Source organism: Streptomyces prunicolor NBRC 13075 (assembly GCF_000367365.1).
Lineage (GTDB): Bacteria > Actinomycetota > Actinomycetes > Streptomycetales > Streptomycetaceae > Streptomyces > Streptomyces prunicolor.
On record NZ_BARF01000077.1, the window covers coordinates 1 to 57,450 of the forward strand.

Annotated in this window: 48 protein-coding genes, 2 pseudogenes and 1 riboswitch (1 of these 51 only partly in view); of the genes and pseudogenes, 24 read left to right on the forward strand and 26 right to left on the reverse strand. The window is 69.3% G+C overall.

The window, feature by feature from the left end; genetic code table 11:
* From SPR02S_RS32260 to SPR02S_RS32275, 4 genes are all read left to right on the forward strand, one after another.
* Positions 1 to 553 (forward strand): sensor histidine kinase (locus SPR02S_RS32260; protein ID WP_019061160.1); only part of this gene is annotated, 553 nt, incomplete at its 5' end.
* A gap of 389 nt (positions 554 to 942) precedes the next feature.
* Complete coding sequence (locus SPR02S_RS32265) at positions 943 to 1,602, forward strand: response regulator transcription factor (RefSeq protein WP_281169912.1); 660 nt, start codon at positions 943 to 945, stop codon at positions 1,600 to 1,602.
* Between the two features lie 318 nt (positions 1,603 to 1,920).
* The gene (locus SPR02S_RS32270; RefSeq protein WP_019061162.1) at positions 1,921 to 3,858 is read left to right on the forward strand and encodes a 2-oxoacid:acceptor oxidoreductase subunit alpha; all 1,938 of its coding nucleotides are present in this window, start codon (positions 1,921 to 1,923) and stop codon (positions 3,856 to 3,858) included.
* Positions 3,851 to 4,930 (forward strand): 2-oxoacid:ferredoxin oxidoreductase subunit beta, encoded by a 1,080-nt coding sequence (locus tag SPR02S_RS32275; RefSeq protein WP_019061163.1) that lies wholly within the window; start codon positions 3,851 to 3,853, stop codon positions 4,928 to 4,930. Before SPR02S_RS32270 ends, SPR02S_RS32275 begins: the two co-directional genes overlap by 8 nt.
* Before the next feature lie 64 nt (positions 4,931 to 4,994).
* Here the strand turns inward: SPR02S_RS32275 and SPR02S_RS32280 are convergent, their stop codons facing one another.
* A complete protein-coding gene (locus SPR02S_RS32280) occupies positions 4,995 to 5,183 on the reverse strand; it encodes a hypothetical protein (protein WP_052347086.1) in 189 nt (62 codons plus the stop codon).
* Positions 5,184 to 5,543: 360 nt separating this feature from the next.
* A complete protein-coding gene (locus SPR02S_RS32285) occupies positions 5,544 to 5,960 on the reverse strand; it encodes a winged helix-turn-helix transcriptional regulator (protein WP_019061165.1) in 417 nt (138 codons plus the stop codon).
* 105 nt (positions 5,961 to 6,065) lie between these two features.
* Between SPR02S_RS32285 and SPR02S_RS32290 the strand changes: the two genes are divergently transcribed.
* From SPR02S_RS32290 to SPR02S_RS32300, 3 genes are all read left to right on the forward strand, one after another.
* Entirely contained in the window at positions 6,066 to 6,920 is an 855-nt protein-coding gene (locus SPR02S_RS32290) for an SDR family oxidoreductase (RefSeq protein ID WP_019061166.1), read from the forward strand.
* 202 nt (positions 6,921 to 7,122) lie between these two features.
* Positions 7,123 to 8,127, forward strand: coding sequence for an EamA family transporter RarD (rarD, locus tag SPR02S_RS32295; RefSeq protein WP_019061167.1), 1,005 nt, complete (start codon positions 7,123 to 7,125; stop codon positions 8,125 to 8,127).
* A gap of 38 nt (positions 8,128 to 8,165) precedes the next feature.
* Positions 8,166 to 8,642 carry a VOC family protein gene (locus SPR02S_RS32300; protein ID WP_019061168.1) on the forward strand — a complete coding sequence of 159 codons (477 nt, stop codon included), beginning with the start codon at positions 8,166 to 8,168 and terminating at the stop codon, positions 8,640 to 8,642.
* A 10-nt stretch (positions 8,643 to 8,652) separates the two neighbouring features.
* Here SPR02S_RS32300 and SPR02S_RS32305 read toward each other — a convergent pair whose 3' ends face one another.
* Positions 8,653 to 10,038, reverse strand: a complete 1,386-nt coding sequence (locus SPR02S_RS32305) for a hypothetical protein (protein ID WP_026151053.1) — start codon at positions 10,036 to 10,038, stop codon at positions 8,653 to 8,655.
* A gap of 177 nt (positions 10,039 to 10,215) precedes the next feature.
* On the opposite strand from SPR02S_RS32305, the gene SPR02S_RS32310 reads away from it, so the two are divergent.
* The gene (locus SPR02S_RS32310) at positions 10,216 to 10,761 is read left to right on the forward strand and encodes a DUF6668 family protein (RefSeq protein ID WP_019061172.1); all 546 of its coding nucleotides are present in this window, start codon (positions 10,216 to 10,218) and stop codon (positions 10,759 to 10,761) included.
* Positions 10,762 to 11,055: 294 nt separating this feature from the next.
* Positions 11,056 to 11,643: a flavodoxin family protein gene (locus tag SPR02S_RS32315; protein ID WP_019061173.1), complete on the forward strand. Its 588-nt coding sequence runs from the start codon at positions 11,056 to 11,058 to the stop codon at positions 11,641 to 11,643.
* Here SPR02S_RS32315 and SPR02S_RS56750 read toward each other — a convergent pair.
* The 4 genes and pseudogenes from SPR02S_RS56750 to SPR02S_RS32335 all read right to left on the reverse strand — a co-directional run bounded on the left by SPR02S_RS56750 (position 11,633) and on the right by SPR02S_RS32335 (position 16,050).
* Positions 11,633 to 12,513, reverse strand: a pseudogene (locus SPR02S_RS56750) (ABC transporter permease). The gene SPR02S_RS32315 and the pseudogene SPR02S_RS56750 sit on opposite strands and share 11 nt — an antisense overlap.
* The gene (locus SPR02S_RS32325) at positions 12,500 to 13,474 is read right to left on the reverse strand and encodes an ABC transporter ATP-binding protein (RefSeq protein ID WP_019061175.1); all 975 of its coding nucleotides are present in this window, start codon (positions 13,472 to 13,474) and stop codon (positions 12,500 to 12,502) included. The pseudogene SPR02S_RS56750 and the gene SPR02S_RS32325 overlap by 14 nt, the downstream one beginning before the upstream one ends.
* 51 nt (positions 13,475 to 13,525) lie before the next feature.
* On the reverse strand, positions 13,526 to 14,752 hold the full coding sequence (locus SPR02S_RS32330; RefSeq protein WP_019061176.1) for a LolA family protein: 1,227 nt from the start codon (positions 14,750 to 14,752) through the stop codon (positions 13,526 to 13,528).
* 287 nt (positions 14,753 to 15,039) lie between these two features.
* Positions 15,040 to 16,050 (reverse strand): polyprenyl synthetase family protein, encoded by a 1,011-nt coding sequence (locus SPR02S_RS32335; protein ID WP_019061177.1) that lies wholly within the window; start codon positions 16,048 to 16,050, stop codon positions 15,040 to 15,042.
* A gap of 205 nt (positions 16,051 to 16,255) precedes the next feature.
* Between SPR02S_RS32335 and SPR02S_RS32340 the strand changes: the two genes are divergently transcribed.
* From SPR02S_RS32340 to SPR02S_RS32350, 3 genes are all read left to right on the forward strand, one after another.
* Entirely contained in the window at positions 16,256 to 17,761 is a 1,506-nt protein-coding gene (locus SPR02S_RS32340; protein ID WP_019061178.1) for a peptide MFS transporter, read from the forward strand.
* Between the two features lie 16 nt (positions 17,762 to 17,777).
* Positions 17,778 to 19,772 (forward strand): CocE/NonD family hydrolase, encoded by a 1,995-nt coding sequence (locus SPR02S_RS32345; protein WP_019061179.1) that lies wholly within the window; start codon positions 17,778 to 17,780, stop codon positions 19,770 to 19,772.
* A 263-nt stretch (positions 19,773 to 20,035) separates the two neighbouring features.
* Positions 20,036 to 20,207, forward strand: a riboswitch (cyclic di-AMP (ydaO/yuaA leader).
* 3 nt (positions 20,208 to 20,210) lie between these two features.
* Positions 20,211 to 20,690, forward strand: a complete 480-nt coding sequence (locus SPR02S_RS32350; protein WP_019061180.1) for a transglycosylase SLT domain-containing protein — start codon at positions 20,211 to 20,213, stop codon at positions 20,688 to 20,690.
* 120 nt (positions 20,691 to 20,810) lie between these two features.
* Here the strand turns inward: SPR02S_RS32350 and SPR02S_RS32355 are convergent, their stop codons facing one another.
* The 5 genes from SPR02S_RS32355 to SPR02S_RS32375 form a co-directional block, all read right to left on the reverse strand.
* Positions 20,811 to 21,617 carry a Cof-type HAD-IIB family hydrolase gene (locus SPR02S_RS32355; RefSeq protein ID WP_019061181.1) on the reverse strand — a complete coding sequence of 269 codons (807 nt, stop codon included), beginning with the start codon at positions 21,615 to 21,617 and terminating at the stop codon, positions 20,811 to 20,813.
* Positions 21,618 to 21,723: 106 nt separating this feature from the next.
* Positions 21,724 to 22,752, reverse strand: a complete 1,029-nt coding sequence (locus SPR02S_RS32360) for a LacI family DNA-binding transcriptional regulator (protein ID WP_019061182.1) — start codon at positions 22,750 to 22,752, stop codon at positions 21,724 to 21,726.
* 63 nt (positions 22,753 to 22,815) lie between these two features.
* A complete protein-coding gene (locus SPR02S_RS32365; RefSeq protein ID WP_019061183.1) occupies positions 22,816 to 23,697 on the reverse strand; it encodes a carbohydrate ABC transporter permease in 882 nt (293 codons plus the stop codon).
* Complete coding sequence (locus SPR02S_RS32370; RefSeq protein ID WP_019061184.1) at positions 23,694 to 24,674, reverse strand: carbohydrate ABC transporter permease; 981 nt, start codon at positions 24,672 to 24,674, stop codon at positions 23,694 to 23,696. The genes SPR02S_RS32365 and SPR02S_RS32370 overlap by 4 nt, the downstream gene beginning before the upstream one ends.
* Positions 24,671 to 26,005 (reverse strand): ABC transporter substrate-binding protein, encoded by a 1,335-nt coding sequence (locus tag SPR02S_RS32375; protein WP_019061185.1) that lies wholly within the window; start codon positions 26,003 to 26,005, stop codon positions 24,671 to 24,673. The genes SPR02S_RS32370 and SPR02S_RS32375 overlap by 4 nt, the downstream gene beginning before the upstream one ends.
* Before the next feature lie 254 nt (positions 26,006 to 26,259).
* Here SPR02S_RS32375 and SPR02S_RS32380 point away from each other — a divergent pair, with 254 nt between their 5' ends.
* The 7 genes and pseudogenes from SPR02S_RS32380 to SPR02S_RS32410 all read left to right on the forward strand — a co-directional run bounded on the left by SPR02S_RS32380 (position 26,260) and on the right by SPR02S_RS32410 (position 33,980).
* The gene (locus SPR02S_RS32380; RefSeq protein WP_019061186.1) at positions 26,260 to 28,266 is read left to right on the forward strand and encodes a beta-galactosidase; all 2,007 of its coding nucleotides are present in this window, start codon (positions 26,260 to 26,262) and stop codon (positions 28,264 to 28,266) included.
* A 53-nt stretch (positions 28,267 to 28,319) separates the two neighbouring features.
* Positions 28,320 to 29,462, forward strand: a complete 1,143-nt coding sequence (locus tag SPR02S_RS32385; protein WP_043258630.1) for a glycoside hydrolase family 53 protein — start codon at positions 28,320 to 28,322, stop codon at positions 29,460 to 29,462.
* 109 nt (positions 29,463 to 29,571) lie between these two features.
* Positions 29,572 to 30,427 (forward strand): annotated as a pseudogene (locus tag SPR02S_RS56755) (helix-turn-helix domain-containing protein).
* Complete coding sequence (locus SPR02S_RS32395; protein ID WP_019061188.1) at positions 30,424 to 30,633, forward strand: DUF397 domain-containing protein; 210 nt, start codon at positions 30,424 to 30,426, stop codon at positions 30,631 to 30,633. The pseudogene SPR02S_RS56755 and the gene SPR02S_RS32395 overlap by 4 nt, the downstream one beginning before the upstream one ends.
* Positions 30,630 to 30,824 carry a DUF397 domain-containing protein gene (locus SPR02S_RS32400; protein WP_019061189.1) on the forward strand — a complete coding sequence of 65 codons (195 nt, stop codon included), beginning with the start codon at positions 30,630 to 30,632 and terminating at the stop codon, positions 30,822 to 30,824. Before SPR02S_RS32395 ends, SPR02S_RS32400 begins: the two co-directional genes overlap by 4 nt.
* Before the next feature lie 398 nt (positions 30,825 to 31,222).
* Positions 31,223 to 33,040, forward strand: coding sequence for a serine/threonine protein kinase (locus SPR02S_RS32405; protein WP_019061190.1), 1,818 nt, complete (start codon positions 31,223 to 31,225; stop codon positions 33,038 to 33,040).
* Between the two features lies 1 nt (position 33,041).
* The gene (locus SPR02S_RS32410) at positions 33,042 to 33,980 is read left to right on the forward strand and encodes a helix-turn-helix transcriptional regulator (protein WP_245607651.1); all 939 of its coding nucleotides are present in this window, start codon (positions 33,042 to 33,044) and stop codon (positions 33,978 to 33,980) included.
* Here the strand turns inward: SPR02S_RS32410 and SPR02S_RS59100 are convergent.
* From SPR02S_RS59100 to SPR02S_RS32430, 3 genes are all read right to left on the reverse strand, one after another.
* A complete protein-coding gene (locus SPR02S_RS59100) occupies positions 33,971 to 34,519 on the reverse strand; it encodes a hypothetical protein (protein ID WP_158697904.1) in 549 nt (182 codons plus the stop codon). The genes SPR02S_RS32410 and SPR02S_RS59100 overlap by 10 nt on opposite strands.
* 80 nt (positions 34,520 to 34,599) lie before the next feature.
* Positions 34,600 to 36,540, reverse strand: coding sequence for an Lrp/AsnC ligand binding domain-containing protein (locus tag SPR02S_RS60675; RefSeq protein WP_019061193.1), 1,941 nt, complete (start codon positions 36,538 to 36,540; stop codon positions 34,600 to 34,602).
* Positions 36,531 to 37,967, reverse strand: a complete 1,437-nt coding sequence (locus SPR02S_RS32430; protein WP_019061194.1) for a CoA transferase — start codon at positions 37,965 to 37,967, stop codon at positions 36,531 to 36,533. Before SPR02S_RS32430 ends, SPR02S_RS60675 begins: the two co-directional genes overlap by 10 nt.
* 172 nt (positions 37,968 to 38,139) lie before the next feature.
* On the opposite strand from SPR02S_RS32430, the gene SPR02S_RS32435 reads away from it, so the two are divergent.
* Together SPR02S_RS32435 and SPR02S_RS32440 are read left to right on the forward strand one after the other, a co-directional pair.
* Positions 38,140 to 38,874, forward strand: a complete 735-nt coding sequence (locus SPR02S_RS32435; protein WP_019061195.1) for a hypothetical protein — start codon at positions 38,140 to 38,142, stop codon at positions 38,872 to 38,874.
* 3 nt (positions 38,875 to 38,877) lie between these two features.
* Positions 38,878 to 39,567: a formylglycine-generating enzyme family protein gene (locus tag SPR02S_RS32440; RefSeq protein WP_019061196.1), complete on the forward strand. Its 690-nt coding sequence runs from the start codon at positions 38,878 to 38,880 to the stop codon at positions 39,565 to 39,567.
* A gap of 32 nt (positions 39,568 to 39,599) precedes the next feature.
* On the opposite strand, the gene SPR02S_RS32445 is transcribed toward SPR02S_RS32440, so the two are convergent.
* A complete protein-coding gene (locus tag SPR02S_RS32445) occupies positions 39,600 to 40,832 on the reverse strand; it encodes an FAD-dependent oxidoreductase (protein WP_019061197.1) in 1,233 nt (410 codons plus the stop codon).
* Positions 40,833 to 40,924: 92 nt separating this feature from the next.
* Entirely contained in the window at positions 40,925 to 42,175 is a 1,251-nt protein-coding gene (locus tag SPR02S_RS32450) for a carboxylate--amine ligase (protein WP_043258639.1), read from the reverse strand.
* Between the two features lie 218 nt (positions 42,176 to 42,393).
* On the opposite strand from SPR02S_RS32450, the gene fahA reads away from it, so the two are divergent.
* Positions 42,394 to 43,608: a fumarylacetoacetase gene (gene fahA / locus SPR02S_RS32455; RefSeq protein ID WP_019061199.1), complete on the forward strand. Its 1,215-nt coding sequence runs from the start codon at positions 42,394 to 42,396 to the stop codon at positions 43,606 to 43,608.
* A gap of 231 nt (positions 43,609 to 43,839) precedes the next feature.
* Complete coding sequence (locus SPR02S_RS32460) at positions 43,840 to 44,778, forward strand: M56 family metallopeptidase (RefSeq protein ID WP_019061200.1); 939 nt, start codon at positions 43,840 to 43,842, stop codon at positions 44,776 to 44,778.
* A 114-nt stretch (positions 44,779 to 44,892) separates the two neighbouring features.
* On the opposite strand, the gene recQ is transcribed toward SPR02S_RS32460, so the two are convergent.
* Positions 44,893 to 46,998, reverse strand: a complete 2,106-nt coding sequence (gene recQ, locus SPR02S_RS32465) for a DNA helicase RecQ (RefSeq protein ID WP_019061201.1) — start codon at positions 46,996 to 46,998, stop codon at positions 44,893 to 44,895.
* A gap of 255 nt (positions 46,999 to 47,253) precedes the next feature.
* Between recQ and SPR02S_RS32470 the strand changes: the two genes are divergently transcribed.
* Positions 47,254 to 47,793: a hypothetical protein gene (locus SPR02S_RS32470; RefSeq protein WP_019061202.1), complete on the forward strand. Its 540-nt coding sequence runs from the start codon at positions 47,254 to 47,256 to the stop codon at positions 47,791 to 47,793.
* Positions 47,794 to 47,865: 72 nt separating this feature from the next.
* On the opposite strand, the gene nuoN is transcribed toward SPR02S_RS32470, so the two are convergent.
* The 8 genes in view from nuoN to SPR02S_RS32510 are tightly spaced (at most 14 nt apart) and all read right to left on the reverse strand, a layout consistent with a single transcriptional unit that may run on beyond the window.
* A complete protein-coding gene (nuoN, locus tag SPR02S_RS32475) occupies positions 47,866 to 49,524 on the reverse strand; it encodes an NADH-quinone oxidoreductase subunit NuoN (RefSeq protein WP_019061203.1) in 1,659 nt (552 codons plus the stop codon).
* A complete protein-coding gene (locus SPR02S_RS32480; RefSeq protein ID WP_019061204.1) occupies positions 49,521 to 51,092 on the reverse strand; it encodes an NADH-quinone oxidoreductase subunit M in 1,572 nt (523 codons plus the stop codon). Before SPR02S_RS32480 ends, nuoN begins: the two co-directional genes overlap by 4 nt.
* A gap of 5 nt (positions 51,093 to 51,097) precedes the next feature.
* The gene (gene nuoL / locus SPR02S_RS32485) at positions 51,098 to 52,993 is read right to left on the reverse strand and encodes an NADH-quinone oxidoreductase subunit L (RefSeq protein ID WP_019061205.1); all 1,896 of its coding nucleotides are present in this window, start codon (positions 52,991 to 52,993) and stop codon (positions 51,098 to 51,100) included.
* A 14-nt stretch (positions 52,994 to 53,007) separates the two neighbouring features.
* A complete protein-coding gene (nuoK, locus tag SPR02S_RS32490; protein ID WP_016437642.1) occupies positions 53,008 to 53,307 on the reverse strand; it encodes an NADH-quinone oxidoreductase subunit NuoK in 300 nt (99 codons plus the stop codon).
* Complete coding sequence (locus tag SPR02S_RS32495; RefSeq protein WP_019061206.1) at positions 53,304 to 54,149, reverse strand: NADH-quinone oxidoreductase subunit J; 846 nt, start codon at positions 54,147 to 54,149, stop codon at positions 53,304 to 53,306. Before SPR02S_RS32495 ends, nuoK begins: the two co-directional genes overlap by 4 nt.
* Complete coding sequence (gene nuoI / locus SPR02S_RS32500) at positions 54,146 to 54,748, reverse strand: NADH-quinone oxidoreductase subunit NuoI (protein WP_019061207.1); 603 nt, start codon at positions 54,746 to 54,748, stop codon at positions 54,146 to 54,148. Before nuoI ends, SPR02S_RS32495 begins: the two co-directional genes overlap by 4 nt.
* Positions 54,741 to 56,111: an NADH-quinone oxidoreductase subunit NuoH gene (gene nuoH, locus SPR02S_RS32505; protein WP_019061208.1), complete on the reverse strand. Its 1,371-nt coding sequence runs from the start codon at positions 56,109 to 56,111 to the stop codon at positions 54,741 to 54,743. Before nuoH ends, nuoI begins: the two co-directional genes overlap by 8 nt.
* Positions 56,108 to 57,450, reverse strand: the 3' portion of a protein-coding gene (locus SPR02S_RS32510; RefSeq protein WP_019061209.1) for an NADH-quinone oxidoreductase subunit G. It continues 1,186 nt past the right edge of the window; the window shows 1,343 of its 2,529 coding nt (coding positions 1,187–2,529); its start codon lies off the right edge, out of view; it ends in the stop codon at positions 56,108 to 56,110. The genes nuoH and SPR02S_RS32510 overlap by 4 nt, the downstream gene beginning before the upstream one ends.

The window sequence follows — 57,450 nt, forward strand, 5'->3', positions numbered from 1 at the left end:
CCTGCACGACGGGGCGCAGGCCCGGCTGGTGGCCCTGGCCATGGACCTCGGGCTGGCGAAGGAGAAGCTGACGGAGGATCCGCAGGCGGCGGCGCGGATGGTGGGCGAGGCGCACGGCGAGGTCAAGACGGCGTTGCAGGAGCTGCGGGACCTGGCGCGCGGGATCCATCCCGCCGTCCTCACCGACCGCGGGCTGGACGCGGCCCTGTCCTCCGTCGCCTCGCGGTGCACGGTGCCGGTGCAGGTGGACGTGGATCTGCCGGCGCGGCCGGCGGCCGCCATCGAGGGCATCGCGTACTTCACCGTCTCCGAGCTGCTGCAGAACATCAGCAAGCACGCGAAGGCGACCTGGGCCGCGGTGGATGTGTGGCGGGTGGAGAACCGGCTGATGCTTCAGGTCGTGGACAACGGGGTGGGCGGCGCGGATGCCTCCGGCGGTTCGGGGTTGGCCGGTCTTGCCGGGCGGCTCGATGCGGTGGACGGGATTCTGGTGGTCGACTCACCGGCGGGCGGGCCCACCCGGATCACGGCGGAGTTGCCCTGGCGGGGTTGAGGGGGCCTGGAGTTGTAGGGGGCGGGGAGTTGAGGGCCCGAGGCGTTGAAGGGTCCAGCCCCCTGCTCTGCCCTCTGGGGGCTGCGCCCCCAGACCCCCCTTCGGCCTGAACGGCCTCGTCCTCAATCGCCGGACAGGCTGAGTGATGCGGCCTGCGCTGAAAGAGTGGACGGGCTGGACACAGCCGGCCTGCGCTAAAAGGCGAACGCCCGCGCAGCGAAGCAAACACCGGACAGGCCGGATTCCTCCACCCTCACCACCCCCGATTCCATGCCCCCGCCCGCACCAAGTCGCGAACCCTGGAATGCTGGACCTGTCATGTGGACGGACGCGAGTCGACGTGGGCCGGCAGGGCGGGCAGTGGGGGGCCGAACATCGTGGAGGACAGGGTGCGCGTGGTCATCGCCGAGGATTCGGTGCTGCTCAGGGAGGGCCTGACCCGGTTGTTGACCGACCGCGGGCACGACGTGGTGGCCGGGGTCGGTGACGGGGACGCGCTGGTGAAGACCATCACCGAGCTGGCCGAGCAGGACGCGTTGCCGGACGTGGTGGTGGCCGACGTACGGATGCCGCCGACGCACACCGACGAGGGCGTCCGCGCGGCGGTGGAGCTGCGCAAGGCGTATCCCGGTCTCGGCGTGCTGGTGTTGTCGCAGTACGTGGAGGAGCGCTACGCCACCGAACTGCTGGCCGGTTCCAGCCATGGCGTCGGCTATCTGCTCAAGGACCGGGTGGCCGAGGTGCGTGAGTTCGTCGACGCGGTGGTGCGGGTGGCCTCGGGGGGTACGGCGCTCGACCCGGAGGTGGTCGCACAGCTGCTCGGGCGCAGCCGTAAGCAGGACGTGCTCGTACGGCTCACCCCGCGGGAGCGCGAGGTGCTGGGGCTGATGGCCGAGGGGCGGACGAACTCCGCGATAGCCCGGCAGCTGGTGGTGAGCGACGGGGCGGTCGAGAAGCACGTCAGCAACATCTTCCTGAAGCTGGGCCTGTCGCCGAGTGACGGGGATCACCGACGTGTTCTGGCCGTCCTCACCTACCTCAACTCCTGACAAAAACCTGCCAAACTGACACTGTGTCAGCTGTCCGGCCGCCGACCGGCGGTTGTTCACCGCCGTCAGTCATCTGTCAGCCAAGTCCGAGTACCAGACAGCGCGATCCGAGAACCAGACAACGCAACGGGAGCGTCTTCAAGGCAAGCGTCGGGGGGCGAGAAATCATGACAAGTCAGGGTGTCAGGCCGTCTCAAAACAGCGTCCATCATGCGAACGGCCGAAGGAAGGCGACCCTTACAGACGTAGGGTTGATCCTGGGAGGGTCGGCGTGACGACCATGCCCGGACAGCGTCCTCGAAGAGGAGGTCCAGTTCAGTGACCAGCCAGGTCAGTAGCCCAGCGGAGCAGGCCGACGGAGCCGACAGCACGTTGGTCGGGGAACAACGCAAACCGGCGGGGGTGAAGGACGTCCACCGCCTGGACCGGGTCATCATCCGGTTCGCCGGTGACTCGGGTGACGGTATGCAGCTCACCGGCGACCGCTTCACCTCGGAGACGGCGTCCTTCGGGAACGACCTCTCCACCCTGCCGAACTTCCCGGCCGAGATCCGCGCCCCCGCAGGCACCCTGCCGGGGGTTTCGTCGTTCCAGCTGCATTTCGCCGACCACGACATCCTGACCCCGGGTGACGCGCCCAACGTGCTGGTCGCGATGAACCCGGCCGCCCTGAAGGCGAACATCGCCGACGTTCCGCGCGGCGCGGAGATCATCGTCAACACGGACGAGTTCACCAAACGCGCGCTGCAGAAGGTGGGTTACGCCGCCTCACCCCTCGACGACGGGTCGATGGACGGCTACAGCATGCACCCCGTGCCCCTCACCACCCTCACCGTCGAGGCGTTGAAGGACTTCGGCCTGACCCGCAAGGAGGCCGAGCGCAGCAAGAACATGTTCGCGCTGGGTCTGCTCTCGTGGATGTACCACCGGCCGACCGAGGGCACCGAGAAGTTCCTGAAGTCGAAGTTCGCGAAGAAACCCGAGATCGCGGCGGCCAACATCGCGGCGTTCAGGGCGGGTTGGAACTTCGGCGAGACGACGGAGGACTTCGCGGTCTCCTACGAGGTCGCCCCGGCCGCCACCGCCTTCCCGACCGGCACCTACCGCAACATCTCCGGGAACCTGGCCCTGTCCTACGGCCTGGTCGCCGCGTCTCAGCAGGCGGACCTCCCGCTCTTCCTGGGCTCGTACCCGATCACCCCGGCCTCGGACATCCTGCACGAGCTGAGCCGGCACAAGAACTTCGGCGTACGGACCTTCCAGGCCGAGGACGAGATCGCGGGCATCGGCGCGGCGCTGGGGGCGGCCTTCGGCGGTTCCCTCGCCGTCACCACCACGTCCGGCCCGGGTGTCGCGCTGAAGTCGGAGACCATCGGCCTCGCCGTATCGATGGAACTCCCCCTCCTCGTCCTGGACATCCAGCGCGGCGGCCCCTCCACCGGCCTCCCCACCAAGACCGAACAGGCCGACCTGCTCCAGGCGATGTTCGGCCGCAACGGCGAGGCGCCGGTCCCGATCGTCGCCCCCTGCACCCCGGCCGACTGCTTCGACGCGGCGATCGAGGCCGCGCGGATCGCGCTCACCTACCGCACCCCGGTGATGCTCCTCTCGGACGGCTACCTGGCCAACGGCAGCGAGCCCTGGCGCATCCCCGACATCGACGAACTCCCGGACCTCACCGTCCAGTTCGCCCAGGGCCCGAACCACACCCTGGACGACGGCACCGAGGTCTTCTGGCCCTACAAACGCGACCCGCAGACCCTCGCCCGCCCTTGGGCCATCCCCGGCACGCCCGGCCTGGAACACCGCATCGGCGGCATCGAGAAGCAGGACGGCACGGGCAACATCTCCTACGACCCCGCCAACCACGACTTCATGGTCCGCACCCGCCAGGCCAAGATCGACGGCATCGACGTACCGGATCTGGAGGTCGACGACCCGCACGGAGCGGGGACGCTGGTCCTCGGCTGGGGCTCGACGTTCGGCCCGATCACCGCGGCGGTCCGCCGCCTGCGGGGCGCCGGTGAGTCGATCGCGCAGGCGCACCTCCGCCACCTCAACCCCTTCCCCCGCAACCTCGGCGCGGTCCTGAAACGCTACGACCGGGTGGTGATCCCCGAGATGAACCTCGGTCAGCTCGCCACGCTGGTGCGGGCGAAGTACCTGGTGGACGCGCACTCGTACAACCAGGTGAACGGCATGCCGTTCAAGGCTGAGCAGCTCGCCACGGCTCTCAAGGAGGCCATCGATGGCTGAGACGTCCACGGAAGGCACGGGCACGATCGAGGCACTCTCACTCGTCCCCAAGGCCGAGGCAGTGCAGTCCATGAAGGACTTCAAGTCCGATCAGGAAGTGCGCTGGTGCCCCGGCTGCGGTGACTACGCGATCCTCGCGGCGGTGCAGGGTTTCATGCCGGAGTTGGGCCTCGCCAAGGAGAACATCGTCTTCGTCTCCGGCATCGGCTGCTCCTCCCGCTTCCCGTACTACATGAACACGTACGGCATGCACTCGATCCACGGCCGCGCCCCGGCGATCGCGACCGGACTGGCGTCCTCCAGGCGGGACTTGAGCGTCTGGGTGGTCACGGGCGACGGCGACGCGCTCTCCATCGGCGGCAACCACCTGATCCACGCCCTGCGCCGCAACGTCAACCTGAAGATCCTCCTCTTCAACAACCGGATCTACGGCCTGACGAAGGGCCAGTACTCGCCGACTTCGGAGGTCGGCAAGATCACGAAGTCGACCCCGATGGGCTCGCTGGACGCCCCTTTCAACCCGGTGTCGCTGGCGATCGGCGCGGAGGCGTCCTTCGTCGCCCGCACCATCGACTCGGACCGCAAACACCTCACGCAGGTCCTGCGCGAGGCGGCGGCCCACCCCGGCACGGCGTTGGTCGAGATCTACCAGAACTGCAACATCTTCAACGACGGCGCCTTCGACGCGCTGAAGGACCGCCAGCGGGCCGAGGAGGCGGTGATCCGCCTGGAACACGGGCAGCCGATCCGCTTCGGTGCGGACGCTGCGCGCGGCGTGATCCGGGACGCGACGACGGGCGACCTGAAGGTGGTCGACGTAACCGCGGACAACGAGTCCCAGATCCTGGTCCACGACGCCCACGCGACGTCCCCGACCACGGCCTTCGCCCTGTCCCGCCTGGCCGACCCGGACACCCTGCACCACACGCCGATCGGGGTGCTGCGATCGGTGGAACGGCCGGTCTACGACACGCAGATGGCGGACCAGCTGGACACGGCGATCGTGCAGAACGGGAAGGGTGACCTGGCCGCGTTGTTGGCGGGCGGGGATACCTGGACGGTTGTGGGCTGACCGGTTCCGCTCGTACGGCTGGAGGGCCTGGGCGTGATGCCCGGGCCCTCTTGCTCTGCTTACGTCAGGCGTCGGGGATGTCCCGCTTGGCCCGGATCAGGGTCTCCCGGGTGATGACGACGATGCGTTCGTAGTCGGCACGGGCGGCGTCGCCGGGGAGGAGTGCGTCCAGTTCTTCGGTGCGGTCCGTTCCGATGACCGCGAAGCTGCCGTCGCTGAGTTCGAAGACATCGGGGCAGGTCTCCCCGGTCATGCTTCCTCTCTGGCGCGGCGAGTCACCGAGACGGCGAACCGGGCGGGCCGACGGCGTCGCGCCGCGCGACTCCGGCGGCAAGAACCGCCGGTGCTCGGCCGTCAACTGCCAGTACTCCGCGAAGAGCTGCCGGCGCTTGACCTCCGAGACACTGCCCAGGGCGCTCAGTACCTCCGCGAGCGACGGGTCGTCGATCGCCCGGTGCAGTTCCTCCGCTATGCGGCCGAGCTGCCGGGCCAACTCCCGTATGAACTCGTCCTGTTGTGACGCAGCCATGCCGTCCAGCCTGCCCCGCCCCCGAACGCGGCGCGCGAGGCGGAACGGGGGCGCACGGAAGGACGCACCGCGCACAAGGCAGGACTAGAGCGCCCCGGCAGTACCTGCTCGCGCCTTCGCCGCGTCGTACTCCTCCCGCGCCTCCAGTACCCGCCCCATCCGATCCGTGGCCCACAGGGCCAGCCCCCGCACCTGCTCCGCCGCCTCACGCCCCAGGTCGGTCAGCGAATAGTCCACCCGCGGCGGAATCACCGGCTTGGCGTCGCGATGGACCAGGCCGTCCCGCTCAAGCGTCTGCAGGGTCTGGGCCAGCATCTTCTCGCTCACCTGCCGCACCTGCCCGATCGCCCGGCGGAGTTCGCTGAAGCGGTACGGACGGTCCAGGAGCTCGATGAGAACCAGGACGCCCCAGCGGGACGTGACGTGTTCCATGATCAGGCGGTGCGGGCACATCGCCTCGCCCACCGCGCGGCCACCCGTCATCTCTACGCTTACTGCCATGCCGGTACCTTACTTCAAAGTGGGTACTTTCCACGAGTTAGCGCCTCCCCTAGGGTTAGTGACACGCACCGCACCACGCCGCACCCCTACAAGGAGCTGTCACTCATGAGCATCGTCGTCACCGGAGCCACCGGACACCTCGGCCGTCACGTCGTGGAGCAGTTGCTGGAGAAGGTTCCGGCCGACCAGATCACCGCTGTCGTACGGACGCCGGAGAAGGCCGCCGACTTCGCGGAGCGCGGCGTGAAGATCGTGGTCGCGGACTACAACACCCCCGAGACCTTCGACACCGTCTTCGCCGCCGGCGACAAGGTGCTGCTGATCTCCGGCAACGAGTTCGAGAAGGGCCGGGTCGGGCAGCACAAGGTCGTCATCGAGGCCGCCAAGGCCGCCGGTGTCGCGCTCCTCGCCTACACCAGCGCCCCCGGCCCCCTCGCCGCCGCCCTGGCCGACGACCACCGCGGCACGGAGGAGGCACTGCTGGCGTCCGGAGTGCCGTACGCCCTGCTCCGCAACGGTTGGTACAACGAGAACTACACCGAGAACCTCGCCCCCGTCCTGGAGCACAGCGCCGTCGTGGCCGCCGCCGGTGACGGCCGGGTCTCCGCCGCTTCGCGCGCCGACTACGCCGCTGCCGCCGTCGCCGTACTGACCGGCGAGGGCCACGAGAACCAGACGTACGAGCTGGGCGGCGACGAGGCGTGGAGCTTCGCCGAGTACGCGGCCGAGCTGAGCCGGCAGACCGGCAAGGAGATCGCCTACAACAACGTGCCCGCCGAGACCCTGATCGGCATCCTCACCGGCGCCGGTCTGCCCGAGCCGTTCGCCGCGATCCTCGCCGGGGTCGACGCGTCCATCGCGCAGGGCCAACTGGTCGTGTCCAGCGGCGACTTGTCCCGCCTGTCGGGCCGCTCGACCACGCCGATCAGCGAGTCGATCGCCCTCGCGCTCAAGGGCTGACCGCCGCCGATCGTGACGCCGTCGAGGCCCTTGCCCGCGAGGACGCCCAGGAGTTGACGGCGCCACGCAGGGTCAGGAGGTCGTGGACGCCCCCTCGGCTGTCATGACCGTATGGCGATACGGCCATGACAGCCGAGGCCGCTCGGCGCTACCTTCGTGCTGGCCGCATCGACGCGGCGGGGCGCGTACGAAGGAGGGGCCCGTGAGCGGGAAGCCGAGCGGGAGGCCGAAGGGCGAACAGCACCACACAGGACTGCTGAACGGCTTCGCGGCATACGGCATGTGGGGCCTGGTCCCGCTCTTCTGGCCGCTGCTCAAGCCGGCCGGCGCCGCCGAGATCCTGGCCCACCGGATGGTGTGGTCGCTCGCCTTCGTCGCCGTGGCACTCCTGGTGATCCGGCGCTGGGCCTGGGCCGGTGAACTCCTGCGCCAGCCACGCAAGTTGGCCCTCGTCACGGTCGCCGCGGGTTTCATCACCGTCAACTGGGGCGTCTACATCTGGGCAGTGAACAGCGGCCGCGTGGTCGAGGCCTCGCTCGGCTACTTCATCAACCCGCTCGTCACCATAGCGATGGGCGTCCTGCTCCTGAAGGAACGCCTGCGCCCGGCACAGTGGGCAGCGGTAGGCGTCGGCTTCGCCGCCGTCATCGTCCTGACCGTCGGCTACGGCCAGCCGCCCTGGATCTCCCTCACGCTCGCCTTCTCCTTCGCGACCTACGGCCTGGTGAAGAAGAAGGTCAACCTCGGCGGCATCGAATCACTGGCCGCGGAGACGGCGATCCAGTTCCTGCCGGCACTCGCCTACCTGCTGTGGCTCGGCGCGCACGGCGAGGCGACCTTCGCCCAGGAAGGCGTCGGCCACGCCACGCTCCTCGCCTCCACCGGCATCGTCACCGCCCTCCCCCTCGTCTGCTTCGGCGCGGCGGCGATCCGGGTCCCGTTGTCGACGCTGGGCCTGCTCCAGTACCTGGCGCCGGTGTTCCAGTTCCTGCTCGGCATCTTCTACTTCCACGAGTCGATGCCCCCCGCACGCTGGGCGGGCTTCGCCCTGGTGTGGCTGGCGCTCATCCTCCTGACGACGGACGCGTGGCGCACCGCGCGCAGGGGCAGAGGCAGGACGGCGGCACCGGCGGCGGCACTCCCACCGGAGAGGCCCCCGACCGGGAGCCCGAACCCGGTGGGCACGGCGGACACGGTAGAGGCGTAGCCCCGCAGGCACACCGCACCGATGCCAGAGTGAAGGGCATGACACAGACGCCCGCACCCCCGCCCACCCCACTCCACTGGAAACTGGTCATCGACGCGGCGGACCCGCACACCCAGGCGGACTTCTGGGCCGCCGCGCTCCACTACGAGCCCGAGGACAACAGCACCCTCGTCCAACAGCTCCTGAAAATGGGCGCGTTGCCCGCGGCCGCGACGGTCGACTTCCACGGCCGCCCGGCCTTCCGCGACCTGATGGCCGTACGACACCCCGACGACCCCTACGACAAGGACCGCGGCACGGGCCTGGGCCGCCGACTCCTCTTCCAACGCGTACCGGAACCAAAAACCACCAAGAACCGCCTCCACCTCGACCTGCACCCGGGCCCGGACCACCGCGAGGCGGAGGTGGAACGCCTGACAACCCTCGGCGCAAGCGTCCTGCGCCGGGTGACGGAACCGGCCGGCGCCTGGGTCGTGATGACGGACCCCGAGGGGAACGAATTCTGCGTGGCCTAGGGGGCGGGCTTCACTCAGCAGCCCTACGGGCACGCTCCGTGAGGCGCCCCATACGGGCGCGGGCGGACTCCAGCTCCTCGATGTCCTCTACGGCGGGGCCGTCCTCGGTGGTGAGTTCGGTCCACAGGTCGATGAGGTCGCGGCCGAGGGCCAGGCCCTGCTCCGGGTCGCGTACGGCCCGCCAGGCGGTGGCCGCGCTCTGGACGTTGCCGTAGGCGGCCTCCGCGTCGTGGGCACGGTGGCGGATGCGGGCGAGGTCGAGCGAGAGGTGGAAGGCGTGGAGCGGGTCACCGGCCAAGTAGGCGATGTAGGCGGCGAGTTCGCGCAACCGCAGAACCTCGGGGTGCTCGGGACCGAGAGCGCCCGCCGCGTCCGCGACGGTCCGCTCCGCCAGCCCTGCGGCCTCGTCGATCCGCCCCGCCTTGACGGCGTCGTTGATCCGCACCATCGGCTCGATGAGGAACGCGGTCCCCGCGCCGTCGGTGGTCACCGGTTCGTCCCCCAGCACGGCCTCGGCCACGGCGTCGAACCCCCGCGCGGGCGTCGGCTTGGGGTCCGGTTCCGGGGCGGTGAGGGCGAGGTCGGGGATGGGGATGGCGGCGGGCCGGGGGGCACGTTCCGGGGTGACAGGCGGTAGCTCCGCGACCGGCCGCGCATCCACGAACGGCGGGACGTCCGACACCGACTGCCCACCCATGACCGGCGGTACGTCCGTCACCGGCGCCGCGTCCATCACCGGCGGCGGCCCGAACGCCCCCGTGGGGGCCTGCACCGACCCCAGCGGCGCACTCCCGTCGGCCGACTCAGGCACGGCGTGCAACGGGAACGTGGGCGCCGGCTCCCCCGCCGACTCGGGCACAGCCCGCAACGGAAAGGTAGGAACCACCTCCCCCTCCACCCCCGGAGCGGACACGGCCCGCAGCCGATGAGTGACCGGGTCACCACTCGCCCCACGGAGATCCGCAGGCTCCCGCGCCACTTCCGATTCCGGTGCCGGTTGCGGTTCCACGACGTCCGCAGATACCGCCGACGGCAGCGCGGGCACCGGCGGAACCCCACCGGGGGCATTCCCCGCACCGACGATCGCCCACGGCTCGGCCGAGAAGTGACTGGACCCGTCCGGATCGATCTGGAGCGGAACGACGTACCCGATCCGATCGTCATGGACGGTCGCGCGCACGGGGTGCCCCGTGGCCGAGGCAATGCGATGGAGATGACTCAGAACCGTCTGCTGGATCTCCTCGCCCGCGACGACCGCGACCGGCACGCCGCCGATCGACGCACCCCCGGCGCCCGGGCCGTCCACAGGGACGCGTACCTCGAAAGGTGACGCGGCGGGTGCCGAGCGTGCGGCTCGCTTCTGTTCCCGCTTCTGCTCGCGGCTGAGTCGAGTCATCGGTTCCCTCACTCGCATGCGTCGGGGAGGCGGCCCGCGTTCCCCAGCGTCAAGATCCGTTCGTACGCGTACTGTTGAGTCTCGCCGTTCCCTTCAGGTTCTCAGGTAACCGCGACGTCACAGCCTCGTCCCAGGAGTTCCGTGAGGACCGGCGGGACCACGAGGGAGGAGCTGGTCATGCAGACAGGTGGACGGCAGGGCCCGGAGATCTGGCTCCGCGGACCGGTACCGCTACCGGTGGCCAACGGCCCGCACGCAGAGGCACCGGAAACACCCGAGCGCCCCTCCAGTATCGCCACCACCCCACGCCGCCGCTTCTCCTGGGTCGCCACCCACGGCGGCACCGGCGTCACCACCCTCGCCTCCGTCTACGGCGGCCAGGACTGCGGCCGCGACTGGCCGGCCCCCGAGGACCCACCCTCGATCCTGCTCGTCGCCCGCACGCATGCCGCAGGGCTGGCCGCGATCTCCCGCGCCCTGGACGTCTTCCGGCGCGGCGAGGCACCGCCCGGGCTGGACCTGGACGCCGTAGTCCTCGTAGCGGACGCACCCGGCCGCCTACCCCGCCAGCTCGCCCACTACGTCAAGGCCATCGAGTCGATGATCGACGTCTACCGAGTCCCCTGGGTCCCGTCCTGGCGCATCGGCGACCTCACCGGCGACCCACCCCGCGAAACAGAGGCGCTGGCCAGGCTCACAGGGTCAACCCGCCACCCCCGCTGACAACACGCACACCCCCACAGGCCCGCAGCCGCCGAACCACGGGAGCGGGTCGTGGCGGTACGGCGCAGCCCGCCGCGTACCCGGCACCAACCCGTTCGACTCTGACAACACCAGAGGGGCCCGAGTGCGGCGGGCTCGCCGTACCGCCACGACCCCGACCCCACCACTCACCTGCGGGCGCCCCCACCAACCCGCAGGCACCCCACCCCGCAGGCACCCCATGGACAGATGATTGCGCGCGCATATAATGCACACAGCTATAACCACCGCGCGCCGACCACCCCTGGGGGACCCATGACCCGCCGCTTCCTCTTCGTGCTGGGCAGCGCCCGCCCGGACGGCAACACCGAACGGCTCGCCCGCAGGGCCGCCGAACAGCTGCCCCCGGACGTCGAGCAGGAGTGGATACGCCTCGCCGACCACCCGCTCCCCGACTTCCTGGACATCCGGCACGACGGAATCGTCGGGGCAGTCCAGCCCACCGAGAACGACACCATCCGGCAACTCCTCGACGCCACCCTCGCCGCGACGGACATCGTGATCGCCTCGCCGGTCTACTGGTACTCCCTGTCGGGCCTCACCAAGCGCTACCTGGACTACTGGTCCGACTGGCTGCGCGTCCCCGGCGCGGACTTCAGGGCGACGATGGCCGGCCGCACCCTCTGGGGCGTCTCCGCACTCGCCGACGACGAACCCGTGGTCGCCGACCCGCTGATCGGTACGCTCAACAACTCGGCCGCGTACCTCAAGATGCGCTTCGGCGGAGTCCTGCTCGGCAACGGCAGCGCCCCCGGAGACGTACTGAAGGACACCGAGGCACTGACCCGAGCGAAGACGTTCTTCGCCCAGGACACCCCGCTCGCCCGCTTCCCTACGCCGTGATGTCCTTCGCCGTGAACCGCGCCCAAGCCGCAGACCCGAACACCGCCGCGTACAACGCCTGAAGGCCCAGATTCTTCACCAGGTCGTCCCAGTAGACCGGTTCGCGCATGAGGTCGGCGAAGGACAACCAGTAATGCGAGAAGAAGTACGGCTGAAGCGCGTGCAGTTGAGGAATCTGATCAAGGATCTGAACGGTGATCAGCAGCCCCACGGTAGTGGCCATCGCCGCGATCCCACTGCTGGTCATGGTCGAGATGAACAACCCCAGGGCGGCAATACCAACAAGCGACGCGGCAACGACCAACGCGATCAACAACGCCCGCCCCAACCCCTCCGCGAAGCTGATCTGCGTACCGGAGATCGTCGTCAGATCCCCCAGCGGAAAGAGCAACGCGCCCACCGTCAGCGCCGACAGCGCCACAACCAGCGTCGCCACCACACAGAACGTCATCACCGTCGCGTACTTGGTGAGAAGCAACCGAGTACGGCCGGCCGGAGCGACCAGGAGATACCGCAAGGTCCCCCCGCTGGCCTCGCCCGCGATCGAGTCGCCCGCGACAACTCCGATGGCCATGGGAAGAAAAAACGGAAGGGTAGCGGCCAACGCGGTGAACACCAGGAACAGCCCGTTGTTGGTGATCTGCGCAATGAACGCGGGTCCACCGCCCCCACCCCCGTCCCCCGCCCAGCCCCGCCCCCGTCCTGCGTCTCCAACTTCACCGCGATCCCGACAAGGATCGGCACCGCGGCCAACACCCCGAGCAACGCAAGCGTGCGCCACCGCCGAAACGTGGTCACCAACTCACTGCGCAACAGCCCGAACGTCCACACAAATCGCGGCGCCCGCACCGCAAGATCAGCCTGCGACATCGAACCCCTCCCCCGTGAGCGCCACGAACGCGTCCTCCAGCGAGGCCCGTTCAACCCCGAACCCCCGCACCCGCACCCCGGCGGTCACCAACGCCTCATTCACCTCGGCGAGTTCACGATCGGGCGGCTCGGCAGTAACCCGCTCCTCCGCCACGACCACGTCGGCCAACCCCAGTTCCTTCAGCACCCGCGCCGCGTCCCCGACATCAGGCGTGGTCACGAACAACCGCCCCCGCGTCCCCGCCGCCAGCTCGGTCACCGAGCCCTGCGTGATCAGCCGCCCCTGCGCCATCACGGCCGCATGCGTGCAGACCTGCTCGATCTCATCAAGGAGATGGGAAGACAGAAAAACGGTCGTACCGTCCGAGGCCAACTCCCGGATCAGAGACCGGATTTCACGCATGCCCTGCGGATCGAGCCCGTTCGTCGGCTCATCCAGAACAAGCAGCTCACGGGGCTGAAGCAAGGCAGAGGCAAGCCCCAGCCGCTGCTTCATCCCCAGCGAGTACGCCTTGGCCTTCTTCCCGGAGGCCGCAGTCAACCCCACCCGATCCAGCGCGGCGGCAACGCGGGCCCGCCGGGTACGCGGATCGGCGGTCGGATCGGCGGAGTCGTACCGAAGCAGATTGTCGCGACCGGACAGAAACCCATACAGCGCGGGCCCCTCGATCAACGCACCGACGCGAGGCAGAACCGTACGCACCGACCTCGGCATGGGACGGCCCAGAACCCGCGCCGTCCCGGAGCTGGGCTCGATCAGCCCCATCAACATCCGGATGGTGGTGGTCTTGCCCGACCCATTGGGCCCGAGGAAGCCGAAGACGCTGCCCGCCGGGACGGTCAGGTCGAGACCGTCCACGGCGAGCTGCCCGCCGCGAAAGCGCTTGGTGAGTCCACGGGTCGCGATGATGCCGTCACCCGCGTCCACCTGTTCCGGCACTTCAGCGGACGGTTCGCCCATCGACTCCCTCAATTCGCCGTGCCCCTACGGCAGTTGATCAACCGTCGGTACTTACTTCGCCGCGTCAGCCGCCTTGACCAAGGCACTCTTGGTCACCGCGCCGACGTACACCTTGCCGTCATCCGTGATCAGGGCATTGACCAGCCGGGTCGAGTACACCGTGCCCGAACCGAAGGAGCCCTTCACCTGGTCCCCGAGCGAGCTGAGGAACCCACCGAGGTCCCCACCACCGGCCGAGGAACCGGACGGCACACCCTCGCCGCCGGTCTCGAAGACGGCGATGGAGTTCCAGCCCTTGCCGATGACCGTGGGGTCGTCGGCGCCCTTGGCGAGGCCCTTGTCCGTCTTGCCGCTCTTGTCGTCCTTGCCGAACGGGGCGGAGTGGTCCGGAGTCGCCTTGCCCGGGCTGTCCTCCGTGGTGACCTTCGCGCCCTTGGGCGTCTTGAAGTCGAAGGTGGAGGCGGCCGGCTTGCTGAGGCTGAGCTGGGTGAAGCCGACGTCCACGACGGCCGCGCCGCCGCTCGCCGGGGTGAGCGTGAACTTGAGCGGCAGGCCGGTCTTCGCGTCCACCGCGATGCTGATCGCACCGACCGTCGTACCGGACTGCTTGGGCTTGATGACCAGCTTGTAGGCGTCGCGCCCGGCGACGTGCTCGGTGCCGTCGACCGTGACGGACGTCGTGTCGTCGACCGACTTGAGCGCCTCGTCGGTGAGCCCCTTCGGCGTCGCCCGGGTCTCGTCGCCCTTCGAGGCATCCGCGGCGGTCGTGCCGTGGAAGACCTCGTTCGACTTGCTGTCGTAGCCCCAGACGTCCTTGCCGTTGTGGATGAGGCTGTACTCCGCCGCGTTCTCCAGCAGCGACACCTTCTGCTTGTCGGGGCCGTCGGCCGCGACGCGCAGGGTGTGGGTGCCGCTGGCCAGCTCGGTGAGCTTGGCGGTCGGGTCGGCCGAGGAGCCGTCGCCGGACTTCGTGGCGCCGGACAGCATGCTGCTCTCCAGGCCGCCGAGGTCGGGCAGGCCCAGGTCGGTGCTGATCTTCACGGTGCCGGACAGCTGCTGGACGTCCGACTTGGCGATCTTGTTGATCAGCTGCTCTGCGGTGATCTTCGGAAGGTTCGGGTCGCCGGAGTCGGCGAGCGCCGGGACCAGTCCGATGGTCGCCGCCGCCACCCCCACCACGGTGACCGGGACGATGTACCGCGCCGCCCTGCGCCGCCCGGCCCGGAGCTCGTCGCGCTCTCCGGTGTCCGTGCTGTCGTCGGTTTCGTACGGTGCCATGTCTGCCTTACCTCCGTCGTCGGCGGCGGCCAACCCTTGCTGTACTCGTCCCACCCTGAGCCGCCATTCTCACCCGAATCGGTGAGGAGTGGTGTTTTCTCTGTTCTCCATCTGACCAAATCGCCGAGGGATAAGCGTCAGACCCGGGAGGCAACTCCACGTACTCCTGCGGTATGACACACGGAGGCGGCGCCTCCCCAAACCCTTAGGGGGAAGACGCCGCCTCCGTACGGCAGTTGCTCAGGACCTTTTGCTCAGAACCTCAGCCCGCGCGGTGCACCACCACCTCAGCCCGCCCGATGCACCACCGCATCGCACATCTCCAGCAGCGCGACCTTCGCGTCGCACTCCGGAAGCGGAGCGAGCGCCGCGCGGGCGTCCTCCACGTACCGGACGGTGTCGCGGCGGGCCTGCTCCAGGGCCGGGTGGACACGGAGCCGCGCGAGCGCCTCGGCGTGCCGGGCGTCGTCCGTGAGGTCGGAGTCGAGCAGTTCGCACAGGGCGATGTCCTCGGCGAGACCCAGGCGGGCCGCCCGCTCCCGGAGCAAGAGGACCGGCAGCGTGGGGATGCCCTCGCGCAGGTCCGTGCCCGGGGTCTTGCCGGACTCCTCCCCGTCGGAGGCGATGTCCAGGACGTCGTCCGCGAGCTGGAAGGCGACGCCGAGCCGCTCGCCGTACTGGGTGAGGACGTCCACGACGGTGTCGTCGCAGCCGGACATCATCGCGCCGAAGCGGCAGGCGACCGCGACCAGGGAGCCGGTCTTGCCGCCGAGCACGTCGAGGTAGTGCTCGACCGGGTCGCGCCCGTCGGACGGGCCGGCCGTCTCCAGGATCTGGCCGGTGACGAGGCGTTCGAACGCCTCGGCCTGCACCCGCACCGCCTCGGGGCCGAGGTCGGCCAGGGTGTGCGACGCGCGCGCGAACAGGAAGTCGCCGGTGAGGACCGCGACCGAGTTGCCCCAGCGGACGTTGGCGCTCTCCACGCCGCGCCGCACGGTCGCCTCGTCCATGACGTCGTCGTGGTACAGCGTGGCGAGGTGGGTCAGCTCGACGACGACGGCCGAGGGCACGACACCCGGCGCGTAGGGGTCACCGAACTGGGCGGCGAGCATCACGAGGAGCGGCCGGAACCGCTTTCCGCCCGCGCGCACGAGGTGCTGGGCGGCCTCCGTGATGAAGGGGACCTCGCTCTTGGTGGCTTCGAGCAGACCCTCCTCGACTGCCGCCATTCCGGCCTGGACATCGGCTTCCAGAGCCTGGTCCCGCACGCTCAGCCCGAACGGCCCGACGACGGTCACGAGGGGTCTCCTGTCTGCTGGTGTCCCTGGGCGGTCACACGGTTTGTCGATAGGTCGCTGGCATCACTCAAGTCAGCGTATCCGGTCAGCTTTCGATCACCCATGCCGCCCACCCCGTCCAGCGGGGGCGGTATCGGATCATGACCGGTATGTTTTTGATCACCTGATAAGAACGGATATTTATCGACTTACGCGGAAGTAGTGGATGGTGTCCCGAACCGCACTGGAAGCCGAACCCGACGACCAACCGCCGCCCGAGGACGACCACACCTTCTTCGGCCAGCCCAAGGGGCTGCTCACGCTCTCCGGACTCGAGGTCTGGGAGCGCTTCTCGTTCCTCGGCATGCAGGCCATCCTCGTCCTCTACTTCGCGGATACCGTCGCGCACGGCGGCATGGGCATGTCGTCCGGAACGGCCGCGTCCGTGTCCGCAGCCTACGGAACGCTGGTCTATCTCGTCTCGGTCGCGGGCGGCTGGCTCGCGGACCGCATCCTCGGCTCGTACCGCGCGGTGCTGTGGGGCGGCATCCTGATCGCCTGCGGCCACTACGCGATGGCGGTCCCCACGCCCACGATGACCTGGGTGGGCCTCGGCCTGATCAGCGCCGGCACCGGCCTGCTCAAGCCCAACGTAGCCACCATGGTCGGCAAGCTCTACCGCACCGAGGACGAGCGCCGGGACGCCGGTTTCGCGCTCTACTACATGGCGATCAACATCGGCGCCTTCGCGGGCCCGCTGATCACCGGCTGGCTCGGCGACCACGAGGGCTGGCACTGGGGCTTCTCGGCCGCCGCGGTCGGCATGACGTTCGGGCTCATCCAGTACGTCGCCGGGCGCCGTCACCTGGCCGGTCGCCGGAACACCGCGGAGTTCGCGCTCGCGCCGGACGCGCTGCGCCGCGCGGTGAAGCTGATCGTCGTAGGCATCCTGATCGCCGCCGCACTCGCGACCGCGCTGGCCACCGCCGGCTGGCTGACGATGGGCCGCTTCGTCGACCTCCTCACGGTGATCTCGGTCATCGCGCCGGTCATGTACTTCGCGGTGATGTTCATGAGCCCGCGCGTGAGCCCCGCCGAACGCGGCCGACTGCGCCCGTACATCGTGCTCTTCCTGGCCTCCACGGTCTTCAACTTCATTCTCTTCCAGGCCTATTCGACGATGATGCTACTGGCCGCGTCGAACGCCGAGACGACCATCCTGGGCTTCGACTTCCCCGCCAGCTGGTACGCGAGCGCGCTCGGCGCCTTCGAGGTCGGGCTCGCGCCCGTGGTCGCCGCGCTCTGGGTCCGCATGGGCCGCAGCCAGCCGCACGCCTCCAACAAGATCGCGATCGGCGTCGTACTCGGCGGCCTCTCCTTCCTGCTGATGGTCCTGCCGACCAGCGGGCACAGCGGCGACGCCTACCGCATGTCGGCCTGGTGGATCGTCGGCTCGTACTTCCTGCTGGGGCTCGGCGACATCCTCCTGGAGACCTCCGGCATGTCGGCCACCACCAAGCTCGCCCCGGCCGCCTTCTCCAGCCAGACCATGTCCCTCTGGTTCCTGTCCCTCGCCCTCGCGAACGGCATCCAGGCCCAGACGGTGAAGCTCTACGACGACGTCTCCAAGCCGGCCTACTTCGGCGTCAACGGCGCGATCGCGGTGGCCGCGGGCCTCGCGGTGATGGCCGCCGCGCCGTGGCTGCGCCGCACCATGCACCCGGTCCACTGAACCCAGGGGTCCCCTCATGCGCATCCGTACGTCCTTCCCCCACGAGACGGCCCACGAGGACATCCGTATCCCCCTCGCGGACGGAACACGCCTCTACGCGCGCGTGTGGCGCCCGGTGACGGACGAACCCGTCCCCGCGCTCCTCGAATACCTCCCGTACCGCCTGACCGACTGGACCGCGCCCCGGGACGCCCAGCGCCACCCCTGGTACGCGGGCCACGGCTACGCCTCCGTCCGGGTCGACGTGCGAGGGCACGGCAACAGTGAGGGTGCCCCCGGCGACGAGTACGACGCCCAGGAACTCGCCGACGGCGTGGAAGTCGTCAACTGGCTTGCCGCGCAGCCCTGGTGCACCGGCAAGGTCGGCATGTTCGGCATCTCCTGGGGCGGCTTCAACTCCCTCCAGATCGCGGCCCTCGCACCCGAGCCGCTGAAGGCGATCGTCACGGTCTGCTCGACGGACGACCGCTACGACAACGACGTGCACTACATGGGCGGTTCGGCCCTCGCCGTCGACCTGCACGCCTGGGCGGCCACCATGCTCGCCTTCGTCGCCCGCCCGCCGGACCCCGAGTACGCGGGCCTGATCTGGCGCGACATGTGGCTCAAGCGCCTGGAGCAGATCGACCCGTTCATCCACACCTGGCTCGCCCACCAGATCCGCGACGACTACTGGAAGCACGGCAGTGTCTGCGAGGACTACGGCGCGATCGACGCGGCCGTCCTCGCGGTGGGCGGCTGGCACGACCCGTACCGCGACACGGTCCTACGGCTCGTCGAACACCTCCCGCCGGACCGCGTACGCGGCCTGATCGGCCCCTGGTCGCACCAGTACCCGGACCGCGGCCTGCCGCCGGGCCCCGCGATCGGCTTCCTCCAGGAGACCCTCCGCTGGTGGGACCACTGGCTGAAGGGCAAAGACACCGGCGTCACGACCGACCCGCTCCTACGGGCCTACGTCAGCGACTCGCACCCTCCGGCCACGGTCTACGACACCCTCCCGGGCCGTTGGGTCGGCGAACCCGCGTGGCCCTCGCCGCACGTCAAGACGACGACGTACGGCCTCCGGGGCGCACCCGTGATCGTCCGCTCCCCCATGCACACCGGTGTGGACGCGGGCCGCTTCTTCCCCTTCGGGAACGACGCCGACCTGCCGCCGGACCAGCGGGACGAGGACGCGCGCTCCGCGTGCTTCGAGTTCGAGATACCGGCCGAGACGTGGGTGCTGGGGCGGCCGAGGGTACGGCTGCGGCTGACCTGTGAGGTGCCGCGCGGGCAGGTGATCGCCCGGCTGTGCGACGTGGCCCCCGACGGCGCCTCGACCCTCGTCACCCGGGGCGTGCTGAACCTGTCGGCGCGGCACGGGCGGGACCGGGCCGTGCCGTGGACGCCGGGCACCACCGAGGACGTGACCTTCGAGCTGAACGGCATCGGGCACGCGTTCCCGCCCGGGCATCGCATCCGGCTCGCGGTGTCGTCGGCGTACTGGCCGTGGATCTGGCCGCAGCCGGAGTCTTCGGCGGGGTTCACGCTGGACCCGGAGGGCAGCGCGCTCGAACTCCCGGTGCGGGAGCAGGAGTTGACAGAGGGCATTCGTTTCGACGAACCCGAGGAGGCCGAGCCGCTCGGGGTCAACTACCCGGCGACGCTGGACGAACCGCGGCCCGAGCGGTTGGTCGTACGGGACGTCGCGAAGGGCGAGTGGCGGCTGGAGGTGGACCCCCGGTACGGCGGCACGCGCGTGTACCCGGACGGGTTGGAGTTCACCGAGGACGCGTTGGAGACGTACACGATCGACGAGTCGGATCCTTTGTCGGCGCGCACCCGGTCCGACTGGTCGATCCGGCTGCACCGGCCGGAGCTCGGGTGGGACACGACCGTGCGGACGCGGTCGGAGATTACTTGCGACGAAACGGAATTTATTACCTCGAACGAGGTCATCTGCACCGAGGGCGAAGAAGTGATCTTCCACCGCACATGGGAGAAAAGGATTCCGAGAACCGCCAGTTGAGGGTGAATGCCCGATTTGCCGTTCTTAATCCTCCCGTGAGTTGGGTCACGCGTTTCTGTGCGTGACCTGTGTCCCGGCCTGCCCGCGTTTTCCCTTATGGCGTTTGACAGTTGACCCTTGGCTCGCGCAAAGGATCAAGTGCCCCATACGCCTCAGACCAAGGTCAATAGGGGTTAGGTGTGATTCCGCCACTTGTTCCGGACATGTGCTCTCGCATAGTTTCCCGGCCTGTCGAGCGGAACGCCGAATCCTGCCGCCGCCCGGCATCCCAGTCACGAACTTCTCGCACGGCAGGAGCGGGGGAACCAGGTAAGTCGCCGGGCCGGTCGTCTCGACCGGAACGGCTTGGGGTTAAGTCACGTCCGTCAGGGCGCGGCCGGGCACCTCCCAGCCCGAACCCGACAGCTCACCTCGCAGGCGACGGAGAGGAACCTCGTCATGCCTGCATCCGCTCAGTCCCGCCGTGCCCGCCTTGTCCGCCGTGCCGTTCTCACCGGTACCGGTGTCGCGATCCTCGCGCTGCCTGTCGTCGGTGCGACCACCGCGTCCGCGGCCACCACGTCGACCACCACCGCCTCGACCACGCTTGCCGGGTACCCCAACACCCTTGACGGGTGGATCCGGCAGTCGCTCGCGATCATGGCGCAGAAGGGGATTCCGGGTACGTACAACGGGATCTACCGGAACGTGATCCGTGAGTCGTCCGGTAACCAGTACGCGATCAACAACTGGGACTCCAACGCGGCGGCGGGTACGCCGTCCAAGGGGCTTCTCCAGGTGATCGACCCGACGTTCAACGCGTATCACGTTGCCGGGACTTCGTTTGATCCGTATGACCCGGTCGCCAACATCACCGCTGCTTGTAACTACGCGGCGGCCGTGTATGGGTCCATCGACAACGTGTACGGCGCTTACTAGAAAACGTTGGATCAGCCACGACGGGTTGTGTTTTGAGTGCAGCGCCGTCGTGGCTGGTCGCGCCCGCGCGGCGGAGCCGCAAATAGACACAGCCCCGCGCCCCTAAAAACAGGGCGCGTTCTAGCTGAACAATCTCTCAAGTACCAGCGCGATTCCGTCGTCCTCGTTCGAGGACGTCACCTCATCCGCCACCGCCTTGAGTTCGGGATGAGCATTGGCCATCGCCACTCCATGCGCTGCCCAGTCGAACATGGGAATGTCGTTCGGCATGTCGCCGAAGGCGATGGTGTCGGACGGGGTCAGGCCCAAGTGGCGGGCGGCGAGGGCCAGTCCCGTCGCCTTGGTGATGCCGAGTGGCTGGAGTTCGACGGTGCCGGGGCCCGACATGGTGACCGAGGCCAGGGAACCGACCACCGAGCGGGCCGTGGATGCCAACTCGTCGTCCTCCAGGGCGGGGTGACGGAGCAACACCTTGCTGATGGGTTCGCACCACAAGTCGTCGCGCTTGCCTACCCGTACCGCCGGCAGCGTGGGGTGCGGCATCAAGTAGCCGGGCTCGATCAGGGTGAGGCCGTCCACGCCGTCCTGGTCGACCGCCGCGTACACCTGGCCCACCTCCGCCTCGATCTTGCCGAGCGCGGTCTCCGCCAACTCCCGGTCCAGGGTGACCGACCAGAGCAGACGGTCCGCGCCGGCGTCGTACAACTGCGCGCCCTGTCCGCACACCGCGAGCCCTCTGGAGCCGAGGTCGTCGAGGAGGGGCCGCACCCTCGGGGCGGGCCTGCCGGTGACGACGAGGTGCCGGGCACCGGCCCCCGCCACCCGCCGCAGTACGGCGCGGGACCGGTCGGAGAGGGTGTCGTCGCCGCGCAGCAGCGTTCCGTCCAGGTCGGTGGCGATCAGTGCATATGCGAGGGGGGCGGCCATGATCAGAGAATACGGATGGAACGCCCCACCGACTCGACACGAACCGGACGGCTCCTGCCTTCACATGCGTGTACCCGTGTTCCGGTTGGTTTGACAATTACGGCCGTTATGCCGACTCCCGTACCACCAGTTCCGTAGGCAGAATCACGCCCGCCGTGTCCTCGCCCGCGATCTGGGCGAGGAGCATTCTCACCATTTCGGCGCTGATGCGGTCGTAAGGCTGACGCATGGTCGTCAGGGCCGGGGTGATGGACGTGGCAGCCGCCGAGTCGTCGAAGCCTCCGACAGCGATGTCATCCGGGACCGAACGGCCGGACTGTTGAAGGGTGTTGACGACTCCCAGGGCCATCAGGTCCGAGGCTACGAAGACCGCGTCTATGTCGGGGGCCTGGGCGAGGAGTCTGCGGGCTGCTTCCTCGCCGCCCGTGCGGCGGTAGTCGCCCTCCACCACGAGGGTCGGGTCGTGGGGCAGGCCTGCCTCGGTGAGGACATCTCGATAACCCGCCAGGCGGTCGGGGCCGCCCGGTGCGTCGAGTGGGCCGGTGACCATGCCGATGCGGCGGCGGCCGCCCGCGATGAGGTGGCGGACCATCTCCTGGGCGCCGTCGCGGTCGGCGGCGGCGACGTAGCTGTACTTGGAGGCGGTGCCCAGCGGTTTGCCGCAGGCCACCAACGGGATTCCCGCGTCCCGGAGTTCGGCCGCGACCGGGTCGCCGCTGTGGTTGGAGACGAGGAGTACGCCGTCCACGTGGCCCGAGGTGATGTACCGGGTGAGGCGGCGGCGTTCGTCCTTCGAGGAGGCCAGCATCAGCAGGAGCGGGATGTCGTGGCGGGCCAGGTGTTCGGTGCAACCCCGCAGCAGGACATTGAAGTTGGGGTCCTCGAAGAACTTCTCCTGCGGCTCGGTGAGGAGGAACGCCACCGAGTCCGAGCGTCCGGTGCTCAGGGAGCGGGCGTGCCGGTTGACGACGTAGCCCGTCTTCCTGATGGCCGTCTCCACCGCGGTGCGGGCGGCCGGTGAGACGTAGTGGCCGCCGTTCAGGAACCGGGAGACGGTCCCCCGGGAGACCCCTGCCTCCCGGGCCACGTCGTGGATGGTGGGCGGTTTGCGGCGTCCGTTCGGACTGGTGGCCATGGTCCTCGTTCTGCTGGTTCAGGTGCGGTGGGGGGAGGCACTGCGCTCAGCTCCGTACTTACCTCAAGCCTTGACCGATCCGCTCAGCAGGTCCAGGGACCAGAAGCGCTGGATCACCAGGAACAGCGCGATCAGCGGAAGGATCGCGAGGAAGCAGCCCATGATGACCAGGGTGTAGAGCGCCGGTTGGGAGGCGCCCTGGGTCAGCAGGGTGTAAAGGCCCAGCGTGATCGGGAACTTGGTGTCGTCCGCGAGCATCACGTACGGCAGCAGGAAGTTGTTCCAGATGCCGACGAACTGGAACAGGAACACCGTGATGAGCCCCGGCATCATCATCGGTACGGCGATCCGCGAGAAGATCCGCCACTCGCTCGCGCCGTCCATGCGGGCGGCTTCGAGGAGTTCGCCCGGTACGGCGGCGGCCGCGTAGATGCGGACGAGATAGACGCCGTACGGCGAGAGGATCGACGGCAGGAGCATCGACCAGTAGGAGTCGGCCAGGCCCAGCTTCGACAGGAGCAGGTACTGCGGGACCGTCAGCACGATGCTCGGGACCAGGACACCGGCCAGCATCAGCTTGAAGATGAACTCCCGGCCCTTGAAGGCGAATCGGCCCAGTGCGTAGCCGCCGCCGGCCGAGACCGCGGCGGAGAGCAGGGCGCCGCCGCCCGCGTAGAGGAGGGAGTTGGCCATCCACTGCCAGTAGATGCCGTCCCGGTAGGAGCTCAACTCCTTGAAGTTGGCGGCGAATCCGGTGCCGGGGGCGAAGGTGAACGTGGAGAACAGTTCGCTGCGGCCCTTGCTCGCCGCGATGACCACCCAGACCACGGGGATCAGGCAGTACAGCGAGCCGAGGACCAGGACGAGGGTGGGCACCCAGGCCGTGCGCTTCGGTTTCGCGGGGCCCGGGCGGGCGTCGGTGGCGGTGAGGGTGAGAGGGGTCATGCCCGGTCCTCCCGGGTGTAGCGGTCGGAGACGCGCAGCAGCGTGAAGGAGAGCGCGAAGGTCGCCAGGGCCAGCACCACGGCGGTGGCGGAGGCGCCGTAGATGTCCGACCTGAAGAAGGCGGCGTCGTAGATGGCCATCAGCGGACTCCAGGAACCGGAGAGGCCGTTGGTCAGCGGCTTGAGGGCCATGGGCTCGGTGAAGACCTGGAGCGTGGCGATGACCGAGAAGAAGAACGTGAGCACCAGCGACGGCATCACGATCGGGATCTTGATCCGCAGGGCGATCTTCAGGTCGGACGCGCCGTCGATCTTCGCGGCCTCGTAGATCTCCAGCGGGATCGCGCGCAGCGCGGTGTAGATGACGATCATGTTGAAGCCGGTGCCGCCCCACACCGCGATGTTCGCGAAGGAGAGGTACAGGTTGCCGCCGTCGAACAGGTCCGGCTGCGGGAGGTTGAACTCCCGGAGCAGGTAGTAGAAGGGGCTGACCGTCGGGAGGTACAGGAAGCCCCACATCAGGGCGGCGATGATGCCGGGGACGGCGTACGGCAGGAAGATCGCGAGCCGGGCGAACTTGGCGCTGCGGGCCTGCGGGGTGTCCAGCATCAGCGCGAAGACGAGCGCCAGACCGAGCATCGTGGGGATGACGATCAGGCCGTAGCCGAAGGCGCGCAGGACGCTGTGGCCGAACTCGGAGTCGTGCAGGACGTCGGTGTAGTTGCCGAGGCCGTTCCACACCTGCTCGCGGGCGCCCTTGCCGAGGCCGATGCCCTTGACCTGGACCTTGTGGAGACTGAGCCACACCGCGTACCCGATCGGTACGACGGTGAAGGCGGCGAACAGGAACAGGGCCGGTACGAGGAACCAGTACGGCGCGCTGCGGCCACGGCGGCGGGGGCGGACGGAGGTGGCGGTGCCGTCCGCCAAGGGCCCGGCCGTCGTCCGGTCGGAGCCCTTGAGCGGAGTGGCGGTCATGCCTCGGTCACCTTGAAGCCCTGCTTCTTCATGTCGGTGAAGGTCGCCGACTGCATGGTGGCGAGCGCGGTGTCGAACTGGGCGGACTTCTTCGCCTTGCTGGCCTTGCCGAACGCGTCGCTGAAGGTGTCGTAGGCGACCTGGACGTTCGGGCCCCAGGCGGAGGCGGCCGTGGTCGCGGCGATCTTGGCGGCCGTGTCGTAGAAGTCGGTCTGGTTCGGGAAGAACGCGGGGGCCGTCAGCACCGAGCCGGACTGGCCCTTGGTGGCCGCCGGGTAGATGGAGACCTCCTTGACCAGGGCGGCCAGCGCCTCCGCGTCGGTGTTCAGCCAGGTCGCGAACTTGGCCGCGGCCTCGGCGTGCTTGGAGTCGGTGGAGACGCCGGTGGAGGAACCGCCCCAGCTGCCGGTGACGTCCTCGCCCGCGCTCCACTGCGGCAGCGGCGCCATCCGCCACTTGCCCTTGGTGTCGGGGGCCGAGCTGATCAGCACGCCGGGCGCCCACACGGCGGAGACCCAGCCGAGGTGGGTGCCCTTGTTCAGCGCGCTGCTCCAAGCCGGCGTGTACATCGGCTGGTTGTCGATCGCGCCCTCCTGGACGAGCCCGCCCCAGAAGTCGGTGACCTTCTTCGTCGCCGCGTCGTCGATCCCGACGGTCCACTTGCCGCCGTCGCCCACGGTCCACCACTTGGCACCGGCCTGCTGCGCCAACCCGGCGAACAATCCAGGGTCGTTGGCGGAGAACGTCGTCAAGTAGGCGTCCGGGACTGCCTTCTTGGCGGCGCGGGCGGTCTTGGCGAAGTCGTCCCAGGTGGCCGGGACGGTGAGGTTGTGCTTCTTGAACAGGTCCTCGCGGTAGAAGAACATCAGCGGCCCGGAGTCCTGCGGTATCGCGTACACGGCGTCGGTGCCGAGCGTGACCATGGCCCAAAGTCCCTCGGCGAACTGGGACTTGGCGGACTTCGCGTACTTCGAGATGTCCGCGAGCACGTCGTTGGAGACCAGCGTCGGCAGCGACTGGTACTCGACCTGGATCAGGTCGGGGGCGTTGCCCGCCTTCTTCGCGGTGATCAGCTTGGAGACGATGTCCTTGCCGGCCGCCTGCTTGGAGACGGTGACCGTGATGTCCGGGTTCTTCTTGTTCCAGATCGCGGCGACCTTGTCCATGTTCGGCGCCCAGGCCCAGTAGGTCAGCTTGACGGGCCCGCTGCTCTTGCCGGAGTCGTCGTCGGAACCGCCACAGGCGGCGAGGGTGCCCGTGAGGCCTACGGCTGCTGCCCCGGCAAGAATGCTGCGCCTGCTGAACTGGTGGCGGTGGATCGACATCTTCATCTCCCCTGACTGAGTGCGAGCCGGCCTCGGATGTGTCCCACCTGCTCCGCACGGCTCTGTGACCGTGCACAGTAGAGAATTGTTTCGGACCCTTGTCAATGGATGAACCGTGGGGTTACCTACTTGTTGCTGACGGATGGACGCCGCAACCATCCATGTGCACGATCACAGAATCGCTGGCTTTTCAGCCGTGCTGTGGCCGTGCTTCGGCCGCGATTCGGCCGCCTCGGTCATCGACCCCCGGGAGTGAACCCATGCCGTCCCCCGCCCCGCACGACCGTCTGCCGCTCGCCTTCGGAGGTGACTACAACCCCGAGCAGTGGCCGCAGGAGGTCCGGGAGGAGGACGTACGGCTGATGCGGGAGGCCGGTGTCACGGCGGTCTCCCTCGGCGTCTTCTCCTGGGCCCGGATGGAGCCGCGCCCCGGCGAGTACGACTGGGAGTGGCTGGACACGGTGATCGACCTGCTGCACGCGTCCGGGATCTCCGTGAACCTCGGCACGCCGACCGTCGTCCCGCCGGCGTGGTTCTACCGCGCGCACCCTGACGCGCTTCCGGTGACGCGCGAGGGAGTCCGCCTCGCGTTCGGTTCGCGGGGCGCGATATGCCACTCCAACGCCGAGTACCGGGCGGCGACGGCCACGATCACGACGGCTCTCGCGGAACGCTACGGAAGCCACCCGGCGGTGGTGTTGTGGCACGTCCACAACGAGTACGGCGCCCCGGTGCTCGCCTGCTACTGCGAGGTGTGCGCGGCGGCTTTCCGGGGCTGGCTGCGCGAGCGCTACGACACCCTCGATGCCCTCAACCAGGCCTGGGGGACGGCGTTTTGGGGCCAGCAGTACGGCGACTGGGAGGAGATCACTCCGCCCCGCGCGACCCCGTCCGTATGCAATCCCACCCAGCAACTGGACTACCACCGCTTCGCCGACGCCCAGGCCCGCGCCAACTTCGTCGCCGAGCGGGACATCCTGCACCGCCTCTCCCCCGGCGTCCCCGTCACCACCAACTTCATGGTCGCGCCGAGCCAGGGCCAGACCGTGGACTACTGGGCCTGGGCGAAGGAGGTCGACCTCGTCACCAACGACCACTACCTGATGACGGACGGCCGCCGCACACACGTGAACCTGGCGCTGGCCGCCGACTTGACGCGCTCGGTGGCGGGCGGTGGCCCGTGGCTGCTCCTGGAACACGCCACGTCCGGGGTCAACTGGCAGCCGTACAACCCCGCGAAGCGACCCGGTGAGATGGCGCGGAACTCCCTCGGGCATGTGGCCCGGGGTTCCGAGGGCGCGATGTTCTTCCAGTGGCGGCAGTCGCAGTCGGGGGCGGAGAAGTTCCATACGGCGATGCTGGCGAACTCCGGTACGGACAACCGGGGTTGGCGCGAGGTGACGGAACTCGGCCGCAGGGTCTCCGACTTGAGCCGGTCCGGTCTGCGGGGTACGCGGACCCGGGGTGACGTGGCGATGGTGTGGTCCTGGGACTCCTGGTGGGCACAGAGCCTGGAGTGGCGGCCGAGTCAGGACCTGGACGCGCGGGAACGGTTGGATTCGTTCTACGAGGCCCTGTACGACCGGCACTTGACGGTGGACTTCCTGCCGCCGACGGGTCTGGGCGACCTGGACCCGGAGCGGTATCCGCTGCTGGTGGTACCGCAGTTGTACGCGGCGCCGGTCGGGGTGGGGGCGGATCTGAAGCGGTACGTCTCGCGGGGCGGGACGCTCTTGGTCTCCTTCTTCTCCGGGATCGTCGACGAGAACGACACCTTGCATCCGGGCGCGTATCCGGGGGCGTTGCGGGATGTACTCGGGCTGACTGTCGAGGAGTTCGACCCGTTGCTGCCTGGGGAGACGGTGTCGGTTCGGGGTGCGGACGGCGCGCTGTACGAGGCGGATCTGTGGTCGGAGGTCGTGATTCCGGGTGCGGGCTGCGAGACGGTCGCGGTCTTCGCGGACGGTCGTACGGCGGGAGGGCCCGCGTTGACCCGGTACGCGCTGGGGTCGGGGGCTTCCTGGTACTTGGCGACGCGGCTCACCGGTGCGGATCTCGCGGCCGTGGTGGATCTCGCCCTCGCGGACGCGGGGATCACGCCGGTCGACCTGCCTCGCGATGTCGAACTCGTCGTACGGGAGGGCGAGGCGGGGACGTTTCGCTTCGCGGTGAACCACACCGGGGGCGAGGTGAAGGTGGTGCTGCCGGACGGGAGTCGGGCGACGGTACCGGCGGGCGGGGTGGAGGTTTTCCGGGACCCGCGCTGACCTCGGCTCAACTCGCTTGTTTCTTTGGTTACTTGGTGAAGGGAAGTCTTGTGATGCGCAGACGCAGTGTTCTTACGGCGGCCGGTGCGGCGGCACTTTCGATCCCGGTGCTGGCGGCGGCGCCAGCGGTCGCCGCGGACCGGCGCCGGTTGGAGATCCGGGGGATGGACATCTCGTCGCTCCCCAAGGACGAGGCGTTCGGGGCGATTTACCGCCGGGCGGACGGTCGCCGGGACGATCCGATCCGCATCCTCGCGGACGCGGGCGTCACCCACGCCCGCCTCAAGGTCTGGGTGAACCCGGCCGACGGTTACAACAACAAGAAGCACATCCTGCCGTTGGCGAAGCGGTTGCGCCGGGCGGGGATCGGCATCTGGGTCGACTTCCACTACTCCGACACGTGGGCGGACCCGGCCCACCAGAGCAAGCCGACGGCCTGGGCCGACCTGGACGTGGCGGGTCTGACGAGGGCGGTCTACGACCACACGGCCGACGTGCTGGGCGCGTTGCGCCGCCAGGGCACCCCGGCGGACCTGGTGCAGATCGGCAACGAGATCAACGGCGGGCTGCTCTGGCCCACCGGCAAGAACTGGGGTGACGACGGCGGGGGTTGGGGCAACCTGACGACGTTCTTGAAGGCAGGTCTGAATGCCGCCCGGGACACGACCCCGCGCATCCGCACGATGCTCCACATCGCCTCGGGCGGCGACAACGGCACGTCGCGCTGGTGGTACGACAACGTGGTGGCCGACGGCGTCGACTTCGACATCATCGCCCAGTCGTACTACCCGTTCTGGCACGGCGCCCCGGAGGCAGCGGCGGCCAACTTGGCGGATCTGGCGGCCCGTTACGACAAGCCGGTGCTGATCGCGGAGACGGCGTACCCGTTCACGTTGGAGAGCGAGGACGCGACGAACGACATCATGTACGACGCGTCGCAGCTCACGGAGGGCTACCCGGCAACCCCGGCCGGCCAGGCGGCGTGGCTGCGGACGGTGGCGGACCTGATGGCGAACGTTCCCGGCAACAAGGGGCTGGGCTACTGCTATTGGGAGGGCGTCTGGACGTATCGCAAGGGGGATGGTTGGGACCCGGCGGATCCGACGTCCGGCAACGCGTGGGAGAACTTGGCGTTGTTCGACTTCCAGGACAGGGCGTTGCCGGGGTTGAGGACGCTGGGTCGTTACCGGTCGTAAAGCTGCTGGGGTGACTTGTCCGGTGTTTGTCCGGTGCTGTCTGGGTGGGTGGGACAGTTCGTACGGGTAGGGGCCGTCGCGGCACGGTCGTACGACGGGAAGGCGCGGGATGAGCGTGAACAACGAAGTGGACGAACCGGGTTGGGAGGTGGACCCGGACGACGACTGGGGGTTGGCGGTCCTCGCAACCGTGGGCCGTCAGTTGAAGCTGCGGCGCGAGGCTGTGGGGATGCGGGCCTCGGACTTCGCGGTGGCGGTGGGGTACGGCGAAGACCTCGTCTACAAGATCGAGGGCGGGAAACGGATTCCCCGACCTGAGTATCTGGACAAAGCGGAGGAGGTGCTGGACGCGGATGGACTGATCGCCGCGATGAAGGAGGACGTGGCGAGGGTCCGGTACCCGAAGACGGTTCGAGCGCTGGCGAAGATGGAGGCAAAGGCGGTCGAGTTGCTCTCGTACGGGAGTCACACTCTGCATGGCCTGCTGCAGACAGAGGAATACGCCCGGGCGCTGCTGCAGACGCGGCGCCCCTCCCCCCTCTGACACGGATCTGGAGCGGGCGGTGGCCGGACGCGTGGCCCGGAAATCGATCTACCAGCGCTCACCTGCTCCTGAACTCAGTTTCGTACTGGAAGAGGCGACGCTGAGGCGCCCCGTCGGCGGGCAGATGGCGCTACACCGGCAGATCGAACACATCCTGGAACTGGCGCAGTTGCGGAATGTCGAAATTCAGGTGATGCCGATGACCCGCTGGGACCACCCTGGTACCGGAGGACGGATCCAGGTGCTGAAGTTCGGAGACGGCACGGCGGTCGGGCGCATGGACGACGAGTTCAACGGCCGTCCCGTATCCGAACCGAAACAGCTGCGGATCCTCGAACTGAGCTATGGGATCATCCGGGCGGAGGCAATGACCGCTCGGGAGTCCATGGCCTTCATCGAGCAACTGCTGGGAGAGACATGATCCGCAACGCCCCTGACGGACACGGTGCCGAACTCGCGTGGTTCAAGAGCAGCTACAGCGACACCAGCAACCCGAACGACTGCGTCGAGGTGGCCACCACCCCCGGCACCATCCACGTCCGGGACTCCAAGAACACCCAGGGCCCCCGCTTCACGGTCACGGCAGCCGCGTGGACGAACTTCCTGCAACTGGCGGGAGAAGCATGATCAAGCCCTCCAACCTGACCTGGTTCAAGAGCAGCTACAGCAGCGGCTCCGAAGGCGACTCCTGCGTCGAAGTGGCCACCACCCCCGGCACCACCCATGTTCGCGACTCCAAGCACAACGCCCAGGGCCCCCGCCTCACCTTCACCCCCACCACCTGGACCGACTTCATCCCCTACGCCTCGAACAACTAGCCCCGCGCTTGGAGTTGGTTGGAGCAACGCCGTGGGTAGTACTGCTGTCCCTACCCTGCCCCCTAGGCCGCTGCCGCCCCCGTAGAGGATGATCGGCACGCGAAGGGCCCGGCGAGTTCGTCGACCACGGTCGTCGGATCTTCATGACGTGAGACGGCGGCGCCGCCCCGCTCGCGGCCGGGCCCTGCTCCTCATGGAACCGACCAACAGCCCTGGAGTCGCCCCGCGCGCGACAACCGGGCCCGGCGCGCCGTGGAAAGCGGCTGCTTCCGGACCCTTCGCTGCCAAAATGCTCCTCAACTAGCCGTAGGCGAAGGGCCGTTGGGCGTGCGGTCGGCCGGAGGAACCCCGTGGCGCCGTCGGCCGGATCGGTCTGAAGCAGAGAAAAGGAACCCACGGTGTCCGACGAAGGACGGCTGATCGCCGGCCGATACCTCATCCTCGACCGCATCGGCCGAGGCGGCATGGCCACCGTCTGGCGCGCCCACGACGAACTCCTCGGCCGCCAGGTCGCCGTGAAGAAGCTCCACTCCCAGCCCCAACTCGACGACGCCGAACTCGCCACCCTCTTCGAACGCGCCCGGCGCGAGGCGCACAGCGCCGCCCGGATCAGCCACCCCAACGTCGTTGTCGTCCACGACGTCGTGGACGACGAGGGCCGGCCCACCATCGTGATGGAGTACGTGCGCTCCACCACCCTCGCCGACCGGATCAAGGCGTACGGCACGGTCCCGCTCGACGAGGTCGCCCGGATCGGCCGGGGCGTGATCGCCGCGTTACGGGCCGCGCACCGGGCCGGGGTCCTGCACCGGGATGTGAAACCGGCCAACGTGCTGCTCGCCGAGAACGGCCGCGTGGTCCTCACCGACTTCGGTATCGCCCAGGCCGTCGAGACCTCGGCGCTCACCCGCACCGGCCAACTCGTGGGATCGGTCGACTTCATGGCCCCCGAGCGACTGGTCGGCGCCAAACCGGGGCCGGAGGCCGACCTGTGGGCACTCGGCGCAACGCTCTTCGAAGCGGTCGAGGGCCGCTCACCGTTCCTCCGGGAAACGGTGGCCCAGACGATGTACGCCATCGCCATGGAACCAGCCCCCGAAGTGCGCGGTGCCGGACCACTCACCCCGCTGATCCAGGGCCTGCTCGTGGCCAAACCGGCCGACCGGCTGTCGGCCGAGGACGCCGAACGCATGCTGCGAAGACCGGCGGGCGCAGCGGGGTCCTCCGTTGTTCCACCCGCCGCCCACCCAATGGCCGTGGCCGACGACGCTCCCGCTCCGGCTCCGGCCTCGGACCCAGTGCCCGAGGCCTCATCGCCATCGCCATCGCCATCGCCATCGGCACCGCCATCAGCATCGGCACCGGCACTGGCACCGGCACCGGGACTCAACTCGGACCACGGAACCGACGAGGCCCCCGCAGCCGAGCCACCCGTAGAACCTCCGCAGCCCGATACGACCGATACGACCGACCAACAGGCGCACCGGCCCCCGGGCCGTTCGAAGAAGCCGATCGTGCTCGCCGCGGCCGTCGCCACGGCGCTGTTGATCACGATCGCCGTACTGCTGACCAACCTGCCGACGGGGAAGAGCAGCGCCAGCGTGAGCGCCACCGCGTCGGACGGCCCGCTCCCGGCCGACAACCCCACCCAGCGGTCCACGGACACATCCGCACCCACGGTCTCCTCCCCAAAGGCGTCCCGCTCCGCGAGTTCCGGCGCCAAGTCTCCGACGCCGCACACCTCTTCGAAGCCGACGTCCACAACCGTGCAGGAGGACTCCGAGCCGGAGTCCGGAGGCGATGCCGGATCCGAGGAAAACGGATCCGGCGCAACGGTCGACCCGGCCGTCGGCCATGCCCTGGTGGTCCCCGCCACGCAGAAGTGCCTGAGCGGCGGCGCCGGGACCGAGGGAATCCAGCTGGTCCATGTCGCCTGCGACGGCTCCGCGGCGCAGCGCTGGCAGACCGGATCGGGGGGCACCTTCCACTCCTTGGGGAAATGCATGACCGTGGCCGGCGGAGCGAGCGACGACCGGACCGAGATCCAACTGAGCGCGTGCAGCGGCGACTCCAGCCAGCGATTCCATTTCTCCGGTACGGAACTGGTGGCCGATCAGTCACAGAAATGCGTCACCGTTTTCGGGGGCACGAGCGGCACGGTGGTGGTCCTGTGGGAATGCAACGCCTGGGACAACCAGACCTGGACCCTCCAATGACATGGCCGATGTGGCTGGCATGGCCGACATGGCCGATATGGCAGCGATGAACCACTTCGGCATGACTCTGCGCGGTTGGCGTGAGCGCATGTCACCGCAGGACAGCGGGCTGACGGTAGGCGGGGAACGGCGCATCTCCGGACTGCGCCGCGAAGAGCTGGCCGGTCTGGCGGGCATATCGGTCGACTACGTGATGCTGCTGGAGCAGGGCCGTGCTCGCAATCCGTCGGTCCAAGTGGTCACCGCTCTGGCCAGAGCACTGCGTCTCGACCCGTCCGAGCGTGACCATCTGTTTCGCTGCGCCGGCCTCGTACCTCCCTCGGTGGGGAAGGTCTCCAGGGAGATACCCCTGAGTGCGCGGCGACTTGTACGGCAGTTGGGAGACGTTCCCGCCGCGGTCTTCGCCGCCGACTGGACCATCCTCGGCTGGAACGGGATGTGGACGGCCGCGATCGGCGACCCCCGTGCGTACGGCTGGGACGAGTGCAGCCTCGTTACCGGGACGTTCCCGGCGAGCGGCAGCCGAGGACCGGCACCGATTGCGGCATGGCCCATCCGGCCGGGCAAAGGCATCGAAGCGCAGGAGGAGGACCTCGTCGCCGACCTCCGTGTGACGGCCGCCGCCCACCCCCACGACGCACGTCTCGCCTCACTCGTCGAACGCATACTCCGAAGCAACCCACGCTTCGCCCGCCTATGGTCCAACGGCACCGCCGGCCCCTACGCCGGCGACCACGTGACCATCGAGCATCCGCTGGTGGGCGACATCGCCCTCGACATCGACACCCTGATCCCCGCCGGCACCGACCTCAGGATCCTCACGTGTGCGACTGCGGCCGAGACCACCGCCGCGGAGAAGCTGGCTGCTCTGCGTGCGTCCTGTCCCCCGCCGCGCGACGGACTGACCCACCCCGACCCGGAGACCTCCGATCAGGGCTGAACAGGCCGGCCGGCAGGTCGAGTTGGGTCATAGTGCGTGCGGGCGAAGGTGTCGTTCGCACGGTGCACGGTGTCAGGTTCAGGCGGCGCCGGCCACACGCTGAGGAAATGCTCTTCCACCGGGGTGTCGCCTTGCTGTGCGTCGCCTTCATCGCGTCCACGCGCCTGGACACGGACGCGATACCAACCCGCGCCGCACGTCGCGAAGTTCCCCGCATCGCCCTGGACATCACCGCCCCACTGGAACAACCGCAGGACGCCACTCGTACTGCAGATACTCACGTCCGCCACGGTCTCCCACTCATCACCGGGCAGCGGTGGTTCAGCCGCGCACTGCCGGGTGGTCAGACGTATCCAGCCGGTGTGCGTGCCGGCGTGCACCGTGAGATGTTCCGGGCCCCCTGCCGCCAGGCTGTTCCCCGCGAAGATCCGCTGGACCGTGTCGGTGTCGTCGTACACGCTGAGAAATTCGTCGCCCTGCAGGTAGTACTGCCCATAGGCGACGAACATCCGATCCGAAGTCCACGTCGTGTAGCGCATCCACCGGATCATGCCTTGCCCCACCGACAACGCCGTACTCGACGACGTCACCGCCCAACTCACCCTCCGCTGCGCGGTGTTCAAGCCCAGGGATCGACCGGGACCGTATCGATCGCCCGGCCTTCGGTGTCGAGAAGCCGGCCCCAGGACTTGACCGGGCGCAGGACGACCTGGCGGTCTGTCACCTCGACGGCCGGCCAGGTCGTGCGGATGCGCCGTAGCAGGGGGCCGAGAGCCGGCAGATCGTGGAGTTGCACGGTGACGAACAGGTTGGCCGCCCCGATCACGGCCGCGCAGACCCGGGTCTGTGGCCACGCGCCCACGCGGCCGCCCACCTCGTGCAGCGCCTCGTCGGGAACCCGCAGGGACAGTGCGACCTGCGCGGGCCAGCCGCCCTCGGATCGTACGAAGTCGGTCCGGAACGCGAGGACTCCGGCGCGCACCAGACTTTCCAGGCGCCGCGTGACCGCTCGCTCGGACCGGTCCAGGCCGCGGGACAGATCGCGGATGGTCATACGTCCGTCGCTCTGCAGTGCCAGGAACAGGGCCTGGTCGAATGCGTCCAGCTCCCGCGTCGTGGCGTGGTCCGGGGAATCCGCGGACGACAGGGCTTCCACGGCCTCGGGGTCGATCGCCCCCAGGCGCCAGTGCACGCCGCTGAACACGTGTGTCGCGACGCGAGCCGTGAGCTGCCGTATCGCGGGGATGCGACCGATGCCGTCGAGGAGCAGACGTGCCATGGCCGCGGAGTCCCCGGCCAGCACCAGGGCGTAGAGGTCGTGGCTCCCCGCGGTCAGGTGGACGCTGAAGACCTGCGGCCGGGCCGCCAGCGCCCTGGCGATGCCGGCGGCGTCGCCCGGTGCGCAGGCCACCTCGACCACGGCGCTCGCCAGCGGCATCGCCGGGCCGGGCGCGCTGGAGATCCAGGCCAGGCCCGCCCGGGTGAGTCGTCGCCAGCGCCGCCCGGCCGTGACCGCGGACATGCCCAGGGCAGGGCCGAGCTGTTCGAAGCCGGCCCGCGGATTGACGTGCAGGGCGTCGATGAGAGCGACGTCGTCCTCGTCGATCCCGGGTCTGCCGCTCTCGTCCATGCGGTCCATCTTTGTCCGGTCCGGGTACCGCGGCACCAGCGCGAATCGCCTTGCGATCACGTCGGCACACACCAGGCCGCGGCACCCCGGGCCCAGCAGCCACCGCAGTGGTGCGCGAACGGCGTTGTGCACCTGGTGCCCGCCGCCGTGGACGGTGAACAGCGCCACCGGGGCGTCGGTGTCCCCTCCGTAGGTCGTCACGGTGACGGCGGACACCTTCGCGCCACCCGGTTGCCGCAGTGGTTCGCTCACCGGGGCCGCGGAGATGCCGTTGCGGGCGGCGTAGTACGCGGCCGTATCGGGCGCCGAGAGGTGAAGCCCGCGCGGGAAGAGGCCGTGCACGCTGACGATGCCGCCCTGGTAGGGGGCGAGTGGGTCGGCGGTGCCGTGGAAGAGCAGCAGCGGAACGGGTGTGCTCGCGTCCGGCCCGCGGTGTGCGGCGGAGAAATGGGCGGCGTCGGGCTGGGTACTGCTGATGATCGCGGCCGCGGCCAGTCGTTCCGGTACGTCGTGCAGCAGGCGCATCACCATCTGGCCCCCCAGCGAGAAGCCGACCGTGACGACCCGACCCGCGTCGATGTCGTGCCGGGCGGCCATCTCCTCGACCAGCGCGGTGAAGAAGGCGACGTCGTCGACACCGTGCCGTTGCGCGGGCGTCTCGATGTCGCGTGCGCCGTTCCAGTCCCGGCGGTACCCGTCGGGGTACACGACGACAGCTCCGGCGCGGTCCGCGAGTGCGTCGAAGGAGTCGCCGCTGAAGTGGCGCATGCCGTTACCGGTCTGGGCCGTACCGTGGAAGAACACCACCAGCGGCCGTCCGGACGGCGGCACCGGCGACGGGGGCCGACCGGTCACCACGACGTACGTGCGCCTGCGCCCGCCCACCGTCAGTTCACCGCGTTCGACGAGCGGCACCGGGCTCACCGCCACCGGGGACTGCTCGAACCACGTGGCACCAGCGCGGGGTCCGGCCAGGCGGGCGGAGTCCGGCCGAACTCGACCTGCGGCGCGGGGAAGTGCAGGGCGCCAAGGGGTGTGTCCGCGTCGAACACCTTCGGCTCCCGCAGGCTGTGTTCCTCGTCGCGGCCGGCCAGGGCCGGGTCGACCAGCCCCAGGGTCAGGTACCACATGGCGTTGCGGGTCAGGTTCACCGTCACACGCCAACTCCCGCCCACGGTAGCCCGTTTGACCAGGCCGGCGGTGGCGCCGACGGCACCCATGCAGCCGGTGACGAAGTCGTTGATCATGCCGGTCACGGGCAGCCTCGGTTCCTGTTCCGACCCGGCTGCCGCCATGAGGCCGGAGGCGGCGGAACCGTTCATGTCGAAGCCGCCGCGGGCGGCCCACGGCCCCTGAGAGCCGTAACAGGTGACCGACACCTGCACCAGGCCGGGGTGGCGCTTCGCGAGCTCGTCCGGGGCGAGTCCGAGCCGTTCGAGCTTGTCACCGCGGTGGTTGTTGACCACGACGTCGGCCTCGGCCAGCAGTTCCTCGGCCAGCCGCCTGCCGTTGTCCGAGTTCAGGTCCAGCAGCGTGCTGCGCGATCCGATGTTGGCCTGGGTGTAGATGAAGGCGTGCTCGTAGTCGTTGGCCCGGGTCGCGCACAGTACGTCGGCGCCCTGCTCCGCCATCGTCCGGCCGACGGTCGGACCCGCCACCGCGTGCGTGAACGACAGCACCCTGACCCCGTCCAGGGGGCGATCGGAGGCGGAGAACTTCTTCACGGGGGCCGGGCCGATCCGCTCCAGCCCGATGACCGGCTGCGAGGCCAGCAGCGCACCCTGCGGATGTGCCGCCCACTCCTGCGCGGTGCGCGCCACGCACAGAGGCAGACCGACGGCGTTGGCCGCCTCTTCCAGTGCGAACGCGTCCCACTTCGCGAACGCGGCGGCGACCTTGTCCCGGTCCGGCGGAACGTCCAGGAAGCGGCACCACTTCGCCGCCAGATGCGGATAGACGCCCGAGGCCATGACGGTCCGCCCGTCCCGGGTGCGGTAGCTGTCGAGCAGGAACGGGTTGTCGAAGATCAGCGAGTGCTCGGGCAGCTCACCGGCCAGCGTCGGATGCCAGAAGGCGTGCGGGGTGACATGGTGGATGGCCTGCCGCAGGTCCAGACGCAGGTCCTGGCCGATGCCCGACCGGATGCGGTGCAGCGCCGCCGCGCCCACCGCCGCGGCCATCATCGGGACACCGATGGCGGCACCCAGACGAATCCGATCGGGCACGATCGGATCCTGGCCCGCGAACGTCACCTCACCACCGGTGTCGGCCGTGGAAAGACCCAACGGCGCCAGAAGCTCCTCCAGACACGCCACCGGATCGAACCCGTCCCGCTCCGCCACCGCAGAGAAACCCATCTCACGCCCACCTCCACTCACCGTCCCCCGCGGCTCAAGGATGGGCACCGGCACGCAAGCACCAGGAAATCTGACGGGAAGCAGCCAAAATCGCCTCCTCCACGACGGAAAACAGCCGCACACCCACTCAGGCGGCCCCGGCCCGGGGCCCCTCGGAATGCATCATCGAGGCATGTTCACCCCCGAACAACGCGACCGCACCCGCGCCCAACTCCTCGCCCACGCCGAGTCCGACGACGCGATCATCGGCTTCGCCCACACCGGCTCGCACGCCACCGGCACCGGCGACCGCTGGTCGGACACGGACATCGTGCTGGCGGTCCGGGGCGAGGTCGCCGAGACAGTGAACCGGTGGACGGCGTGGATCTACGACGAGTTCGACACCCGGCACCACTGGGACCTCCGCGCGGTTGGCACAGGCCTCATCCGCGTGTTCCTGCTGCCCGACTGGGTGGAGCTGGACCTCACCTTCGCCCCGGAGGCAGAGTTCGGCGCCCGGGGTCCGGCCTGGCAAACGCTCTTCGGCACCCCCCACGAACAGCCGCCGTTCCCCCCGCCCGACCGCGACACAGTGATCGGCTACGTCTGGCACCACGCCCTGCACGCCCGCATCTGCCTTGAACGGGGCCGCAGTTGGCAAGCAGCGCACTGGATCAACGCCCTGCGCGACCAACTGATCACCCTGGCCTGCCTACGCCTCGACCTCCCCACCGCCTACTCGAAGGGCGCCCACCTGCTCCCGGACGAGATCACCACCCCACTGGAGTCCACCCTCATCCGCTCTCTCACGGACCCCGAACTCCGCCGCGCGCTCACCGCAACGATCACAGCCGCCACAACCGAACTGAACCTCTCCGACCCCCAACTCGCCGTCCGTCTGCACCCGATGCTCACGGAGCTGACGTAACTCATGGGCACAACCACGCCCCACATCGACCTCACCCCCGTCCCGCCCGGCCAGGCCACCCTCACCGACCGCCGCACGCAACGGAGTTGGACGGTCGGCCTCGCCCCCTTCCACCTCGGCACCCTCCCCGTCACCCAGGCGCAGTACGCCCAGGTCACCGGCGAACACCCGAGCACCGCACAGGGCAACGACCGCCTCCCCGTGGAGACCGTGTCGTGGCGGGACGCGGTCCTCTTCTGCAACTCCCTCTCCCTGCAAGAGGAGTTGACCCCGGCGTACGACTTCGACGCCGATGGCGAACCCGTCCTACGCGCCCCCTCCCCCGACGGCTATCGCCTCCCCACCGAAGCCGAATGGGAGTACGCGTGCCGGGCCGGGACGAGCGGCCCCCGCTACGGCCCCCTCGACGACATCGCCTGGCACCGCGGCAACTCTGCCGAGCGCCCCCACGAACCGGGCACCCGACTCCCCAACCTCTGGGGCCTGCACGACATGCTGGGCAACGTATGGGAGTGGTGCTGGGACCTCTACGACCCCGAGGTCTACGGCACCTACCGCGTCCTGCGCGGCGGCGGTTGGTTCGACGAGCACTGGAGCTGCCGCGCCTCCGTACGCCGCCGAAGCCACCCGAGCTTCCGGGTGGACGACGTCGGCTTCCGCGTCGCCCGGTCGGTCAGGTCCGTGACGAACTGAGCCCCGGCCCCGGTGGCAACCCCAGTCGCCGACTACCCGTGCGCGGCGGCCAGATGCTTCGCCAACCGCGGCGACGCGAACTCCGTCCCGCACACGAACCGCATCACCGGCCCGTACGACGACGCCGACGGCAGCCCCGTGAAGTAGACGCCCGGCACGGACGACACATACCCGGCGCTGAGTTTCGGCGTACCCCGGCTCACCGCGAGCTGGGTGCGCAGCTCATGCCCCAGGAAGTCCATCGCCGCGATGTCCACCCGGTACCCCGTCGCGGAGATGACGTGATCGGCGGTGAGTTGCTGCGTACCCCCGCCCGGCGTCGCGACGGTGAGTACCGGCCCGCCGTTCGCCGCGCCCGCGCCCCCGTCCGGCTCCGCCCGTACGATCCGCTCGACCTCGCTGACCTGCACCTTCTCCTCGAACCGCTCGCGCAGCCACCACGCCCCGAGCGGCCCGAGCACCCGGCGGACCAGGTAATGCCGGGTTTCCGCGGGCAGGTAGCGGTACGGCTGGGGGTAGTAACTCAGCGCCCACAGCGACCACGCCCGCCCGAACGGCGACTCGGGGCGCAGCTTCGGCTGCTTCCACGGCGGTGCGCCGAAGGCGACCCGGCCGTGCCCGCGCGAGACGATCCGCACGTTCGCGCCCGCCTCCGCCGCCAACGCCGCCGTCTCCAGGGCGGATTGACCGGCGCCGACGACGATCAGCTCCTTGCCCTTGAACCCGCTCAGGTCGTGGTGCTGCGAACTGTGTGAGACGGGACCGGTGGGCGCGGGCCCGTCGACCGCCGCCGCGGCCAGCTCCGGCGGGAGATGGGCGAGGCCGGACAGCCCGGTCGCGACCACGACCGCCCGCGCCGTGAACAACTCCCCCGAGTCCAGCTTGAGTTCGAAGCCGCCCCCCTTGTTCCGGCCGACATTCCGGTCCACGGAGACGACCCGCACCCGCTCCAGCTCGGGCACCAGCTTCTGCTGGAACCACTCGCCGTAGGCGGTGAAGGTCTCCACCGGGATGATGTCCTCGTCGGTGACCAGGCGGGGGATGCCGGCCGCGTCGCAGTAGTCGACGAGGTTGTGGCCGGGCTGCGGGGCGTCGAGGTTGGAGGCGGCCGGGGTCGACTTCAGGAGCATCCCTGCGGGCATGTGGTCCCGCCAGCTGACCATGGGCTCGCCGAAGACACGGACCGGAATGCCACGCGCCCGCAGATGCGCGGCGGTGGAAAGGCCGAACGGCCCGGCGCCGATGACTGCTACCGGTTGAATCACGAAGTCCCTCCCCAGGACGTCAATTCGTCACTTCGTGCCGGGGCCGCTGCTCGAACTCGCGTGCCCCTTGCGCTACTTGCTCGCTGCTGGAGTTACTGCTTGCCGCTACTGGTGCTGCTGCCGCGCCGGTTGGTGCGCCACAGCTGATACAGATGCCTCGCGCCCGGCCGCACGAAGCGGGCCAGCATCGTGAAGAACGGCCGCAGATCGTCACCCGCGAGCCAGGCCAACTCCGTCCCGCTCGCCCGCGCCGGTGCGTGCGGCGTCGTATAGCCGCTGCGGCGGTAGGCGAGGAGGGCGGGCACGTCGATGTTCTCCACGATGTACCGGTGTCCGGCGCGCTGTTCCCCCTCCGGGACGGAGCGGCCGGTCAGGTCGAGGTGCATGGCGCGGACCACGTCCACCCCCGACTCGTTCTCGAAGAGCCGGAACTGGGCGCCCATGCGGGGGTTGAAGTCGAGCAGTTTGTACTGACCGTCGCGCCGGTCGAAGCGCAGGTCGAGGTCGATGATTCCGGTGAAGCCGATCTGTTTGATGAAACGTGCGGCGAGGTCCGCGAGTTCCGGATTGTCGACTACATATGCATTTGCCGTCATGCCCGCGTGCGGCGGCCAGGAGCGCACCTTCACGCCGGTGAACAGGGCGAGCGGGGTCGAGTCCTGGTCGAAGTACGCGTGCACGATCCAGTCCTCGGCGTCCTCCCTCGGCAGGTATTCCTGGAGGATCACCCCGGGACGCTCGCCCCAGTCCGGGGCGAGCGTGAGCAGCCCCTCGCGGGTCGCGATCCTCGTCGTACCGTTCACCGCCGGCCGTGAACGCCGTACGAACGCCTCCCTGTTCTTGGCCACAATCGGGAAGCGGGCCTTCTCCGCGAAGTCGAGGATGTCGTCGTACGACTGCGGGAAGGCCGCCGCGGGGCTGGGTATGCCGTGTTCCACGCAGAGTTCGTGCAGGCCCTGCTTGCTCGCGAGGCGACGCGGCAACTTCGGTTCCACACGCGGGAAGAGGAAGCGGGCGCCGAGCGCGTCCTGGTGCTCGGCGATCAGGACGGCGGCCTCCTCGTCGGTGGGGATGAGGACCGTGGGCCGACCGATACGGCGCCCGATGCGCAGCAGGCCCTCAACCAGTCGCCCGGGTTCCTCCGTGCCGGTCGTCGGCCACACGAACGCGCGCTCCAGGTAACGGGACGCGGCCGCCGGTGTGTAACGGTCCTCCGTGATCGCATACATCGGCACGCCGAGGCGCCCCAGACTCCGGATCGCGCCCACCCCGCCGTGATGCAGCGGATAGTCGCCGAACTTCACGATCAGGCCCGGCACTTCGCGGTCGGCCTCGAAAGGCACGCTGCTGGTGCGCTTGGCCACGGGTCCCCCCACGTGTCCCCCCTACAGACCGGACCCACCCCGTCCGTGTCCCCCAAAGGACGCTAAGCCGGAATTGCCTCCTCCGACAAGGCCTTTTCGGACATTGCGAACTCTTTAGACACTGCCGGTTCCCGCAACTCACCCGTAACGTGTGGCGCGGCCACATGCGAGTACGCACGAGAGTGAGGCAGCACCTGATGCCCCCCTTCGATCTTCCCGAGGGCGACCCCTTCGGCCCGCACAACCTTCCCTACGGCGTCTTCTCGCCCGCCGGCTCGGACCAACGGACCGTCGGCATCCGGCTCGGCGACCACGTGCTCGACGCGGGCGCGGCAGCGGAGGCCCTCGGCTCCCCGTACGTCTCCCTCCTGGCGCACCCCACCCTCAACCCCCTCCTCGCGGCGGGCCACACGGCCTGGTCGGACGTCCGCCGCGCGCTGACCGCGTGGGTGACGGTCCCGTCCCACCAGGAGACGATCACCCCGTATTTCCACCCGCTCTCCTCGGTGACCCTGCACCTCCCCTTCGAGGTCGCGGACTACGTCGACTTCTATGCCTCGGAGAACCACGCCCGGAACGTCGGCCGCATCTTCCGCCCCGACGCCCCCGACTCCCTGACCCCCAACTGGAAGCACCTGCCGATCGGTTACCACGGCCGCTCCGGCACGATCGTGGTCTCGGGCACGGAGGTCGTACGCCCCTCCGGCCAGCGCAAGTCCCCGGCCGACCCCGCACCGGTCTTCGGCCCGTCGGTCCGCCTGGACATCGAGGCGGAGGTCGGCTTCGTGGTCGGGACGCCGTCGACGATGGGCGAGCCGGTCGCCCTCGCCGACTTCCGCGAGCACGTCTTCGGGCTCTGCCTCCTCAACGACTGGTCGGCCCGCGACATCCAGGCCTGGGAGTACGTCCCCCTCGGCCCGTTCCTCGGCAAGTCCTTCGCCACCTCGGTGTCGGCGTGGATCACCCCGCTGGACGCGCTGGAGGATTCGCGAGTAGCACCGCCGGAGCGCACCCACAATCTCCTCCCCTACCTGGACGACTCGGCCGAGGAACCGGGCGGCTACGACCTCCGCATCACCGTCGCGATCAACGGCCACACGGTCTCCTGGCCGCCGTTCTCCACCATGTACTGGACGGCCGCCCAGCAACTCGCCCAGATGACGGCCAACGGCGCCTCCCTCCGCACCGGCGACCTCTACGGCTCCGGCACGGTCAGCGGCCCGACGGAACGCGAGCGGGGTTCGCTCCTGGAACTGACCTGGAACGGCCGCGACCCCCTCGAACTCCCGGACGGCAAGCGGACGTTCCTGGAGGACGGGGATGTGGTCACGCTGTCGGCGTGGGCGCCTGGCGCGGACGGCACGCGCGTGGGCCTGGGCGAGGTCACGGGCCGGATCGTGGCACGGGACTGAGACGGCGGGGACGGTGAGGTCGGCGGAGTCCGAGGCGCGGGGGCCGGTGGGTGTGATGAGTTCGGTGGTCTCTGTACACCTGACTCCGACCGCCCGTGCAGTCATACTGACGGCGGGCGGCACACACGTCAGGTGCGCGCCCTCGGGTAAAGCCGCACCCGCGCCTGCTGATCGTTCCGTTCCTCCCCTTTCTTCCGTTCGTTCCGCTGACCAGGATCCGGAGCCCGTGGCATGACTGTCTGCCTGCTCCTGCTGAGCGTCGTCGCCCTCTCGGCCGCCGTGCCGGCTCCGCGCGCGCTGACCCGGGCACTGTGGCCCGAACGGGAACCCGTGATCGGCCTGTGGGTGTGGCAGTGCCTGGTCGCCACGGTCCTGCTCTGCTGCCTGGCCGCCCTGGTCCTGGGCGCGGCCGCCGTCTTCCACACCGTCCGCGATCATGTCTTCGCCCCCGCTCCCCCGGCCGTCACCGCGGCCTACGACCTCTCCGCCGCCCCCGTCTGGGCAGTCGCCCTCACGCTGTCTCTCGCCTGCGGTGCCGCCTGGACCACCGCGATGCTGGCCCGCGAACTCGCCGAGGCCCGCCGCCGCCGAGGTCAGGCTCGCGCCCACCTCCGCGAACGCGCCCCCGACCTACCGGCCGGCCTGCCCCCGGCGCGCGGCCCCCTCCTGGTCCTGGAGGACGAGTACCCGGACGCCTGGTGGATGCCCGGCCATCCGCCCCAACTCGTGGTCACCACAGGCGCGTTGCACCGTCTCACCGGCCACCAGCTCGACGCGGTCCTCACCCACGAACGCGGCCACGCCCGCGCCCACCACGACTGGCTCCTGCACCTCTCGACCGCACTGGCCTCGGGCTTCCCGCACGTCCCCCTGTTCGCCCACTTCTGCGACCAGACCCACCGCCTGGTCGAACTGGCCGCCGACGACACGGCCTCCCGCCAATGCGGCCACCTGACAACGGCGTTGGCCCTCATCGAGCTCAACAACCACCGAGGCGTCCTCTCCTGCGCCTCCAGCCACCGCCTCCTAGGCGAACGCGTCAACCGCCTCCTGGACCCCCGCCCGAGGCTCGGCCGCCGCCACCGCGCCCTGACGACGACGGTAGCGACCCTGGTCCCGCTGCTGCCCCTGCTGATCGTGTTCGCACCGGGGCTAACGGCCTTGAGCTGAGGGCCCTGTCCCGAGGGCCTTACCTGTCCCGAGGCCCCTACCAGGCTCCCCGCACCCCGGTCCCAGGACCCCGGGTCCCAGGACCCCGGGTCTCAGCACCTCAGGCCCCAGCCCCTACATCCAGTCCTCGGGCTCCGGCTCCTCATCCATCTCCGGCCAGTAGTCCGCCCCGGGATCAACATCCTTCGCCGCCCGACCCGACGCGGACGCCTGTGTCCGCGTCGACGCCTGTGCCCGCGCCGGTGCTGGTGCTGGTGCCCGCGCCGGTGCCGGTGTCGGCACTTGCACCGCAGCCGGAGCCGGTGCCGGAGCCACCACCGGCGCCTCACCCAGCCCCGCCAGCACCCCGATCACGCCCTCCCCATACGTGGCCAGCTTCTTCTCGCCGACCCCGCTGATCTCCCCGAGCTGCCCCACCGACGTCGGCCAGATCGTCGCGATCTCCTTGAGCGTGGCGTCGTGGAAGATGACGTACGCCGGAACTCCTTGCTCACGCGCCTGCTCCGCACGCCAGGCGCGCAGCGCCTCGAAAGCGGGCTGCAACGCCTCGGGCAACTCCACCGCCGCGGCCTTGGCCTTGCGCTCGCCCCGGCCCGAGGACGACGACCCCGACCGCGAGGAGCCCGCGGGCTTCTTCGGTTCCTTGCGGAGCGGCACGTCCCGCTCGCGCCGCAGCACCGTGCCACTCGCCTCGGTGAGCACCAGCGTGCCGTACTCCCCCTCGACCGCGAGCAGCCCCTGTGCCAGCAACTGCCGTACGACGCCCCGCCATTCACCCTCGGCGAGGTCCTCGCCGATGCCGAACACGGACAGCTGGTCGTGGTCGAACTGGATCACCTTGGCCGACCGGCGCCCCATGAGGATGTCGACGATCTGCAGGGCGCCGAACTTCTGGCCCCGCTCCCGCTGGAGCCGCACCACCGTCGACAACACCTTCTGCGCGGCGACCGTGCCGTCCCAGGTCTCCGGCGGGGTGAGGCACGTGTCGCAGTTGCCGCAGCCCGCCGCGTCCGGGTCCTGCCCGAAGTAGGCGAGGAGTTGGCCGCGTCGGCACTGCGCGGTCTCGCACAGCGCGAGCATGGCCTCCAGGTGGGAGGCGGCCCGGCGGCGGAACGCCTCGTCGCCCTCGCTGGACTGGATCATCTTGCGCTGTTGTATGACGTCGTTCAGGCCGTACGCCATCCACGCCGTGGAGGGCATTCCGTCACGCCCCGCACGACCCGTCTCCTGGTAGTACCCCTCCACCGACTTGGGCAGGTCGAGGTGGGCGACGAACCGTACGTCCGGCTTGTCGATGCCCATGCCGAAGGCGATGGTCGCCACGACGATCAGCCCGTCCTCGCGCAGGAACCGGGACTGGTGCGCCGCGCGCGTGCCCGAGTCCAGGCCCGCGTGGTACGGCACCGCCTCGATGCCGTTGCGCGACAGGAACTCGGCCGTCGTGTCCACGGACTTGCGCGACAGGCAGTACACGATGCCCGCGTCGCGCGCGTGCTCCTCTCGCAGGAAGCTCAGCAGCTGCTTCTTGGGGTCGGCCTTCGGCACGATCCGGTACTGGATGTTGGGCCGGTCGAAGCTCGCCACGAAGTGCCGGGCGCTCGGCATGTTCAGCCGCTGGGTGATCTCCTTGTGCGTCGCGTCCGTGGCCGTCGCCGTGAGCGCGATCCGCGGGACGTCCGGCCACCGCTCGCCGAGCACCGAGAGAGACAGGTAGTCGGGGCGGAAGTCGTGACCCCACGACGACACACAGTGCGCCTCGTCGATCGCGAACACCGAGATCTTGCCGCGCGAGAGCAGGCCCAGCGTGCTGTCGAGCCGCAGCCGCTCCGGCGCGAGATAGATCAGGTCCAGCTCGCCCGCCAGGAACTCCGCCTCGACCAGGCGCCGCTCGTCGAAGTCCTGCGTCGAGTTCATGAACCCGGCGCGCACCCCGAGCGCCCGCAGCGCGTCCACCTGGTCCTGCATCAGGGCGATCAGCGGCGAAACGACAACTCCCGTACCGGGTCTGACCAGGGACGGGATCTGGTAGCACAGCGACTTGCCGCCACCGGTCGGCATGAGGACGACGGCGTCACCGCCCGCCACCACATGCTCGATGACCTCTTCCTGCTCGCCGCGGAAGCTGTCGTAGCCGAAGACGCGGTGGAGCGTGGCCAGCGCCTCGCTCTCGCCCTGTGCCGCCGGCGTCCGTACTTCGGTCGTCACAACCGTCCCGCCCATCCCGTGCATCGCTCGTCCCCCGTACGTCGTCCCTCGACCACTGCGTCCACGATAGAGCTCCGCGCTGACAGCGTCGGAGTTATCCACAGGCTGGCGGCCGTGACCGAGTGTGGTCATTCGAATGGCGCCCATCACATGGCGCGACTACTGCGGCCGGAACATGCTGCTCGGGCGGGACCGCGGAGGCCCGCCACGCCCCGAACGGACGGCGCGCCGTGCGTGCGGACGCCTCCCGAAAGTCCAAGGAGCCCCACCATGTCCCCTCGGTCCTCACGGTCCCGTCGCCCCCTGCGGAGCGCCGTCACGACCGCGATCACGGTGGCGACGGCCACGGCCTTCGCACTGACCGCCGCCCCGGCCCACGCGGCGTCCGGCCCCGACCCGTCGGTGTGGCCCGAGCTGAGCAGGACGACCCAGGCCACCGCCAAGTACGGGTACGAGGGGTCCGCGGCGAGCGGCGGATACGCCCGCACCGACACCTGCGTCGCCGACCCCGCCGAGGGCGGCATGGGCTACCACTACGTCAACCCGGCGAACATCGACTCGGTCGATCCGCGGAAGCCGGCGGCCCTCGTGTACGCGGACGGGTCCGACTTCGCCGACGGGCGCAAGCTGGTCGCGGTGGAGTGGATCGTGAAGGACACAGGTCAGGCGACCGCGCCGACGCTGTTCGGGCAGACCTTCCAGAAGGACCAGCTCCCCGGCTACTTCACCCTCCACGCCTGGCTCTACAAGCCCAACTCGGCTGGCCTGTTCGCCGCGTGGAACCCCGAGGTCGTGTGCCCGACGGTCTGACCGCGCCTACGCGAAGGCCCCGGCTCCCACGAAGGGAACCGGGGCCTTACGCGTGGGCTCAGCGGCCTGTGCTCAGCGCACGAACACCCCGGCCTGGTTGGCCAGGTCCAGGAAGTACTGCGGAGCCACACCGAGGACGAGCGTCGCCGCCACGGCCACCCCGATCGTCGCCATGGTCAGCGGGGACGGGACCGCGACGGTGGGGCCGTCGGGCCGCGGCTCGCTGAAGAACATGAGCACGATCACGCGGATGTAGAAGAACGCCGCGATGGCCGAGGAGAGCACACCGACCACGACCAGCGGCGCCGCGCCACCGGCCGCCGCCGCCTTGAACACGGCGAACTTCCCGGCGAAGCCGGCCGTCAGCGGAATGCCCGCGAAGGACAGCAGGAACACCGCGAACACGGCCGCGACCAACGGCGACCTCCGCCCGAGCCCCGCCCACTTCGACAGGTGCGTCGCCTCGCCACCGGCGTCCCGTACGAGGGTGACGACCGCGAACGCGCCGATCGTCACGAACGAGTAGGCGCCCAGGTAGAAGAGCACGGACGACACGCCGTCCCGGGTGGTCGCGATGACACCCGCGAGGATGAAGCCCGCGTGCGCGATCGACGAGTAGGCCAGCAGCCGCTTGATGTCGGTCTGGGTGATCGCGACGATCGCGCCGCCCAGCATCGTGATGATCGCCACGCCCCACATGACGGGCCGCCAGTCCCAGCGCAGGCCCGGCAGCACGACGTAGAGCAGGCGGAGCAGCGCTCCGAAGGCGGCGACCTTGGTCGCGGCGGCCATGAAGCCGGTGACCGGGGTCGGCGCGCCCTGATAGACGTCGGGCGTCCACATGTGGAACGGGACCGCGCCCACCTTGAAGAGGAGCCCCATGACGATCATCGCGCCGCCGATGAGCAGCAGCGCGTCGTTGCCCATGGTGTCGGCGAGGGCCGGGTTGATGTTGGTGATCGAGCCGTCGACGACCTGCGCGATCGTGGAGTACGACATCGAGCCCGCGTAGCCGTAGAGCAGCGCGATGCCGAACAGGGTGAACGCGGAGGCGAAGGCGCCCAGGAGGAAGTACTTGACCGCGGCCTCCTGCGACAGGAGCCGCTTGCGGCGGGCCAGGGCGCACAGGAGGTAGAGCGGGAGCGAGAAGACTTCCAGGGCCACGAACAAGGTCAACAGGTCGTTGGCGGACGGGAAGACCAGCATTCCGGCGACCGCGAAGAGCAGGAGCGGGAACACCTCCGTGGTGGTGAACCCGGCCTTGACCGCCGCCTTCTCGCTGTCGCTGCCGGGAACGGACGCGCCCTGCGCGGCGAACGAGTCGACCCGGTTTCCGTGCGCCTCGGGGTCGAGTCGCCGTTCCGCGAAGGTGAACAGGCCGACCAGTCCGGACAGCAGGATCACGCCCTGCAGGAACAGGGCCGGTCCGTCGACCGCGATCGCGCCCATCGCCGCGATGTGCGCCTTGGTGGTGCCGTACCCGTCCGCCGCGAGCGCCACGACCGCCGCGAAGGCGGCACAGAGCGCTACGGCGGACACGAACACCTGGGCGTAGTAACGGGACTTGCGCGGGACGAACGCCTCGACCAGTACCCCGATGAGGGCCGCGCCGAGGATGATCAAGGTGGGCGACAATTGCCCGTACTCGATCTTCGGCGCGTCGATCTTCGAGATCGGGTCCGCCGCGGTTGCCGCCGTTGTCCACAGGCTGTGGACGGCTGTTGCGCTCACTTGGCCGCCTCCACCGAGGGCTTGGGATCCTTCTTGTGTACGTCGGACATGGTCTGTTTGACCGCCGGGTTCACGATGTCCGTGATCGGCTTCGGGTAGACGCCCAGGAAGATCAGCAGCACGATCAGCGGGGCGACGACCAGGAGTTCACGCGGGCGCAGGTCCGGCATCGAGGCGACCTCGGGCTTCACCGGGCCGGTCATCGTCCTTTGGTAGAGGACGAGGGTGTACAGCGCGGCGAGGACGATGCCGAAGGTGGCGATGATCCCGATCGCCGGGTAGCGCGAGAACGTGCCGACCAGGACCAGGAACTCACTCACGAAGGGCGCGAGTCCCGGCAGCGACAGCGTGGCCAGACCGCCGATCAGGAAGGTGCCCGCGAGCACCGGGGCGACTTTCTGCACCCCTCCGTAGTCGGCGATCAGGCGCGAGCCGCGCCGCGAGATCAGGAATCCGGCGACCAGCATCAACGCGGCCGTGGAAATACCGTGGTTGACCATGTAGAGCGTCGCGCCGGACTGGCCCTGGCTGGTCATCGCGAAGATGCCCAGGACGATGAACCCGAAGTGCGAGATCGACGCGTACGCCACCAGCCGCTTGATGTCCCGCTGCCCGACCGCGAGCAGCGCCCCGTAGATGATGCTGATCACCGCGAGGACGAGGATCACGGGCGTAGCCCACTTGCTCGCGTTCGGGAACAGCTGGAGGCAGAAGCGGAGCATCGCGAAGGTGCCGACCTTGTCGACAACTGCCGTGATCAGTACGGCGACCGGCGCCGTCGCCTCGCCCATCGCGTTGGGCAGCCAGGTGTGCAGCGGCCACAGGGGCGCCTTCACCGCGAAGGCGAAGAAGAAGCCCAGGAACAGCCAGCGTTCGGTGTTGGTCGCCATGTGCAGCGTGCCGTCGGCCCGCGCCTGCGCGATGTCCGCGAGCGAGAAGTTCCCGGCCACTACGTAGAGGCCGATCACGGCCGCCAGCATGATGAGCCCGCCGACCAGGTTGTAGAGCAGGAACTTGACCGCCGCGTACGACCGTTGGGTGGCCGCCGCCTCGTCGCCGTGCTCGTGGGCGCTGTCCCCGAAGCCGCCGATGAGGAAGTACATCGGGATCAGCATGGCTTCGAAGAAGATGTAGAAGAGGAAGACGTCGGTGGCCTCGAAGGAGATGATCACCATCGCCTCCACCGCAAGGATGAGGGCGAAGAAGCCCTGGGTGGGCCGCCAGCGCTTGTTGCCCGTCTCCAGGGGGTCGGCGTCGTGCCAGCCGGCCAGGATCACGAACGGGATCAGCAGGGCGGTGAGCCCGATGAGCGCGACCGCGATGCCGTCCACACCCAGTTCGTAGCGGACCCCGAAGTCGGCGATCCAGGGGTGCGATTCGGTGAGTTGGTAGCGGTCGCCGCCCGGGTCGAAGCGCACCAGGATCGTGATGCCCAGCGCGAGCGTCGCCAGCGAGACGAGCAGCGCCAGCCATTTCGCGGCGGTGCGCCGGGCGGCCGGGACGGCGGCCGTGGCCACCGCCCCGAGGGCCGGGAGCGCCGCCGTCGCTGTCAGGAGGGGAAAGGACATCGGTATCAGACCGCCCTCATCAGCAGGGTCGCGGCGACGAGGATGGCCGCACCGCCGAACATCGAGACCGCGTACGACCGCGCGTAGCCGTTCTGCAGCTTGCGCAGCCTTCCGGAGAGGCCGCCCATGGAGGCCGCCGTGCCGTTGACGACGCCGTCGACCAGGGTGTGGTCGACGTAGACCAGGGAGCGGGTGAGGTGCTCGCCGCCGCGCACCAGGACGACGTGGTTGAAGTCGTCCTGGAGGAGGTCGCGGCGGGCGGCCCGGGTGAGCAGCGACCCGCGCGGGGCGACGGCCGGGACCGGCTTGCGCCCGTACTGCGCCCAGGCGATCCCGACGCCGATGACCAGCACCACCATGGTGGCCAGGGTGACCGTCAGGGCGCTGACCGGGGAGTTGCCCTCCTCGTGGCCGGTGATGGGCTCCAGCCAGTGCAGGAAGCGGTCGCCGATGCCGAAGATGCCGCCGGCGAAGACCGATCCGAAGGCCAGCACGATCATCGGGATCGTCATCGTCTTCGGGGACTCGTGCGGGTGCGGCTCGTTGCCGTTCTCGTCGGGCTGCCAGCGCTTCTCCCCGAAGAAGGTCATCAGCATCACGCGCGTCATGTAGAACGCCGTGATGGCCGCGCCCAGCAGGGCCGCGCCGCCGAGGATCCAGCCCTCGGTGCCGCCCTTCGCGAAGGCCGCCTCGATGATCTTGTCCTTGGAGAAGAAGCCGGACAGGCCCGGGAAGCCGATGATGGCCAGGTAGCCGAGGCCGAAGGTGATGAAGGTGACCGGCATGTACTTCCTGAGGCCGCCGTACTTCCTCATGTCGACCTCGTCGTTCATGCCGTGCATGACCGAACCGGCGCCGAGGAACAGCCCGGCCTTGAAGAAGCCGTGCGTCACCAGGTGCATGATCGCGAAGACGTAGCCGATGGGGCCGAGGCCCGCGGCGAGCACCATGTAGCCGATCTGCGACATGGTCGACCCGGCGAGGGCCTTCTTGATGTCGTCCTTCGCGCAACCGACGATCGCACCGAACAGGAGCGTGACGGCACCGACGACGGTGACGACGAGCTGTGCGTCCGGTGCCGCGTTGAAGATCGCTCCGGAGCGGACGATCAGGTACACGCCCGCGGTCACCATGGTCGCCGCGTGGATGAGGGCCGAGACCGGGGTCGGGCCCTCCATCGCGTCGCCGAGCCAGGACTGCAGCGGCACCTGGGCGGACTTGCCGCAGGCGGCGAGCAGCAGCATCAGGGCGATGCCCGTGAGCTTGCCCTCGGAGGCGTCACCGACGTGGCTGAGGACCGGGCCGAAGGCGAAGGTCCCGAACGTCGTGAACATCAGCATGATGGCGATCGACAGGCCCATGTCGCCGACCCGGTTGACCAGGAAGGCCTTCTTCGCGGCGGTCGCCGCGCTGGGCTTGTGCTGCCAGAAGCCGATCAGCAGGTAGGAGGCGAGACCGACGCCTTCCCAACCTACGTACAGCAGAAGGTAGTTGTCGGCGAGGACGAGGATCAGCATCGCCGCGAGGAACAGGTTCAGATAGCCGAAGAAACGGCGCCGGCGCTCGTCGTGCTCCATGTACCCGACCGAGTACAGGTGGATCAGCGAGCCGACACCGGTGATCAGCAGGACGAAGGTCATCGACAGCTGGTCGAGGCGGAAGGTGACGTCCGCCTGGAAGCCCTCGACGGGGACCCAGGTCCACAGGTGCTGCATGAGCGTCCGGTGCTCGGCGTTCTTCCCCAGCAGGTCGGTGAAGAGGACGACACCGATCACGAAGGAGGCGGACGAGAGGATCGTGCCGATCCAGTGGCCGACGGCATCGAGCCGCCGGCCGCCGCACAGCAGGACGACCGCTCCGAGCAGAGGCGCCGCTACCAGCAGCGCAATCAGGTTCTCCACGATTCAGCGACCCCTCAGAGCTTCATCAGGCTGGCGTCGTCGACCGAGGCCGAGTGGCGGGAACGGAACAGCGACACGATGATCGCGAGCCCGACCACGACCTCCGCGGCGGCGACGACCATCGTGAAGAAGGCGATGACCTGACCGTCGAGATTGCCGTGCATCCGGGAGAAGGTGACGAACGCGAGGTTGCAGGCGTTGAGCATCAGCTCGATGCACATGAACACGACGATCGCGTTCCGCCTGATCAGCACTCCGGTGGCGCCGATCGTGAACAACAAGGCGGAGAGATAGAGGTAGTTGACGGGGTTCACTTCGACGCCTCCTCGGTCCGCTTGAGGTTCGCCGGCGCGATCTCGGTGCGCTCCAGACGCTCCTCGGCGCGCTGCTCCAGAGCCCGCAGATCGTTCAGCGCCTCGCTGGACACGTCGCGGATCTGGCCGCGGTCACGGAGCGTCTTGCTGACCGTGAGCTCGGACGGGGTGCCGTCGGGCAGCAGGCCCTGGACGTCCACCGCGTTGTGCCGGGCGTAGACACCCGGGGCGGGGAGCGGCGGGAGGTGCTTGCCGTCGCGGACGCGCTGCTCGGACAGCTCGCGCTGGGTCTTGGGCCGCTCGGTGCGCTCGCGGTGCGTGAGCACCATGGCGCCGACCGCGGCCGTGATCAGCAGGGCGCCGGTGATCTCGAAGGCGAACACGTACTTCGTGAAGATGAGGGCGGCCAGGCCCTCTACGTTGCCGTTCGCGTTGGCCGTGCCCAGGCCGTCGAACTGGGTGAGCGAGGCGTTGCCGATGCCCGCGAACAGCAGGACGCCGAAGCCGAGCCCACAGAGAAGGGCCAGCCAGCGCTGGCCTTTGATGGTCTCCGTCAGGGAGTCGGCGGCCGTGACGCCGACCAGCATCACCACGAAGAGGAACAGCATCATGATCGCGCCCGTGTAGACGACGATCTGCACGATGCCCAGGAAGTAGGCGCCGTTGGCGAGGTAGAAGACCGCCAGGATGATCATGGTCCCGGCGAGCGAGAGCGCGCTGTGCACCGCCCTCTTCATGAGGACGGTGGACAGGGCGCCGATCACCGCGACCGTGCCGAGGATCCAGAACTGGAAGGCCTCTCCGGTGGAGGTGGAGTAGGCGGCGGCGAACTGCGCGCTCATGCCTCAACCCCCTCTTCCTTGGGCTTCTCGCCCTTGGAGACGGCGACTTGGGGCACCGTGCCGGGCGCGGCCTCCGTCACCAGGCCCCGGTAGTAGTCCTGCTCGTCCATCCCCGGGTAGATGGCGTGCGGGCTGTCGACCATGGTGTCGTCGAGGCCCGCCAGCAGCTGTTCCTTGGTGTAGATGAGGTTCGCGCGGCTGGTGTCGGCGAGCTCGAACTCGTTGGTCATCGTCAACGCGCGCGTGGGGCACGCCTCGATGCACAGGCCACACAGGATGCAGCGGGCGTAGTTGATCTGGTAGACGCGGCCGTACCGCTCACCCGGCGAGTAGCGCTCCTCGTCGGTGTTGTCGGCGCCCTCCACATAGATGGCGTCGGCGGGGCAGGCCCAGGCGCACAGCTCGCAGCCGACGCACTTCTCCAGGCCGTCCGGATGGCGGTTGAGCTGGTGCCGTCCATGGAACCGGGGGGCTGTGGTCTTCTCCTGCTCCGGGTACTGCTCGGTCAGCCGCTTCTTGAACATGGCCTTGAAGGTCACGCCGAAGCCGGCCACGGGGTTCTGAAAACCGGGTTTGGTTTCCTTGGGCTCCTCAGCCATCGGACGCCTCCTTTCCATCCAGAGATCCGTCACTGCCAGTATCCGAGCCACCACTGACAATCAGCTCCCGCTCGCGTCGCGAGGGGCGCCGAGGCACCGGTGGCAACTCCTGTCCCGGCAGCGGCGGTACGGGGAATCCGCCCGCCATCGCGTCGAACCCGGCGGGTTCCTCGGCCAGTTGCGCGTCGTCCTTGGCCTTCTGGCGGAACATGTCCGCGATGAAGGACAGCAACAGCAGGACGAGCACACCGCCGCCGATGTAGAGGGCGATGTCGGCGAAGTCGTAGTTCTCGTTCTTGAGGGTCCGTACGGTCGCGACGAGCATCAGCCAGACCACGGAGACCGGGATGAGGACCTTCCAGCCGAGCTTCATCAACTGGTCGTAGCGCACGCGCGGGAGGGTGCCGCGGAGCCAGATGAAGAAGAACAGCAGCAGCTGGACCTTGATGACGAACCAGAGCATCGGCCACCAGCCGTGGTTCGCGCCCTCCCAGAAGGAGCTGATCGGCCACGGGGCCCGCCAGCCGCCCAGGAAGAGCGTGGTCGACACCGCGGAGACCGTCACCATGTTCACGTACTCGGCGAGCATGAAGAGCGCGAACTTGATGGACGAGTACTCGGTGTTGAAGCCGCCGACCAGGTCGCCCTCGGACTCCGGCATGTCGAAGGGGGCGCGGTTGGTCTCGCCGACCATCGTGATGACGTAGATGATGAAGGAGACCGGCAGCAGGATGATGTACCAGCGGTCGTGCTGTTGTTCAACGATCGTCGAGGTCGACATCGACCCGGAGTAGAGGAACACCGAGGCGAACGCGGCGCCCATCGCGATCTCGTAGGAGATCATCTGGGCGCAGGAGCGCAGGCCGCCGAGCAGCGGGTAGGTGGAGCCGGAGCTCCAACCGGCAAGGACGATGCCGTAGATGCCGACCGAGGCGACCGCGAGGATGTAGAGCATCGCGATCGGCAGGTCGGTGAGCTGCATCGTGGTGCGGTGGCCGAAGATCGAGACCTCGTTGTCGGCGGGCCCGAAGGGGATCACCGCGATCGCCATGAAGGCCGGGATGGCCGCGATGATCGGCGCGAGGATGTAGATCAGCTTGTCCGCGCGCTTGACGATCAGGTCTTCCTTGAGCATCAGCTTCACGCCGTCGGCGAGCGACTGGAGCATGCCCCAGGGGCCGTGCCGGTTGGGGCCGATGCGCAGCTGCATCCAGGCGACGACCTTGCGTTCCCAGACGATCGAGAACAGCACGGTGATCATCAGGAACGCGAAGCAGAACACCGCTTTGACGACGACCAGCCACCAGGGGTCGCGGCCGAACATGGAGAGGTCTTCGGCAGCGAGGTACGGGTACGGGCTCATGCCTCCACCTCCTTGGGGGCCTCGCCCGCGAGCGTGGCCGGGCCGATGCGGACGAGTGCGCCGGGCAGCGCCCCGGTGTCGGAGGCGACGCCCCCGCCGGTGGAGTTCAGCGGGAGCCAGACCACGCGGTCGGGCATCTCGGTGATCCGCAGCGGGAGTTCGACGGTTCCGGAGGTGCCGGTCACGGCGAGCGCGTCACCGTCCTTGACGCCCGCCTCGGCGGCCGTGGCGGCCGACACGCGCGCGTGGGCGGCGTGCCGGGTACCGGCGAGCGCTTCGTCGCCCTCCTGGAGCGCGCCCTGGTCGAGCAGCAGCCGGTGCCCGGCGAGCACGGCCTCCCCGGCGGCCGGCCGCGGCAGCACACCCGCGGTCTCCAGCGGATCGCTCGCCCGCGGCCCGTCCCAGGCCCCGAGCCGGTCCAACTCCGCGCGCGCGGTGCGCAGATCGGGCAGCCCCAGGTGTACGTCCATGGCGTCGGCCAGCATGTGCAGCACACGCGCGTCCGTGGGAGCGAGGGTGCGGGTCATCTGGTCGGGCTTGAGCGCGGCGTCGAAGAAGCGGACCCGGCCCTCCCAGTTGAGGAAGGCGCCCGCCTTCTCGGCGACCGCCGCGACCGGGAGGACGACATCCGCGTGTTCGGTGACCTCGCTGGGCCGCAGTTCGAGCGACACCAGGAAGCCGACTTCGTGCAGTGCCGCACGCGTGCGTGCCGGGTCGGGCAGATCGCCCGGCTCCACACCGGCGACGAGCAGCGCCCGGAGTTCACCTCCGGCGGCGGCCTCGACGATCTGGCCGGCGTCGCGGCCGTAGCGGTGCGGGAGTTCGGCGACACCCCAGGCGACGGCGACCTCGTCACGCGCGCGTGGGTCGGTGGCCGGACGCCCGCCCGGCAGCAGCGACGGCAGCGCGCCCGCCTCGATCGCCCCGCGTTCCCCGGCCCGGCGCGGAATCCACACCAGCCGGGACCCGGTCGCGAACGCGGCCCGTACGGCGGCGGTGAGGCCCCCGGCGACGGCGGCCAGCCGTTCACCGACGACGATCACCGCGCCCTCGGTACGCAACGCCTCGGAGGCGCTGGCGCCGTCATCCTCAAGGCCGACCCCGCTGGCGAGCGCGTCCAGCCACTCGGTCTCGGTGCCGGGAGCTGCCGGCAGCAGGATGCCGCCCGCCTTGTCCAGGCCGCGCGTGGCGTGGGTGGCGAGCGAGAACACCCGCTGCCCGTGCTTGCGCGAGGCCTTGCGCAGCCGCAGGAAGACGCCGGGCGCCTCCTCCTCGGACTCGAACCCGACCAGCAGTACGGCGGGCGCCTTCTCCAGGGAGGTGTACGTGACGCCGTTGC

Bases quoted from the DNA above. Each gene is read 5' to 3' on its own strand.
- SPR02S_RS32275 (WP_019061163.1), top strand. From the start codon at position 3,851: ATGGCTGAGACGTCCACGGAAGGCACGGGCACGATCGAGGCACTCTCA.
- SPR02S_RS32280 (WP_052347086.1), bottom strand. From the start codon at position 5,183: ATGACCGGGGAGACCTGCCCCGATGTCTTCGAACTCAGCGACGGCAGC.
- SPR02S_RS32285 (WP_019061165.1), bottom strand. From the start codon at position 5,960: ATGGCAGTAAGCGTAGAGATGACGGGTGGCCGCGCGGTGGGCGAGGCG.
- SPR02S_RS32290 (WP_019061166.1), top strand. From the start codon at position 6,066: ATGAGCATCGTCGTCACCGGAGCCACCGGACACCTCGGCCGTCACGTC.
- SPR02S_RS32300 (WP_019061168.1), top strand. From the start codon at position 8,166: ATGACACAGACGCCCGCACCCCCGCCCACCCCACTCCACTGGAAACTG.
- SPR02S_RS32305 (WP_026151053.1), bottom strand. From the start codon at position 10,038: ATGACTCGACTCAGCCGCGAGCAGAAGCGGGAACAGAAGCGAGCCGCA.
- SPR02S_RS32310 (WP_019061172.1), top strand. From the start codon at position 10,216: ATGCAGACAGGTGGACGGCAGGGCCCGGAGATCTGGCTCCGCGGACCG.
- SPR02S_RS32315 (WP_019061173.1), top strand. From the start codon at position 11,056: ATGACCCGCCGCTTCCTCTTCGTGCTGGGCAGCGCCCGCCCGGACGGC.
- SPR02S_RS32325 (WP_019061175.1), bottom strand. From the start codon at position 13,474: ATGGGCGAACCGTCCGCTGAAGTGCCGGAACAGGTGGACGCGGGTGAC.
- SPR02S_RS32330 (WP_019061176.1), bottom strand. From the start codon at position 14,752: ATGGCACCGTACGAAACCGACGACAGCACGGACACCGGAGAGCGCGAC.
- SPR02S_RS32340 (WP_019061178.1), top strand. From the start codon at position 16,256: ATGGTGTCCCGAACCGCACTGGAAGCCGAACCCGACGACCAACCGCCG.
- SPR02S_RS32345 (WP_019061179.1), top strand. From the start codon at position 17,778: ATGCGCATCCGTACGTCCTTCCCCCACGAGACGGCCCACGAGGACATC.
- SPR02S_RS32350 (WP_019061180.1), top strand. From the start codon at position 20,211: ATGCCTGCATCCGCTCAGTCCCGCCGTGCCCGCCTTGTCCGCCGTGCC.
- SPR02S_RS32355 (WP_019061181.1), bottom strand. From the start codon at position 21,617: ATGGCCGCCCCCCTCGCATATGCACTGATCGCCACCGACCTGGACGGA.
- SPR02S_RS32360 (WP_019061182.1), bottom strand. From the start codon at position 22,752: ATGGCCACCAGTCCGAACGGACGCCGCAAACCGCCCACCATCCACGAC.
- SPR02S_RS32365 (WP_019061183.1), bottom strand. From the start codon at position 23,697: ATGACCCCTCTCACCCTCACCGCCACCGACGCCCGCCCGGGCCCCGCG.
- SPR02S_RS32370 (WP_019061184.1), bottom strand. From the start codon at position 24,674: ATGACCGCCACTCCGCTCAAGGGCTCCGACCGGACGACGGCCGGGCCC.
- SPR02S_RS32375 (WP_019061185.1), bottom strand. From the start codon at position 26,005: ATGAAGATGTCGATCCACCGCCACCAGTTCAGCAGGCGCAGCATTCTT.
- SPR02S_RS32380 (WP_019061186.1), top strand. From the start codon at position 26,260: ATGCCGTCCCCCGCCCCGCACGACCGTCTGCCGCTCGCCTTCGGAGGT.
- SPR02S_RS32385 (WP_043258630.1), top strand. From the start codon at position 28,320: ATGCGCAGACGCAGTGTTCTTACGGCGGCCGGTGCGGCGGCACTTTCG.
- SPR02S_RS32395 (WP_019061188.1), top strand. From the start codon at position 30,424: ATGATCCGCAACGCCCCTGACGGACACGGTGCCGAACTCGCGTGGTTC.
- SPR02S_RS32400 (WP_019061189.1), top strand. From the start codon at position 30,630: ATGATCAAGCCCTCCAACCTGACCTGGTTCAAGAGCAGCTACAGCAGC.
- SPR02S_RS32410 (WP_245607651.1), top strand. From the start codon at position 33,042: ATGGCCGATGTGGCTGGCATGGCCGACATGGCCGATATGGCAGCGATG.
- SPR02S_RS59100 (WP_158697904.1), bottom strand. From the start codon at position 34,519: ATGCGCTACACGACGTGGACTTCGGATCGGATGTTCGTCGCCTATGGG.
- SPR02S_RS32430 (WP_019061194.1), bottom strand. From the start codon at position 37,967: ATGGGTTTCTCTGCGGTGGCGGAGCGGGACGGGTTCGATCCGGTGGCG.
- SPR02S_RS32435 (WP_019061195.1), top strand. From the start codon at position 38,140: ATGTTCACCCCCGAACAACGCGACCGCACCCGCGCCCAACTCCTCGCC.
- SPR02S_RS32440 (WP_019061196.1), top strand. From the start codon at position 38,878: ATGGGCACAACCACGCCCCACATCGACCTCACCCCCGTCCCGCCCGGC.
- fahA (WP_019061199.1), top strand. From the start codon at position 42,394: ATGCCCCCCTTCGATCTTCCCGAGGGCGACCCCTTCGGCCCGCACAAC.
- SPR02S_RS32460 (WP_019061200.1), top strand. From the start codon at position 43,840: ATGACTGTCTGCCTGCTCCTGCTGAGCGTCGTCGCCCTCTCGGCCGCC.
- recQ (WP_019061201.1), bottom strand. From the start codon at position 46,998: ATGGGCGGGACGGTTGTGACGACCGAAGTACGGACGCCGGCGGCACAG.
- SPR02S_RS32470 (WP_019061202.1), top strand. From the start codon at position 47,254: ATGTCCCCTCGGTCCTCACGGTCCCGTCGCCCCCTGCGGAGCGCCGTC.
- SPR02S_RS32480 (WP_019061204.1), bottom strand. From the start codon at position 51,092: ATGTCCTTTCCCCTCCTGACAGCGACGGCGGCGCTCCCGGCCCTCGGG.
- SPR02S_RS32495 (WP_019061206.1), bottom strand. From the start codon at position 54,149: ATGAGCGCGCAGTTCGCCGCCGCCTACTCCACCTCCACCGGAGAGGCC.
- nuoI (WP_019061207.1), bottom strand. From the start codon at position 54,748: ATGGCTGAGGAGCCCAAGGAAACCAAACCCGGTTTTCAGAACCCCGTG.
- nuoH (WP_019061208.1), bottom strand. From the start codon at position 56,111: ATGAGCCCGTACCCGTACCTCGCTGCCGAAGACCTCTCCATGTTCGGC.